This is a genomic window from Nitratireductor sp. OM-1 (genome assembly GCF_003296175.1).
Lineage (GTDB): Bacteria > Pseudomonadota > Alphaproteobacteria > Rhizobiales > Rhizobiaceae > Nitratireductor > Nitratireductor aquimarinus.
Genome location: NZ_CP029209.1, coordinates 229,820 through 287,490 on the forward strand (window position 1 = coordinate 229,820; position 57,671 = coordinate 287,490).

46 protein-coding genes (2 of these 46 running past the window's edge) are annotated in these 57,671 nt (G+C 59.8%); 22 read left to right on the top strand and 24 right to left on the bottom strand.

Annotated elements, in window-relative coordinates; translation table 11 throughout:
• The 4 genes from DEJ54_RS20165 to DEJ54_RS20180 all read right to left on the bottom strand — a co-directional run.
• Positions 1-1,261, bottom strand: the 5' portion of a protein-coding gene (locus DEJ54_RS20165; protein ID WP_113156563.1) for an FMN-binding glutamate synthase family protein. 431 nt of this gene lie to the left of the window's left edge; 1,261 of the gene's 1,692 nt are visible here — the first part of the coding sequence; its start codon is at positions 1,259-1,261; its stop codon lies beyond the left edge, outside the window.
• Positions 1,262-1,457: 196 nt separating this feature from the next.
• The gene (locus tag DEJ54_RS20170) at positions 1,458-2,021 is read right to left on the bottom strand and encodes a PTS sugar transporter subunit IIA (protein WP_162742410.1); all 564 of its coding nucleotides are present in this window, start codon (positions 2,019-2,021) and stop codon (positions 1,458-1,460) included.
• Positions 2,022-2,940: 919 nt separating this feature from the next.
• Positions 2,941-3,090, bottom strand: a complete 150-nt coding sequence (locus DEJ54_RS23775; RefSeq protein ID WP_113156565.1) for a histidine phosphatase family protein — start codon at positions 3,088-3,090, stop codon at positions 2,941-2,943.
• Positions 3,091-3,326: 236 nt separating this feature from the next.
• Positions 3,327-4,580, bottom strand: a complete 1,254-nt coding sequence (locus DEJ54_RS20180; protein ID WP_113156566.1) for a Zn-dependent hydrolase — start codon at positions 4,578-4,580, stop codon at positions 3,327-3,329.
• A 138-nt stretch (positions 4,581-4,718) separates the two neighbouring features.
• Here DEJ54_RS20180 and DEJ54_RS20185 point away from each other — a divergent pair, with 138 nt between their 5' ends.
• The 5 genes from DEJ54_RS20185 to DEJ54_RS20205 all read left to right on the top strand — a co-directional run bounded on the left by DEJ54_RS20185 (position 4,719) and on the right by DEJ54_RS20205 (position 11,148).
• Positions 4,719-6,275, top strand: coding sequence for an ABC transporter substrate-binding protein (locus DEJ54_RS20185; protein WP_113156567.1), 1,557 nt, complete (start codon positions 4,719-4,721; stop codon positions 6,273-6,275).
• Between the two features lie 234 nt (positions 6,276-6,509).
• Entirely contained in the window at positions 6,510-7,454 is a 945-nt protein-coding gene (locus DEJ54_RS20190; RefSeq protein ID WP_113156568.1) for an ABC transporter permease, read from the top strand.
• Positions 7,454-9,391 carry a dipeptide/oligopeptide/nickel ABC transporter permease/ATP-binding protein gene (locus DEJ54_RS20195; RefSeq protein WP_113156569.1) on the top strand — a complete coding sequence of 646 codons (1,938 nt, stop codon included), beginning with the start codon at positions 7,454-7,456 and terminating at the stop codon, positions 9,389-9,391. Before DEJ54_RS20190 ends, DEJ54_RS20195 begins: the two co-directional genes overlap by 1 nt.
• Positions 9,384-10,376, top strand: coding sequence for an ABC transporter ATP-binding protein (locus DEJ54_RS20200; RefSeq protein WP_113156570.1), 993 nt, complete (start codon positions 9,384-9,386; stop codon positions 10,374-10,376). Before DEJ54_RS20195 ends, DEJ54_RS20200 begins: the two co-directional genes overlap by 8 nt.
• The gene (locus DEJ54_RS20205) at positions 10,369-11,148 is read left to right on the top strand and encodes a FadR/GntR family transcriptional regulator (protein ID WP_113156571.1); all 780 of its coding nucleotides are present in this window, start codon (positions 10,369-10,371) and stop codon (positions 11,146-11,148) included. The genes DEJ54_RS20200 and DEJ54_RS20205 overlap by 8 nt, the downstream gene beginning before the upstream one ends.
• A 191-nt stretch (positions 11,149-11,339) precedes the next feature.
• Here DEJ54_RS20205 and DEJ54_RS20210 read toward each other — a convergent pair whose 3' ends face one another.
• Both DEJ54_RS20210 and DEJ54_RS20215 read right to left on the bottom strand, forming a co-directional pair.
• Complete coding sequence (locus tag DEJ54_RS20210) at positions 11,340-12,248, bottom strand: NAD(P)-dependent oxidoreductase (protein WP_113156572.1); 909 nt, start codon at positions 12,246-12,248, stop codon at positions 11,340-11,342.
• A 200-nt stretch (positions 12,249-12,448) separates the two neighbouring features.
• Positions 12,449-14,158 (bottom strand): IlvD/Edd family dehydratase, encoded by a 1,710-nt coding sequence (locus tag DEJ54_RS20215; protein WP_113156573.1) that lies wholly within the window; start codon positions 14,156-14,158, stop codon positions 12,449-12,451.
• A 116-nt stretch (positions 14,159-14,274) separates the two neighbouring features.
• Between DEJ54_RS20215 and DEJ54_RS20220 the strand changes: the two genes are divergently transcribed.
• From DEJ54_RS20220 to DEJ54_RS20275, 12 genes are all read left to right on the top strand, one after another.
• On the top strand, positions 14,275-15,258 hold the full coding sequence (locus DEJ54_RS20220) for a tripartite tricarboxylate transporter substrate binding protein (RefSeq protein ID WP_113156574.1): 984 nt from the start codon (positions 14,275-14,277) through the stop codon (positions 15,256-15,258).
• 73 nt (positions 15,259-15,331) lie between these two features.
• Positions 15,332-15,781, top strand: coding sequence for a tripartite tricarboxylate transporter TctB family protein (locus DEJ54_RS20225; protein WP_113156575.1), 450 nt, complete (start codon positions 15,332-15,334; stop codon positions 15,779-15,781).
• A 12-nt stretch (positions 15,782-15,793) separates the two neighbouring features.
• Positions 15,794-17,320, top strand: coding sequence for a tripartite tricarboxylate transporter permease (locus tag DEJ54_RS20230; protein ID WP_113156576.1), 1,527 nt, complete (start codon positions 15,794-15,796; stop codon positions 17,318-17,320).
• Positions 17,321-17,324: 4 nt separating this feature from the next.
• Complete coding sequence (locus DEJ54_RS20235; RefSeq protein WP_245447846.1) at positions 17,325-18,068, top strand: GntR family transcriptional regulator; 744 nt, start codon at positions 17,325-17,327, stop codon at positions 18,066-18,068.
• 656 nt (positions 18,069-18,724) lie between these two features.
• The gene (locus DEJ54_RS20240) at positions 18,725-20,323 is read left to right on the top strand and encodes an ABC transporter substrate-binding protein (protein WP_113156578.1); all 1,599 of its coding nucleotides are present in this window, start codon (positions 18,725-18,727) and stop codon (positions 20,321-20,323) included.
• Between the two features lie 69 nt (positions 20,324-20,392).
• Entirely contained in the window at positions 20,393-21,370 is a 978-nt protein-coding gene (locus tag DEJ54_RS20245; RefSeq protein ID WP_113156579.1) for an ABC transporter permease, read from the top strand.
• Between the two features lie 41 nt (positions 21,371-21,411).
• Positions 21,412-23,085 carry an ABC transporter permease subunit gene (locus DEJ54_RS20250; RefSeq protein ID WP_245447867.1) on the top strand — a complete coding sequence of 558 codons (1,674 nt, stop codon included), beginning with the start codon at positions 21,412-21,414 and terminating at the stop codon, positions 23,083-23,085.
• Positions 23,082-25,385, top strand: coding sequence for an ABC transporter ATP-binding protein (locus DEJ54_RS20255; RefSeq protein WP_113156581.1), 2,304 nt, complete (start codon positions 23,082-23,084; stop codon positions 25,383-25,385). The genes DEJ54_RS20250 and DEJ54_RS20255 overlap by 4 nt, the downstream gene beginning before the upstream one ends.
• 543 nt (positions 25,386-25,928) lie before the next feature.
• Entirely contained in the window at positions 25,929-30,293 is a 4,365-nt protein-coding gene (locus DEJ54_RS20260) for an autotransporter domain-containing protein (RefSeq protein ID WP_371685990.1), read from the top strand.
• Positions 30,294-30,558: 265 nt separating this feature from the next.
• Positions 30,559-31,077: a molybdopterin-dependent oxidoreductase gene (locus DEJ54_RS20265; protein WP_113156583.1), complete on the top strand. Its 519-nt coding sequence runs from the start codon at positions 30,559-30,561 to the stop codon at positions 31,075-31,077.
• Entirely contained in the window at positions 31,074-32,453 is a 1,380-nt protein-coding gene (locus tag DEJ54_RS20270; protein ID WP_162742412.1) for a sensor histidine kinase KdpD, read from the top strand. The genes DEJ54_RS20265 and DEJ54_RS20270 overlap by 4 nt, the downstream gene beginning before the upstream one ends.
• Positions 32,443-33,120 (top strand): response regulator transcription factor, encoded by a 678-nt coding sequence (locus DEJ54_RS20275; protein WP_113157109.1) that lies wholly within the window; start codon positions 32,443-32,445, stop codon positions 33,118-33,120. The genes DEJ54_RS20270 and DEJ54_RS20275 overlap by 11 nt, the downstream gene beginning before the upstream one ends.
• Positions 33,121-33,195: 75 nt before the next feature.
• Here DEJ54_RS20275 and DEJ54_RS20280 read toward each other — a convergent pair whose 3' ends face one another.
• The 11 genes from DEJ54_RS20280 to DEJ54_RS20330 all read right to left on the bottom strand — a co-directional run bounded on the left by DEJ54_RS20280 (position 33,196) and on the right by DEJ54_RS20330 (position 44,923).
• Positions 33,196-34,875, bottom strand: a complete 1,680-nt coding sequence (locus DEJ54_RS20280) for an alpha/beta-hydrolase family protein (protein ID WP_113157110.1) — start codon at positions 34,873-34,875, stop codon at positions 33,196-33,198.
• Between the two features lie 70 nt (positions 34,876-34,945).
• Positions 34,946-35,890 (bottom strand): transporter, encoded by a 945-nt coding sequence (locus DEJ54_RS20285; RefSeq protein ID WP_113156585.1) that lies wholly within the window; start codon positions 35,888-35,890, stop codon positions 34,946-34,948.
• Between the two features lie 137 nt (positions 35,891-36,027).
• Entirely contained in the window at positions 36,028-37,371 is a 1,344-nt protein-coding gene (locus tag DEJ54_RS20290) for an amidohydrolase family protein (RefSeq protein ID WP_113156586.1), read from the bottom strand.
• A gap of 284 nt (positions 37,372-37,655) precedes the next feature.
• Complete coding sequence (locus tag DEJ54_RS20295; protein WP_113156587.1) at positions 37,656-37,976, bottom strand: 2Fe-2S iron-sulfur cluster-binding protein; 321 nt, start codon at positions 37,974-37,976, stop codon at positions 37,656-37,658.
• A 94-nt stretch (positions 37,977-38,070) separates the two neighbouring features.
• The gene (locus DEJ54_RS20300) at positions 38,071-38,730 is read right to left on the bottom strand and encodes a TetR family transcriptional regulator C-terminal domain-containing protein (protein WP_113156588.1); all 660 of its coding nucleotides are present in this window, start codon (positions 38,728-38,730) and stop codon (positions 38,071-38,073) included.
• A gap of 61 nt (positions 38,731-38,791) precedes the next feature.
• Positions 38,792-39,778 (bottom strand): ABC transporter substrate-binding protein, encoded by a 987-nt coding sequence (locus DEJ54_RS20305; RefSeq protein ID WP_222474321.1) that lies wholly within the window; start codon positions 39,776-39,778, stop codon positions 38,792-38,794.
• A 53-nt stretch (positions 39,779-39,831) separates the two neighbouring features.
• A complete protein-coding gene (locus DEJ54_RS20310; protein WP_113156590.1) occupies positions 39,832-41,214 on the bottom strand; it encodes an FAD-binding oxidoreductase in 1,383 nt (460 codons plus the stop codon).
• Positions 41,211-42,416, bottom strand: coding sequence for an amidohydrolase family protein (locus DEJ54_RS20315; RefSeq protein ID WP_245447848.1), 1,206 nt, complete (start codon positions 42,414-42,416; stop codon positions 41,211-41,213). The genes DEJ54_RS20310 and DEJ54_RS20315 overlap by 4 nt, the downstream gene beginning before the upstream one ends.
• Before the next feature lie 50 nt (positions 42,417-42,466).
• Positions 42,467-43,300 carry an ABC transporter permease gene (locus tag DEJ54_RS20320; protein WP_113156591.1) on the bottom strand — a complete coding sequence of 278 codons (834 nt, stop codon included), beginning with the start codon at positions 43,298-43,300 and terminating at the stop codon, positions 42,467-42,469.
• A gap of 10 nt (positions 43,301-43,310) precedes the next feature.
• Positions 43,311-44,114 carry an ABC transporter ATP-binding protein gene (locus tag DEJ54_RS20325; protein WP_113156592.1) on the bottom strand — a complete coding sequence of 268 codons (804 nt, stop codon included), beginning with the start codon at positions 44,112-44,114 and terminating at the stop codon, positions 43,311-43,313.
• Complete coding sequence (locus DEJ54_RS20330) at positions 44,111-44,923, bottom strand: creatininase family protein (protein ID WP_113156593.1); 813 nt, start codon at positions 44,921-44,923, stop codon at positions 44,111-44,113. The genes DEJ54_RS20325 and DEJ54_RS20330 overlap by 4 nt, the downstream gene beginning before the upstream one ends.
• A gap of 344 nt (positions 44,924-45,267) precedes the next feature.
• Between DEJ54_RS20330 and DEJ54_RS20335 the strand changes: the two genes are divergently transcribed.
• From DEJ54_RS20335 to ltnD, 3 genes are all read left to right on the top strand, one after another.
• Complete coding sequence (locus tag DEJ54_RS20335) at positions 45,268-46,500, top strand: NAD(P)/FAD-dependent oxidoreductase (protein WP_113156594.1); 1,233 nt, start codon at positions 45,268-45,270, stop codon at positions 46,498-46,500.
• 61 nt (positions 46,501-46,561) lie between these two features.
• The gene (gene denD / locus DEJ54_RS20340) at positions 46,562-47,554 is read left to right on the top strand and encodes a D-erythronate dehydrogenase (RefSeq protein WP_113156595.1); all 993 of its coding nucleotides are present in this window, start codon (positions 46,562-46,564) and stop codon (positions 47,552-47,554) included.
• On the top strand, positions 47,551-48,486 hold the full coding sequence (ltnD, locus tag DEJ54_RS20345) for an L-threonate dehydrogenase (protein WP_245447849.1): 936 nt from the start codon (positions 47,551-47,553) through the stop codon (positions 48,484-48,486). The genes denD and ltnD overlap by 4 nt, the downstream gene beginning before the upstream one ends.
• 85 nt (positions 48,487-48,571) lie before the next feature.
• Here the strand turns inward: ltnD and DEJ54_RS20350 are convergent, their stop codons facing one another.
• From DEJ54_RS20350 to DEJ54_RS20360, 3 genes are all read right to left on the bottom strand, one after another.
• Positions 48,572-50,020 (bottom strand): NAD-dependent succinate-semialdehyde dehydrogenase, encoded by a 1,449-nt coding sequence (locus tag DEJ54_RS20350; RefSeq protein WP_113156596.1) that lies wholly within the window; start codon positions 50,018-50,020, stop codon positions 48,572-48,574.
• A 108-nt stretch (positions 50,021-50,128) separates the two neighbouring features.
• Positions 50,129-50,941 carry an alpha/beta fold hydrolase gene (locus DEJ54_RS20355; protein ID WP_113156597.1) on the bottom strand — a complete coding sequence of 271 codons (813 nt, stop codon included), beginning with the start codon at positions 50,939-50,941 and terminating at the stop codon, positions 50,129-50,131.
• The gene (locus DEJ54_RS20360; RefSeq protein WP_113156598.1) at positions 50,913-51,515 is read right to left on the bottom strand and encodes an amino acid synthesis family protein; all 603 of its coding nucleotides are present in this window, start codon (positions 51,513-51,515) and stop codon (positions 50,913-50,915) included. Before DEJ54_RS20360 ends, DEJ54_RS20355 begins: the two co-directional genes overlap by 29 nt.
• 160 nt (positions 51,516-51,675) lie before the next feature.
• On the opposite strand from DEJ54_RS20360, the gene DEJ54_RS20365 reads away from it, so the two are divergent.
• Both DEJ54_RS20365 and DEJ54_RS20370 read left to right on the top strand, forming a co-directional pair.
• Positions 51,676-52,308 (top strand): GntR family transcriptional regulator, encoded by a 633-nt coding sequence (locus tag DEJ54_RS20365; RefSeq protein WP_236042305.1) that lies wholly within the window; start codon positions 51,676-51,678, stop codon positions 52,306-52,308.
• Positions 52,305-52,694, top strand: coding sequence for a carboxymuconolactone decarboxylase family protein (locus DEJ54_RS20370; RefSeq protein WP_113156600.1), 390 nt, complete (start codon positions 52,305-52,307; stop codon positions 52,692-52,694). The genes DEJ54_RS20365 and DEJ54_RS20370 overlap by 4 nt, the downstream gene beginning before the upstream one ends.
• A gap of 93 nt (positions 52,695-52,787) precedes the next feature.
• Here the strand turns inward: DEJ54_RS20370 and DEJ54_RS20375 are convergent, their stop codons facing one another.
• The 4 genes from DEJ54_RS20375 to DEJ54_RS20390 all read right to left on the bottom strand — a co-directional run.
• Positions 52,788-53,768 (bottom strand): TAXI family TRAP transporter solute-binding subunit, encoded by a 981-nt coding sequence (locus DEJ54_RS20375; RefSeq protein ID WP_113156601.1) that lies wholly within the window; start codon positions 53,766-53,768, stop codon positions 52,788-52,790.
• Between the two features lie 17 nt (positions 53,769-53,785).
• A complete protein-coding gene (locus DEJ54_RS20380) occupies positions 53,786-55,696 on the bottom strand; it encodes a TRAP transporter fused permease subunit (RefSeq protein ID WP_113156602.1) in 1,911 nt (636 codons plus the stop codon).
• Complete coding sequence (locus tag DEJ54_RS20385) at positions 55,693-56,409, bottom strand: GntR family transcriptional regulator (RefSeq protein ID WP_162742413.1); 717 nt, start codon at positions 56,407-56,409, stop codon at positions 55,693-55,695. Before DEJ54_RS20385 ends, DEJ54_RS20380 begins: the two co-directional genes overlap by 4 nt.
• A gap of 659 nt (positions 56,410-57,068) precedes the next feature.
• Positions 57,069-57,671, bottom strand: the 3' portion of a protein-coding gene (locus DEJ54_RS20390) for an ABC transporter permease (RefSeq protein ID WP_113156604.1). 183 nt of this gene lie beyond the right edge of the window; 603 of the gene's 786 nt are visible here — the last part of the coding sequence; its start codon lies off the right edge, out of view; it ends in the stop codon at positions 57,069-57,071.

Here is a 57,671-nt window from a genome sequence, read left to right on the forward strand (position 1 = left end):
CAACGGCAAACATGAAGCCGCGGGCGGCGTTGCACCAGTCCGCACCGAGCGCAATGGCGCGGGCAATGTCGAATGCGGAGATGATCTTGCCAGCAGCACCGATCTTGACCTGGTCGCGAATGCCGGCGCCGCGCAGCGTATTGTGCACAAACGTCAAGCCTTCCAGCATCGGCATGCCGACCCGGTTGGCAAATTCTACCGGAGCGGCCCCCGTTCCTCCCTCTGCACCGTCCACAACGATGAAATCGGGAACAATGCCGGTCTTCAGCATTGCCTTGACCATGCTCATGAACTCGCGGCGGTGCCCTATGCAGAGCTTGAAACCAACGGGTTTTCCTCCGGAAAGCTCGCGTAGCTGACCGAGGAACTCCATCAGGCCGGTGGGGGTGGAGAATGTGGAGTGCGCAGGAGGCGACACGCAGTCAATGCCCATGGGAATGCCGCGAGCCTCGGCGATCTCCGGGGAAATCTTCGACGCCGGCAGCATGCCGCCGTGACCGGGCTTGGCGCCCTGGCTTAGCTTGACCTCAACCATCTTGATCTGTGGGTCGGCGGCAAGCTCTGCGAACTTCTCCGGCGAGAAACTGCCATCATCCGAGCGGCATCCAAAATATCCGGATGCAACCTGAAAAACGAGATCGCCTCCACCCTGGCGGTGATAGCGGCTGATGCTGCCTTCGCCGGTGTCGTGGGCAAAGCCGCCTTTTCGTGCGCCTGTGTTTAGCGCGAGGATGGCATTGGCCGACAGCGAACCGAAGCTCATGGCTGAAATATTGTACAGGCTGGAGTTATACGGCTGGCGGCAGGCGGGACCACCGATGCGAACACGGAAGTCGGTATCAGCAATGGTAACGGGGGTGGCCGAGTGCGTCAGCCATGCATAGCCTGAACCATAGACGTTCTCGATCGTACCGAATGGGCGCTTGTCTTCCTCACCTTTGGCCCGCTGGTAGACAAGTGCGCGGGCCTCGCGGCTGAACGGCACCTCTTCATGATCGCTTTCGATGATGTACTGCCGGATTTCCGGCCGGAAGCCTTCAAGCAGGAATCGCAGATGCCCGACCACCGGATAGTTGCGCAGGATGGAATGCCGCCTCTGGCGAACATCATGGACGCCTACCAGAAACAGCGCGGTCGAGATGACGGCGGGCAGCAGAAACCAGGGGGTGTAAAGCACCGTGCCAACCAGTGCAGCCAGGGCTATGAGCCCGCATAAGACAAACACCGTGTAACGTTGGCTTGAGATCAGTTTGTTGAGCATTTCGAACAGGTCCAGGAAGTGCGCAAGGTAACAAGAGCGGGGGACGTGACAGAAGCCGCTGTTTGAGTTTTTCCGTAGCACCAGCTGATAGCACAGGATTGATGGCCTGCGGTGATCATTTGTATGCACTGGTGCATGGTCGAACGGATTGCCGCCGGAAAACCCGGCGGCCCCGGCTGGAGCTTGCCCTGAATTCTTACCGAACGGCGGTGAAGTGTTGTGCGCTGCCAATCAGGCCCAACCCAGCTCTCCCTTCGGAGCGGAAATCGCCCCCTGTGTCACAGAGTTTCTGATCGAAATGAACATCAAGACCGAGCTCGATGAGTATGGCTGCGACCTCGTTCTGCGTTGCGGCCATGCGCAATTGATGCCTGAGCGGGCCTTGCTGCGCCAGTTTGCCGAGCCGCAGCAGGGCTGCGCGCAGCCACTTGATGTCATGTTTGCCACCCATCAGGGCGACGAGTGTGTCGACGGCCATGCCGTCTGGAGCATCAAACTCCACCGGCCTCTCGAGACGCCGCACCACAATCATTGAGGCGTCTTCATCAGTGAGCACCGTATGCGGCAGGGCGACACCGCCGCCCATGGCAGTGGTTCCCAGCCTTTCGCGCGCGTAGAGGGCACTTGCAATATCGAGTTTGCTGGCCTCTGGCAGCAAATCTGCGACCCGGGCGGCGAGAGACCACAAGGCCGCCTTGCGGGTGTTTGATGTTCTATCAGTTGAAAAATCGACAGCGAAGGAAACACGAACGGGTATCATCGCACGCCCTCCTTTCATCCCATTTAGAAGGATTGTGGGTCCGCCTTTGGCAGGACCGGACGGATTGTTCCTGTAGGCAGAGCGCAGACCCACCCTGCCACAGCCGCAGGGCGGGTCTGCGAGCTTCTCTGCGCTGAATGAATGAGCGCGCCTACTTGCGTTTTGCGGGCATCAGCTGATCGGCCACTGGATCGGGCTGGTTGAGGTTGCTCTTCTTCTTGCCCTTTGGCTGCTTCCGCTTTTGGTCGCCTTTTCTCTTGGCCATGTCTCTTCTCCATAATTCTGAACCTTAGTCTTTGCAGAACATCTCCCTGGCGCCGTTAGGCCAGCGCCAGGGTCACGATCCGATTTGGATGCGCACACGTTCGATTGGAGATGAGATTGATAACGCCATGGCGTTTTGGCTCCTGCGAAACCATTGTGAATTCTGGACAGTCCTGACTGTCAGACCAAAGAGGCGGCTGCGACCAACAGGCCGCAGGCTGTCATCACCCGCCAGCCCTCAGACCGTGCACTTTGCTGCCAGGCCGGATTTGCCCGCAGCCGCGAAGGCGCGCCTTGTAATCGGCAAACGGAACGCCGCCGGAGAGGGTATTTACCAGGGTTGAGCACCAAGGGCACCGGACCGCAGCGCGGGGCAGACTGGCAGTACAGCCATGGCATAGGGACAGCGTGGAACGGATGGACATGTCGAACTCCAGATACACAGTCAAAACTGCGCAAAAGAACAGGCGATCTCTCTTTCAAGAAAACGACCCGGAGCCGAACTAATAAGGTTACATCACTTATATAGATCCGCCCCGGGCGATGACATGCATCATCCGGCAACCGCGACGGAATATAAGGAATGACTTTTTATCCATGCCTTCTACATAGTTGAAATAAAAACAAAAACAACTCTCGGCGCGCCGCTGTGCCCTTACGCCGCATGGTGTCGAAACCGGCCCTCCATTCCGAGCAACTTGGCGGGTTCAAAGGCCCACTTCAGATTGGATGTGATCGAACTATCAACATGCCCTCGCAGCCTGCGACTGGCGTTCCACTGGGTTTCCCCGTGCCGGACGAACATTAGCTTTTTTAGGGCAGACGTTCCCGTTCGAGTGAGAAAATATCCGTCGGAGTTCCGGGCGGAGAACAGTAGACTGGGCTGCCGGGAGAAAATCTGGGGACCCGTTAGCCGCCAATCGCAAGTCACTGCGCCTCCCGGTCACCATTTTGCCTCCGGCAACCGGGCTGGTATCTGCAAACTCTATCGCGATTGTGCGGGGCATTCTTTGATGCGGTGAATGCCTGGAATACGTGCCGCTATTTTGCGGCGACGGAGCCGCTGAGCCTGATGAGCGCTGACAGCATCAGCTGTGTGCCTTTTTCTATGGCTTCCCAGTCGGTCCACTCCTCCGGCGCATGGCTGACGCCATTGTGGCTCGGTACGAAGATGAGGCCGGAGGGGCACAGGGTCTGCATCGTCTGGGCGTCGTGGCCGGCGCCGGATGGCATGGTGAGGGCTTTCAGCCCGAGCTGGCCCGCTTCATTGTTCAAAAGTGAGACGAGTGCGCCGTCGAGACGGACCGGTTCCATCCGGCTCTGCTCCTCGATGGAAAAACTGAGGCCGTTTACCTGCGCTGCATCGCGCACGGTCTGTTCCATGGCCTCGGCGAGAGCCGCCATCGTGCCGGGATCGGTGTCACGGATGTTGATGATGAAATCGGCGCAGCCCGGCACGGTGTGAATGAAATTGGGCTGAAGCGCCACCTTGCCGATGGTGATGCGGCTGCGCTCTCCGCCGTGTTCGGCAATCACGCCACGCACCGCCTGGCCGACCGCCGAGAGACCGGCGAAGGCGTCGGCGCGGAGCGCCATCGGCGTGGTGCCTGAATGGTTGGCGCGGCCGACCAGCGACACGGCGAGATTGATGACGCCGGCGACACTGTCGGCGATCCCGACGGGGATGCCAGCCTGTTCCAGTACCGGACCCTGTTCGATGTGAAGTTCGAGGAAGGCTTTGACGTCGCGGGGCGGGCGGGCGGCGTCGAGCGCCTCACGGATGTTCAGGCCCTGATCGCCCATTGCGTCGGCAAGTCGGATACCGTCGGCGTCGCGGGCTTCATCCAGCCATTTACCGGTCACCAGGCCGGCAATGGTCTGCGAGCCCAGCATGCCGCCGAACCGTCCTTCCTCCTCGGCGGTGGCGACCACTTCTATGGCGGTCGTCGGCGTGAAGCCGGCGTCCTTCATGGCGCGCACGCATTCGAGCGCCACACAGACGCCGAGCGCTCCGTCGAAGGCGCCGCCCTCGGGCACGGTGTCGAGATGCGAACCGGCCATGATGCATGGACCGTCCGCCGGGCCGTATCTTCCGAACAGGTTGGCGACCGGGTCGCGATGCACGGTCAGCCCATCAGCGCGCATCTGTTCCAGAAACCAGTTTCGCACGGCCATGTCCGCGTCGCTGTAGCCGACGCGGTTGAAGCCGCCGGTCTGCGGATTGCGACCGAAGGTGTTGACCCCGTCGAGCAGGGCGCGCAGGCGCTGTGAATTTATGACGGGTGTGTTGGCCATGAGACGTGCCTGTTTTTCAAACGTTTATTCGGCGTCGATGAGCCCGGAGAAATGACGCACCGTCTATTTATTATAATAAATGCTTGCCAATGGATAGATTGTTAGGATTAATTATGGGCAACAGAGGGAGGAACCTCCATGAGGAAACTGATTGCAGCCGCCATGACTGCCGGTACGATGTTCTTCGCGTCGCCGGTTTTTGCGCAGACCCCGCCCAACGTTCTGGTTGTGGGGCAGATCGCGGAGCCGAAGTCGCTTGATCCCCATGCGGTGACAGCCGTGAACGATTTCCGCATCCTGATGAACGTCTATGACGGCCTGACCCGTTACAAGGACGGCACGCTGGAGCCGGAACCGGCGCTGGCGGAGAGCTGGGAGATTTCCGATGACGGGATCACCTACACCTTCAAGCTGCGCGAAGGGGTGACGTTTCATGACGGCACGCCGCTTAACGCGGAAGCGGTGAAGTTCAACTTCGACCGCATGCTGAACGAAGATCACCCCTATCACGACACGGGACCGTTCCCGCTCGCCTTCTATTTCTCGTCTGTGGACGCGGTGAAGGCGGTGGACGACCTGACTGTCGAGTTCACGCTGAAAGAGCCTTTCGCGCCCTTCCTGTCGAACCTGTCCTATCCGACAGGCCTGATCGTTTCGCCCGAGGCGGTGAAGGAACACGGCAAGGACTACGGCCGCAACCCGGTCGGAACCGGGGCCTTCAGGTTCGAGGAATGGCAGGCCAATTCCCGCGTCGTCATTACACGCAACGAAGACTATTGGGATGGCGCGCCGCCGCTCGAGGCCGTGATCTACCGTCCGATTACCGACACCAACACCCGCATTGCCGAAATGCTCTCCGGTGGTCTGGACGTGATGGTGGAGGTGCCGCCGGACAGCCTGCAGCAGTTCCGCGATGACGCGAATTTCAGCGTTTACGAGCAGGCGGGCCCGCATGTCTGGTTCCTCATCCTCAACATGAAGGAGGGGCCGTTCACCGAAAAGGCGGTGCGTCAGGCTGCCAATTACGCCATCAACAAGAAGGCGCTGGTCGAGAACATCCTGCAGGGCACGGCAGACGTGGCCGCGGGCCCGACGCCGCCGGCCTTCGCATGGGCCTACAATGAAGAGCTGCAGCCCTATCCCTATGATCCGGACAAGGCCCGACAGCTTCTGGAAGAGGCCGGTTATGGTGGTGAGGAACTGACCTTCTACGTCACCGAGGGCGGCTCGGGCATGCTCGACCCCATCGCCATGGGCACGGCCATTCAGGCCGATCTGCAGGCCGTGGGCATGAAGGTCAACATCGAGACCTATGAGTGGAACACGTTCCTTGGAAAGGTGAATCCGGGCCTCGAAGGCAAGGCGGACATGGCCGAAATGGCATGGATGACCAACTCGCCGGACACGCTGCCCTTCCTGGCGCTGCGCTCGGAAGCCTGGCCCGAAAAGGGCGGGTTCAACTCCGGCTACTACGCCAATGAGAAGGTGGATGAACTGCTGAACAAGGCCCGCACCTCAACCGATCAGGACGAACGCGCTGCGCTCTACAAGGAGATGCAGGAGATCGTTCAGGACGACGCACCGTGGGTCTTCGTCGCCAACTGGAAGCAGAATGCGATGACCGGCGCGAATGTCGAGAACTTCAAGCTCCAGCCGTCCTTCTTCCTCATGCTGCAGGACGTGGCCAAGCCCTAGGGGTGTGGACGTGGTTCCCGCCCTCGTCCTTCGCCTTTCGACAAGCTCAAGAGGCTCAGGATGAGGGTGGGGCGACGGCGCACATGCAAGATGTTCAAACGACGCACTGCGCATCCACAGCCCTCATCCCGAGCCTCTTGAGCTTGTCGAAAGGCGAAGGGCGAGGGTGGCATGCAGGGCACCGGACCAAAGGCGAACCGCGCCCATAACCGAATCTGAAACGAGGCCCCAGCCATGGCAGCCTACATAGCCAAGCGCCTCCTTGCCGCCATCCCTGTCCTGTTCGGACTTTCGATCATCGTCTTCCTGATCATGGCGATGATCCCCGGCGACCCGGCAACGGCCATTCTCGGTTCCTATGCGACGCCGGAGAACGTGGCCAGGATCAATGCCGATCTCGGCCTCGACAAGCCACTGCCCCAGCAATATCTGATCTGGCTCGGGAACCTTCTTCAGGGCGATCTCGGACGCTCCTATGCGCTCAACCGACCGGTGCTGGACGAGGTGCTTGAGCGTTTCTCGGCCACGCTGATCCTGGCCGGCACGGCGCTGGTGCTGTGCTCGATCCTTGGGCTTCTGGCGGGCGTCGTCTCGGCCGTGCGCCAGTATGGCCTGGCAGACAAGGTGATCACCGTTCTGGTGCTGATCGGCATTTCGATACCGTCCTTCTGGCTCGGCCTGCTTCTCATCCTGGCGTTCGCCGTCAAGATCCGGCTGTTCCCCGCCAGTGGCATGTACGCCATTTATGGTGGCGGCGATCTGCCGGACCTGCTTCACCACCTGTTTTTGCCGGCGCTGACGCTGGCGGTCGTCGCCACCGGCGTTATCGCCCGGCTGACCCGCACGGCCATGCTTGAAGTGCTGCGGCAGGACTACATTCGCACCGCGCGCGCCAAGGGGCTGAGCGAAAGGCGCGTGATTTACCGTCACGCCTTCAAGGCCGCACTTGTCAGCGTCATTCCGGTGATCGGCATTCAGGCCGGGTTCGTGCTCGGCGGTGCGGTCTATATCGAAACCGTGTTCCAGTGGCCGGGCATCGGTTCGATGCTGGTTAACGCCATTTCCACCCGCGATCTGCTTCTGGTGCAGGGCGGTGTTCTGGTGGTGGCCGCCGCCTATGTTCTCTTCAATCTGGCCGCCGATGTGGTGCAGACGCTTCTTGATCCGAGGTTGCGCTGATGAGTGAAGCCGTTTCCACCGCAGCGAAGGGAAGGGCGCGCGGGGCAGGCCGCCCCGGTCCGATCCGTCTGCTTCTCAACAACACGCTTGCGGCTTCCGGGCTGGTGCTGCTGGTGTTGATCATCGCGGCCGCGCTTCTGGCGCCGCTCCTGCCGCTGCCCGACCCTGACGCGACAGCGCCTGCCGACAGGCTGTTGCGCCCGCTCACAGAAGGGCACCTGCTTGGCACGGATGCGCTCGGGCGCGATATCCTCTCGCGGCTTGTCTGGGGCACGCGCGTCAGCCTTGCCGTGGGCATCTCGGCCACGCTGATCGCCGCCTTCTTCGGTTCGCTCATCGGGCTTGTTGCAGGCTATGCGGGCGGGCGCGTGGACGCCTTCCTGATGCGCGGCATCGACATGGTGATGGCGTTTCCTTACATTCTGCTGGCACTCGCCATCGTGGCAGCGCTCGGGCCGGGTCTGCTCAATGCGCTCTACGCCATCGCTGTGGTGAACATCCCTTTCTTCGCGCGCAACATTCGCGGCATCACCATCGGCCTGTCGCGGCGCGAATTCGTCGATGCAGCGCGTCTTTCGGGCAAGTCGAATGCGGGCATTCTGTTTGGCGAGATCCTGCCCAACGTGCTGCCGGTGATCATCATCACCATGTCGACCACCATTGGCTGGATGATCCTCGAAACGGCCGGCCTGTCCTTCCTCGGGCTCGGCGCGCAGCCGCCGCAGGCCGATCTCGGCTCAATGCTGGGCGAGGGCCGCAAGATCCTCTTCACCGCGCCGCATGTGTCGATCATTCCCGGCCTGATGATTTTTGCGCTGGTCATGAGCATCAATCTGCTGGGCGATGGCGTGCGTGACGTGCTCGACCCGCGGCTGAAATCGGGTGCGCTCACGCGGCCCGTGGCCCGCACAGCCGTTGAGCGCCGTACGGTGCCCGAAACCCGGACCCATGGCGACAGCGTTTTGGAAGTGGCGGATCTGAACACGGAGTTTCACATCGGCGGCGACGTCTATCGCGCGGTGGGCGGCATCGATCTGCACCTGAAGCAGGGCGAATGCCTTGGCATTGTCGGTGAATCCGGTTCGGGCAAATCGGTGACGGCCATGTCGCTCATGGGGCTGGTGCCGACACCGCCCGGCCGCATCACGGGCGGGGCCGCCTGGCTCGACGGTGAAGATCTTTTCGCCGTCAGCGATGAGCGCATCCGCGCGTTGCGCGGCGCGGATGTCTCCCATGTGTTTCAGGACCCGCTGTCCACCCTGCACCCGCTGTTCACCATTGGTGACCAGCTTACGGAGGCGATCATGGCGCACCGGCCGATCCGGCGGTCGGAGGCGGATGCGCGCGCCGAGGAGCTGCTGCGTCTGGTGCGCATCACCAATCCGGCGGAGCGACTGAAGGTCTATCCGCATGAGCTTTCCGGCGGCATGCGGCAGCGCGTCTGCATTGCCATGGCGCTCGCCAATGACGCCAAGATCATCATCGCCGACGAGCCGACAACGGCGCTGGACGTGACCGTGCAGGCGCAGATCCTCTCGCTGATGGACACGCTGAGGCGGGAAAGCAATGCGGCGATCCTGTTCATCACCCATGATTTCGGGGTCGTGTCGGCCGTCTGCGACCGGGTTGCCGTCATGTATGCGGGACGCATCGTCGAAACGGGCACGACGGAAGAGGTGCTCAATGCGCCGGCGCATCCCTACACCCGCAAGCTGATCGACTGCGTGCCGGTTCTGGGCGAGCCCGGCCGGAGGCTCGACGCGATCGAGGGGCGCCCGCCGGTGGTCAACGATCTGCCGCCGGGCTGTGCCTTCGCAGCACGCTGCCCCCGGGTGAAGCCCGATTGCCGCAGGGGGCACATCGCACTTTCCAGCCTTGGCGATACGCAGGCCGTGCGCTGCCTCTACCCACTGACCGGGGAGACCGCCGATGACTGACACGCCCCTTCTGGAAATCGACACTGCGGAGCGGGTCTTTGGCGGTGGCCGCACATTGTTCGGAAAATCCCTGCCGGCGGTGCATGCGGTGCAGGGCATATCGTTCGATGTGCGCAGGGGCGAGACGCTCGGCATTGTCGGGGAATCTGGCTGCGGCAAGTCCACACTCGCGCGTCTGATCGTCGGTCTCGATACGCCCACCAGCGGTGCGATCACCTTCGACGGGATGGATCTGGTTGCCGAAGCCAGACGCGATCCGCAGAAGCTTGCGCAGCGCGTGCAGTATGTCTTTCAGGATCCCGTCGCATCGCTCAATCCGCGCAAGACGATCCGCACCATTCTGGAAGCGCCGCTCAAACACCTGCTCGGACTGGACCGCGGGGCGCGCGAAAAGCGCCTGCGCGAGCTGATGGAGGCGGTCAATCTCGCGCCGGAGTTTCTGGAGCGCTATCCGCACGAGTTTTCAGGCGGGCAGGCACAGCGTATCGGCATCGCCCGTGCGCTGGCCGCCGACCCCGAACTGATCGTCCTTGATGAGCCGGTTTCCGCGCTTGACGTCTCGGTGCAGGCGCAGGTTCTGAACATCCTCGACGACCTCAAGAAGACGTTCGGCCTCACCTATGTCTTCATCAGTCACGATCTTTCGGTGATCGAAAGCGTCAGTGACCGGGTGGCGGTGCTCTATTTCGGCCGGCTTGCCGAACTGGGCGCGTCAGAGCGCATCTTTTCGGCACCACGGCATCCCTATACGCATCTTCTGTTGAAATCGGCACCGGTTCCGGGAAAGCGGTCGCTCATCCCGGAAGATGCGAATACAGAATTGCCGGATCCGTATGATCCACCGCAGGGCTGTGCGTTCTTTGCCCGTTGCCCGCGCGGAACCGACCGATGCAAATCGGAGCAACCACCACTCGAGGCCGCGCCCGGTCATCCGGGGCACATGGCGGCGTGCCATCACCCCGTCAAAGAGAATGAGGATGCCTGACCGCAGCAGTCCGCCACCGGCTCCAGAGGCGTCGCAGCTTTCAACGGTGCTCAAACGCCGCAAGCGACCGGACATCATCGCCGACCGCATACGCGAGATGATCGTCACGCACGGGCTCCGACCCGGCGACCGCATCCCGCATGAATGGCTGTTGCCGGAAACGCAGGAAGCGTCACGCGGGACACTGCGCGAAGCCCAGAAGATACTTGAGTTTCAGGGGCTCGTTGTCAGCAAGACTGGACCGGGCGGCGGCGTGTTTGTCTCCACTGTCGGCGCCGATCAGGCAATCCGGCTGCTCGACAATCTCTTCCTGTTCAAGCCACCGTCCATCGCGGAGATCTATGCGATCCGCAAGGTTCTTGAACCGCAGCTTGCAGCGAGTGTCGCCGGGCGTCTTTCGCCCGAGGCGTTCACCGCGCTGCAGGCCAAGATCCGACTCTATGAGGCGGAACCGGAGACGGCGGAAGAGGAATACCGGCAGCGTCTCGCCGAACTCGACTTTCACGTCGAGCTGGCGCGCCACGCAGAAAACGCGCTGCTCGGCTTCAATTGCATTTTCCTTGTCAGCCTTCTGCGCGACATGACCGTATGCCGGGCGATCTACAAGGAGCCGAACCCGGCGCTGCGCGAGGCGGGCCTGCATTATCAGATCAGCCTGATGCGGGCGATCAAGGCCGGCGACGGCGAGCGGGCCGCGCAGATCATGCGCGACCACATGGAAGCAGCGGAGTGCTACATGCTGGAACGGGCCGAAATTCGCCGGAAGGGATAGCAGGTCCACCCCCGTCTCAGTCCTACCCGGACGAACTCCTCCTTCGTTCTGGCTGCTGAGCGCCGCGAGCAGCACAACGCTCAGCAAGCCAGATCAAGGTATCGCACAGGCCGGTCCGAAGGCAGAGACGATCTTGGGGCGTGTGGTCCGGCGAGCAAGGACAGCGCCATCTCGTCACCTGCCGTTAGCTCTCAGCTTTTCGTGGTGTATTTCACATTGAGTAGATCTTCGACTGGCAGGATCATTGCACCTTTGTCCTTGTCGCCATGTCCCTGCCGCAGGGCGTTCTGATAGATGGCCGTAGCGGCAGCGGTCAGCGGCAGCGGATACGCTCCCTCCGCTCCGACTGCCGCGACGCTGACGAGATCCTTGTATGCCTTGCCCAGCGGGTAGCCTTCATCAAACAGGCGTTTGAGGATACGCGGCACGAAATACTCGGAGGCGTAACTGCGGCTCGTTCCGGTTGTCACGACTTCCGCAAACTTGTCTGGATCCAGCTCCATTGAGATTGCGATAGGCAAGATCTCTGCCAGGGCGGCAATGTTGATGTCATAAATGACGTTATTGAACGTTTTGGTTAGCTGGCCCGAACCTGCAGGCCCCATGTGCAGAACCGTCTTTCCCATTCGGTCGAGATAGCTTTGTGCAGCCTCAAACGTGGTCACATCACCACCGCACATGATGGTAAGGGTGCCGGCGGCAGCGCCTGCAGGGGCGCCGGATACCGGGGCGTCGAGGAACTTGATGCCCTGATCCGCCAGTCGATGGCCGATCTCCAGCGATTTTCCGTGCGCGGTGGTGCTGAGATCAACGACGGTTGCATCTGAAGCGAGGTAACTGGCTACACCGTCCTCACCAAACAGAACGTCTTCGACAACATCACCGTCTGGCAAACACAGAAAAAGGAACTGGACGTCCTGAAAATCCGAATTGATGGTTGTAGCGCGCACGTGCGGATCACCATCGAATTCGGAAAAGCGGGAGGCGTCGATATCGAGAACGACCAGCTGCTGCTCCTCCGAAGACCTCTTGCAAGCAAGATGCTTTGCCATCGACAGGCCCATTGCGCCAAGTCCGATGAAACCCAGTTTCTGTGTCATACTTACACTCCATTATATGACGATACGGGCGAGCCGATCTGTTCACCTGGCTGTTTACAGTTGGCTGGCTGCAGATACGGTGAGAGACTGAAGCTTTCAGATTCGTCGCGGATGAAACCCGCGACGCCTCGGCGCATGGCGGCTCGCCAGCAGAAAATCTCAGCGATGTCTGCTTGCCGAGCTGCGCTTTTGCCCTTTCCTTACGACTTGCCGTCCGCTCGCAGGAAGTCGAAATCGCAACCCTCTTCTGCCTGAAGAACGGTGTTGAGATAAAGGTTCATATAGCCTCGCTTGGCCCCTTCATGCACCGGTGCGGTGAAGGATTTTCGGCGCTCGGCGAGTGTGGCCTCGTCCACCAGAAGTTCGATCCGGCGCTCACTGACGTTCAGCTCGATCATGTCACCGTCACGCACCAGCCCGAGCGGGCCGCCAATGGCGGCTTCAGGAGAGATATGCAGGACGATCGTGCCGCTGGCAGTGCCGCTCATGCGTGCGTCGGAGATGCGAACCATGTCCTTGACCCCTCGCTCGGCAAGCTTGCGGGGGATCGGGATATAGCCTGCTTCGGGCATTCCCGGCGCACCCTTCGGGCCGGCGTTCTGCAGGACGATGACGTCATTGGCCTCGACATCCAGATCGGGATCATCAAGCCGTGTCGCCATGTCTTCGAGCGACGAGAAGACGACTGCCCGACCGCGATGGTTGAGAAGATCGGGGCTTGCCGCAGACTGTTTGATGATGGCGCCGCCAGGAGCAAGGTTGCCGCGCAGTACAGCCATGCCACCCTGAGGGTAAAGCGGTGCCTTGGCCGAGGCGACGATATCCTGCTTCCACGCGGGCCGGGCGGCCTCAAGCTCCTCGCCCAGGGTCCGTCCCGTCACGGTGAGGCAGTCTAGGTTGAGATGCGGGCGCAGTTCACGAAGGATTGTTGTAAGGCCGCCGGCATCGTGCAGATCCTCCATATAATTCTGACCAGAAGGCTTTAGATCGACCAGGACTGACACCTGCCTGCTGAGATTATCGAATTCAGTTAGGTCAATCGGGATGCCGAGACGACCGGCGACTGCGGTCAGGTGAATGATCGCATTCGTCGAACCGCCAATGGCCAGCAGCACGATGAGCGCGTTGCGGAATGCTTCCGGCGTCATGATCTTCTCAGGGGTGCGGCGGGTCGCAGCGAGCTCAACGGCGCACTGCCCCGTCGACTCTGCGATACGCCGACGGTCTGCAGAAACTGCTGGCGGCGTTGCGCCACCGGGAAGCATCATGCCCAGCGCTTCAGTTACCAGGGCCATTGTGCTGGCGGTGCCCATCACGCCACAGGTTCCGCCGCCCGGCACCAGCTGGTTGTTCACCTCAGCGATTTCAGTGTCATCGATCTCGGCTGCCCGGTAGCGTCCCCAGAAGCGGCGACAATCGGTGCAGGCGCCGACCCGCTCACCACGATGGCTGCCAGTCAGCATCGGACCGGTAACAAGCTGAACCGCCGGCACGCCGGCGCTTGCGGCCCCCATCAGCTGTGCAGGTACAGTTTTGTCGCAACCGCCGATCAGCACCACCGCATCCATCGGCTGAGCTCGAATGAGCTCCTCGGTGTCGATGGACATGAGGTTGCGGAGATACATGCTGGTTGGATGAGAAAACGCCTCATGAATCGAGATCGTGGGAAAGGGGATGGGCAATCCGCCCGATAGCATGACACCGCGTTTGACTGCCTCGATCAGGTCCGGGACGTTCGCGTGGCAGGCGTTGTAGCCGCTTGAGGTGTTGACGATGCCGATAATGGGGCGGTCGAGCGCATCGTCGCTATACCCCATGCCCTTGATGAACGCCTTGCGCAGGAACAGCGAGAACCCGGAATCGCCATAGTTCGTAAGCCCTTTACGCATACCTTTTTGAGCAGATGTCATGATACTCCCTTAGCGGCAACAGGATTGTTAACAATATATTTGACAACATCGTCACTGCTTGTCTACCCTAATTTTCAGCGCCGGGGAGAGGCGTTGGTCCAAAGGGAGACATTTCGATGAATCGACAATTTCGAATTCGCACGATGGTTTGTGCTGCGGCGTTGCTGGCAGCTGGGGCTGCCGCAGCTGAGGAGCCGTTCTACAGCCCGGGCGACCGTGTGACGGTACTAATGGGGTTTTCGCCGGGGGGTGGATCCGACGTTCTTGCGCAGTTGGTACAGCCCTATCTGGCCGAAGCTCTTGGTGGAGCGCATTTCGTGAACCAGTATCAGCCGGGCGCCACCGGGGCCATCGCCTGGACGCAGCTGGCTCATCAGGTGAAACCTGACGGCGCGACGATCGCGATCGTGAATACGCCGATGCTGACGACGAACTACATCATGAACGACGCGATCAGCTACTCCATCGCTGATCTCGAGTTCATTGCCAATGTCGTCACCGATCCGGGACTGGCGGTAGTGGCTGCTGACAGCCCGTACCAGACGTTCGAAGACCTGATTGCGGCTGCGCGCGCCAATCCATCGACCATCACGGTGGCCAATTCCGGGCTTGGGGGCGATGACTTTTTCACGTCTATCGCAATCGAGAACAGCGCTGATGTAAAGTTCCAGAAAGTCCCCTTCAAAGGTGACGGTCCTTCGTGGACGGCCGCTATGGGCGGGAAAGTCGACGTTAGCTTCAACAATCTCGGCATTACCTACCCGCAGATCGTCGAGGGCAACCTTCGCCCCCTCGTCGTCTTCACTGAAGAGCGTCTGCCCCAGCTGCCTGACGTGCCGACGGCGAAGGAGTTGGGCTACGATGTCAGTGGCGGCTCTTCCCGCGGCTACGGCATTCCCAAAGGGTTCCCGAAAGAGGCGCGCGAGCAGCTGATCGAAGCGTTCCGGACCATCATGCAGGATCCGGAGTTTCTTGCCGCTGCTGAAAAGCAGGCAATGACGCTCGACCCCATGTTTGGCGATGACTTCACGGCATTCCTTCAGGCGCAGGAGGCCGAGTACGCCGAAATCTGGGCATCCGTGCAGGAGCAGAGACAGTAGGCAGGCCCTGCTCGCTTTCACGGGGCTCCTGGCCCCGTGAAAGCTCCAATCAAAACGGTTCAAGGGAATTGCCATGGCGCGCGCGCTGGTTGTTTTCGCGATTATCGGCATCGCGACCTACATGCTGATTGCTGCAGAGAGTTATCCTCCTGAAGCACGCTACCTTCCTCAGCTGCTCGCCTCTGTCACGATCATTTTCGGGGTGCTGGGCCTGGCGCAGTCTGTGCCTGCAATCTGGCGTGAAAGGGGTGGTTCAGCACAACCGCAGCAGCGGGCGGGGCCGCGCTGGCGAGCGGTCGGGGTTGGCGTGGCCTTCGTGCTGCTCATCGCAGCCTATATCAGCTCGATCAGGTGGCTGGGCTATCTCGTGGCGACACCTTTGATGCTGTTCTTACCGCTGGCAATACTCCGGCCCGTTGGCCCGGTCGGTATCGCTGCAACCGTTCTCTCTGTGACCGGGATGATCTGGGTTCTGTTTATCTGGTTCCTGGAACTGCCAGTTCCGCTCTTCCCAAGCGTCTGAGGAGAAAGAAAGATGACAGATACAGCCGTTCTGACCGGGCTCCTCAATGTTCTGGAACCAGTCAACCTGCTTGCCATTACCGTTGGTGTGATGATTGGCCTGACAGTTGGGTCGATGCCCGGTCTCTCGGCCACGATGGCCATTGCGCTGCTGTTGCCGATGACATTTTCGATGGATGTGAGTACCGGCATTTCCATGCTGGCCTCACTTTACCTCGCTGCGATGTATGGCGGATCAATCGCCGCGATCCTGTTGCGCACGCCGGGAACACCTTCCGCCGCCGCGACGGTGGTCGATGGTTATCCAATGGCGCAGCGTGGACAGGCAGGCAAGGCTCTCGGCCTGTCCCTGACGGCATCGCTGATTGGTGGCGTCATGTCATCCGTCGCACTGCTTACGATCGCGCCACTGCTGGGCAAGGTCGTTTTGAATTTCGGCCCGGTGGAGATCTTTGCCGTCTCGGTCCTGGGCATTACGATGATCGGGTCGCTGTCACAGGGCTCAACCACGCTCGGATTGCTCGCCGGAGCCATGGGGCTCCTGCTCGGTACTGTCGGTATGGACCCGACGACTGGCACGGCGCGTTTCACGTTCAACCAGCTGAACCTTTTTGGCGGTATCCCCTTTACCGTTGCTTTGATAGGCCTGTTCTCCGTTCCACAAGCCATCCAGTTGATCACCAAGCCCGGCAATGACGGGTCCGAGCGCGTTTCCAAGATCACTGATCGGATGCTGCCGTCTCTACGCGAGCTCTTCGCGCTGCTGCCGAACAGCCTGCGCTCTGGAGCAATCGGTATCGTCACCGGCCTGATTCCGGGCACTGGCGGCGATACCGCGTCATGGTTCGCCTATAACGAGGCTAAACGCTTTTCTCCAGACAAAGAGAATTTCGGCAAAGGCGAACCAGCTGGTGTCGTCGCCCCCGAGGCCGCCAACAACGCAGTTGTCGGTGGCGCATTGGTGCCAACCATCGCCCTTGGCATTCCAGGCTCTTCAGCCACGGCAGTTCTGATGGGTGGCCTGATGGTGCATGGCATTCTGCCCGGACCGAACCTCCTCAGTGAGCATGGAGAGGTGACTTATACGCTTCTCTGGGCGGTGCTGATGGCAAATGTCGCGCTGTTCGTGGTCGGCATCCTGTTCACACGCATCTGTGTCACCGTCACGCGGATCCCCGACCGTGTTCTTGCTCCGGTCATCATCGTCATGTCCGTAATCGGTGCTTTCGCCATCAACAATTCTTTCTTCGATGTCTGGCTGATGCTCGGCTTTGGCCTGCTCGGATGGATCTTCAACGAGGTTGGCATCCCGACCCCGCCGCTGGTGATCGGTCTCATTCTCGGTCCGGTCATGGACAACAGTCTGCAGCAGAGCCTGCTGATCGGGCAGGGTGAATGGACCGTCTTCCTCAGGAGCCCGATTGCTGCGATACTGCTGGTTATCGCGATGCTCTCGATCTTGCAGTCGACTCCCGTTCTGGGTCGCACACTCGCACGGCTCAAGACGCTTGCGGGCGGCAAGCCAGCGTCGACCGAATAGCTGGATGAAAGGAATTTTCTGGTTGGAAGCAGGAACAACGATGCAAGGATTGGCTAGCGACTTCTCCCGTGACGTGGACCTGTCCGCGTCGCCGAACGTCTCAAACGCCTCGTTGATAGAGGCTGTTACTGCGCAGCTTGAGGAAGACATTGTCTTCGGGGTGCTGCAGCCTAGAGAGCGTATCGTTGAGGAAGATCAAAGTGAGCGGCTTGGCGTCAAGCGTCACATCGTCCGCAGCGCGCTGATGGAGCTCGAGCGGCTGGAACTGGTGGAGCGCGTGCGCAACCGCGGCACCATGGTCAAAATGTTCGCGGCACGCGAGGTGGAGGAACTGCATCTCACCCGCGAGCTGCTGGAGTGTCACGCCGCATCCCTGATCCCATTGCCACTTCCAGAGGAAGCGCTCGACAATCTCTCGGCGCTGCAAGAACAGCACGCGGCTGCGGTTCGTGATGGCGACCTGCGCGGGGCCTTCCGCAGCAATCTGGTTTTTCATGAAGCGCTGTTTTCTCTATGCAGCAACAAGGTGCTTTTCCAGACCATTCGGGGATTGGCTCAGAAGTCTCACGGTTACCGTTCTGTTCTGATCAAGGATAAAGAGAATCTCAACTGGGCCGCGCAGGCTCACTTTGAGATGGTCGAGGCTCTCCGGGCGCAGGATCGCGAAACGCTGATCCGTCTTTGCCGCGAGCACCTTGAGCCTTGCAAAAAACACTACATAAGAATGTGGAATATGCGGTTCGGATAAGATCAGGGCGGATTTTTCAGCTCTGTCACGAAATGTGACGGTGCTGGTTTTGAAAGGTTCCGCCTGATGTTTGGGGGATTGATCGGATGCGGCGTCTGGTGCGCCGATTGTCCTGAGAGAACGTGGGTTGGCAGCATCCGCTGGGGCGGACCGGTTCTGCAAGCTGTTTTCCTCAATCACAGGCGATGATTGCCGCTCGGCTGCTTAAACTGCCATCAATGACAACATATTCCGGTCGGCAATGACGCTTCGGCCTCTTGCGGATGAACTGCCCGGAAGCGAGTCGAAGTGTAAAGAATTGTATTATAGTAATGGTGTTTTCACGCCATTGTGCAATTTTATTTTTTTCATTCAATTGTTTTTTCTATTGGAGGGTTTGGTTTTGAAAATGAAATTAATAAATAATCATAATTCAATTGTGTTTTTACAAAGCATAGATTCATAGATAAATATCCAATTAATAATTCAGCTTTGAATGCCGAAAACGGCGGACCTTTCCAAGTTTGATTGGTGCGCGCCTACTCGTCTGAACGATCTCTATCACACACTCCAGATACGAACTGATCCGCCGAGCAACGTTTCTCCGGCGGGTTGATCTCTAACAACCAAAAAACACACCGCATCGTGTGTGTATAAGAAACACCAAGGGGAACAAGATGTTGGATATCGCAACTGCCGGCCGATTGGCGCTTTGCCTTACGCTCGGATCTCCGGTTATCGCCCATGCTCAGCAGGCGGTGCCTCCAATCGAAATTCTGACGACCACGGAAGCCTATGATCCGATCCGCTATGAGGGCGCCTACATCATTGCCGATGCCTGGCGGGAGTTGGGGCTGGACGTCACGGTTTCTCCGACAGAGTTCTCAACCCTGCTGAACAAGTTTTACGATCAGCAGGATTTCTCCGTGGTTATCGCCGGCTGGTCTGGTCGAGTGGCTCGCCTGGATCCGCAGTTCTTTCTCGGCACTCTTTACAGCGAGAACGCGGTAATGGGCGCCAACAACCCCGGTGGTTATGAGAACGCAGAGTACGACCGGCTGTTTGAGCAGCAATCCAGGGAGTTTGATCAGGCAAAACGGCAGGAGATTGTCCACCGCTTGCAAGAAATCGCCGCGCCTGACGCCCCGTTGGTGGTCCTCTTTCAACGCGATGAAGTCGTCGCGTATAACAATAAAACCTTTGAGAACATGAATGCCATGCCCGGCGAAGCCCTCTATTCCGAGTGGGTCCCGATGCAGGCAAAGCCACTTACCGAGCGAAAGACCCTGCGCTACGGCGGGCCACAGTCGCCTGATAACATCAATCCCATGCTCGCCAACACGGTATGGGCCTGGAAATGGATGCGGCTGTACTATGACCGTCTTGTTCGCCTGACGCCTGAAGTTGAGGCGCAGAACTGGATGGCTGAATCCATTACCAGCGTTGACGAGACGACAATTGAGGTCAAGCTGCGTGAAGGGCTTACCTTCCACGACGGTGAGCCTGTCACTGCCGAAGACGTGAAATTCTCATTCGACTATCTGGTCGGTTCGGACTACGGCTATTTCAACAGCTATCTGACCGCGCTGGATACTGTGGAGGTCATTGATCCGCTGACAGTTCGTTTCAATCTGAGCGAGCCTTCCGCGCCTTTCACGTCGATTACGCTTAGCCAGATTTCGATCCTGCCCAAGCACATCTGGGAAAAGATCGAAAACCCGATGGAGTTGGCCCCGGCCGACATCCCCACTGTTGGCTCGGGGCCGTTCAAATTCAACCAGTATTCGCCGGGTGAGTTCATGAAGCTCGACAAGAACCCGGATCACTTCCATGCGGATGAAATCGCGGTCGATGCGATCGAATTTCAGATTTTTGCCGACAGCGAAGGCGTCTTCACGGCCATTCAGACCGGCCAGATTGACGTAACCGCCTGGCGCATGGAGGCGGGGCAGATCCCCTTGGCCGAGGAGAACACGGACCTGAATGTCGTGTCGGTGCCGGACTTTGGCTATTATCACCTGACCTACAATCTGAGAGAGCCACATTTCGATGATGTTGAGTTCAGGCGTGCACTAACCCAGGCGGTCGATCGCGAACGCATCGTCAACGTGCTTTTGGATGGGCGAGGCGAGGTTGGATCCGGCGTGATCGCTCCGGTGAACAGCTTCTGGCACAACCCGTTCACGGAACGGTTCGAACATGATCCAGAGGCGGCTCGGGCCGCACTGGAAGCTGCTGGCTACACGTGGTCTGACGACGGAAAACTCCAGAAGTAAGCGCAATCACTCCATTGTTCCGCCATGGCGTTCCGGCCATGGCGGTCTCTCACGCTTGCAGGATTTCCCATGCACAGCCGCGGCTATCTTTTACGTCGCTTTCTACAGGCGCTTCTGGCCCTGTTCATTATCGCGACTCTCTTGTTCTTTCTGTTTCGTGTGGGGTTACCTGACCCGACAACGGCTCTGGTATCCGAGGGGCTAAACCCCGAGCAGCGTGCGCAGGTTCGCCAACAATTCGGCTTGGATAAGCCCTTGTGGCAGCAATATATGATCTTCCTGCAGAATGCCGCTACCGGCGACTTCGGAATGTCATTCCACTACCGCGCGCCGGTTGCGGAGATCATCTGGGAGCGGCTGGGCAACACGCTGGTTCTGATGCTGGCGGCGATCTTTCTTGCCTATGGAGTGGGCGTGCCGTTGGGCGCCTGGCTGTCCTGGCGACGCGGGACCAGCGCGGATTCTCTCGGTATTTTCCTGGGGCTGATGTTCCGCTCAGCCCCGATGTTCTGGACGGGCATGATCGCGATCCTCGTGTTCGGCGTCTGGCTTGAATGGTTGCCGACATCGGGGATGCGCACGCTTCCATATGAAGCGACGGGCTTTTGGGACAAAATCCTGACTCTGGATTTCCTGCACCACCTCATACTGCCGGCGATGATCGTGGCGCTCTTCTATCTGGGCTCCCCTCTGCTGATCATGCGCAACACCATGCTTGAGGTCTATGGAGAAGACTTCATCGAGATGGCGCGCGCAAAGGGACTGCGGGAACGTACGGTGCTGTATCGCCACGCGGCCCGCAATGCGCTCCTCCCGGTGGTGACACAGCTTGCAGTCACCATCGGACTTGCCGCCGGCGGGCAGGTCGTTGTGGAGGTGGTCTTCTCGTGGCCTGGCCTGGGGCGCGAAATACTCAACGCCGTGCGCACGTCTGATTTTCCGCTGGCGCAGGCCTGCTTCCTCATCATGGCGGCTTTCGTGGTGTTTCTGAATCTGTTGGTCGACATCCTCTATTCGACCCTTGATCCGAGGGTGCGACTGGCATGATGTCCCCGGCTCTGAGAGAGACTTTCGCTCCATTGCGGCTGATGATGCAGGACAGGCTGGCCGTTGTCGGTCTGTGCGTGCTCGGGCTGATCTTCGCCATGGCCGTATTCGCCCCGCTGATCGCACCGCAAGATCCTTTCGCCATCAACGAGGACGAGGATGGCTCCGTCCTGATGAAAAGCGATGAGGGCTGGGTGCTCCAGCCTTCCCTTGGTCATGTCGCATTAAACGATACGGCATCGCGTCCCGGTGAAGACCTGATTGTGGGGCGCGAGGGTAGCCTCTGGACTCGAAAAAACGGCGGTTGGTCGCGGACGGTTCTTCCGACCGAAGTCGATCTGTTCGGCGTCGATGTGACAGCATCCGGCGTCGCGCTGATTGTGGGTGAGCAGGGAACATTGCTGCTGCGCGAGGGGGAGAAATGGCAGTCTTTGCAGTCCCCCGCTCCAGTTACATTGCGCTCCGTCTCCTGGTTGGCCGATGATACGGCTTTGATTGTTGGTGACGAAGAGACGTTGTGGCTCTTTGCGCTTGCTGATCGAAGCCTGACCGCTGTTACCAGCCCGATCAACCGCGGGATGTCTCTGCGTGGGGTCGAGCGCGATGTCGATGGAACGGCATTGGTGGTGGGTGAGCGTGGGCTGGCTTTGCAATATGATCCGGTCAGCCAACAGGCAAAAATGCTGCGTCTTGGTACCAGCCGCGACCTCAACGATGTTCATGTTTCGCCGGCCGGGATAGCCCTGGCCATAGGTGAGCGCGGAACCCTGCTGCGTCGGGACGGTCCCAACGCTGATTGGGTCAGTGATCGCACGCCGGACAGGCGCGCGCTGATGTCAGGCTGGATCGGCGACGATGGCACTGGATATGCCGTGGGTCGCAATGGCATCGTGATGGAGCTTGTGCGCGGCGGGGAGTGGACGTTGGCAAACACCGAGTCCGAGCGGCATTTGCGGGCAATTCTTGTCACTGACGCTGATGCGCTGGCGCTGGGCTCCGACAGGTTTGTCATTCGCTTCTCGCCACCGTCACCACAGCACTGGTTCGGCACAGACCATCTGGGCCGTGACCTGTTCAGCCGCAATATCCATGGGGCAAGAATTGCGCTTTTGGTCGGCTTTCTTGGTGCTTTTCTGGTCATGCTGATTGGCACCAATGTCGGGCTTGTCGCAGGCTATTACGGGGGGCGTACGGACTCGATTCTGATGCGAACCGTGGACGTTATGTATGGCATTCCCTTCGAGCCCTTCGCCCTGATCCTGGTGCTATTGTTCAAGCCCAGTCTGCTGATCGTCATTCTCGCTGTTTCACTGCTTACATGGCGGACGACCGCACGATTGATCAGGGCTCAGGTGCTGAGTCTGCGCGAAAGGCCATTCGTGAAGGCGGCGCGTGTCGCGGGTGCGTCGGATCTGCGCATAATGTATTTGCACATCCTGCCAAATGTGATGCCGCTGGTGTTTCTGGAGCTTGCCATCACAGTCGGCGTGTCGATCATCGCCGAAGCCACGCTCTCGTTTCTCGGACTTGGACCGCCACAGTCGGTTTCATGGGGCGGTATTTTGCATGATGCACGGCTCTCTGGCGCCTGGCGAACCGCCTGGTGGTGGAACCTGCCGCCGGGACTGTTCATCATGTCAACGGTGCTGTCGGTCTTCTTCATCTCACGATCACTGGAAGTCGTCGCGAACCCGCGGCTGAGGGCACGAACATGAAGAATGACGACAAGCCGCTGTTGAATGTGCGCGATCTGGCGATCCAGTACGGCACGGGGAAAGGGCCGATCAAAGCCGTCGACGGCATCGATTTCACCATCCGGCCGGGTGAAGCCCTGGGGCTCGTTGGTGAATCCGGTTGCGGTAAGACGACTGCCGCCAAGGCGATACTGAAGCTGCTGCCGCCTAATGGAGAGATTGCTCGAGGACGCATAGATCTGGATGGTCGCGATCTCGCTCCTTTGCGCGGGGAGGCAATGCGCGCCGTGCGATGGAAGGAGATCGCCTGGATATCGCAGGCCGCAATGAATGCGCTGGATCCGGTTTACCGGGTCGGTGACCAGATCGTTGAGGCCATGCAAACGCATATCGCGATCAGTCGGGATGATGCTCTGAATCAGGCAGCTGAACTGTTTCGAGCCGTGGGCATAGACCCCTCGCGGTTGCGTGCCTATCCACATGAGATGTCGGGCGGCATGAAACAGCGGGCGGTCATCGCCATGGCAATGGCGCTTGGACCCAAACTGGTGATCGCGGATGAGCCCACCACCGCCTTGGATGTGGTGACGCAGGCTCAGATCCTTGCCCGGCTGGCGAAACTGCGCCGTGAGCGCGGGATGAGCCTGCTGTTCATTACTCATGACATTTCTGTCGTGGTGCAGACATGTGATCGGGTAGCGGTGATGTACGGGGGCAAGATCATGGAGATCGGCCCGGTGCGTGAAGTGTTCGGCGCGCCTTTCCATCCCTATACGATGGGCCTCACCAACGCATTTCCGACATTGGACGGCGCACAGAAAGAGCTGATCTCCATACCCGGCAATCCCCCGGATCTGTTGAGCCCGCCTGCCGGGTGCCGGTTCTCTGAGCGATGTCCTTTTGCCACCGAATTATGTCGCAACGAGATGCCGCCTCTTCATAAGATCGACGAGAGCCGTTCGGCCGCGTGTCATTATGTCGACCGGGTCCATGAATTTCGTGAGACTGCAGCGAACAATGAAACCTGGGAGGACGTGAGCCGTCGCTTTTGCGCTGAAGTAGAGAGGAAACCGTCTTCCGCGCGCGAAACCGTGAAAGGCGAGGTGCTGCGGGTCGAGAACCTTTCGCGCCATTTTGATGCGCCGTCAGGCTTCCTGGGCCCGGAACGCAAGGTTCATGCAGTCGATGGCATCAGTCTGAGTGTTCAGGCAGGCGAAATTCTGGGGCTCGCCGGGGAGTCAGGATCGGGCAAGACCACCACGGGAGAGGTTCTGGTCAAGTTGCAGGAACCGACCGCCGGTGTCATTGCGTCAGAGGGGGAGGATATTTCTGGTCTCAGTGGCGCAGCTCTCAAGGCATTCCGCCGCCGCGCGCAGATGGTGTTCCAGGATCCCTATCAAACGCTGAATCCCCGCTTCACTATCGCACAAATCGTGAGTGAACCACTGATCGTCCACAAACTTGCGAGAAAGGCCTCCGAGCGAAAGGCGCATGTCACAAATGCGCTGGAGCGCGCTGGCCTCAAACCAGCGGAGCTTTACCTGGAGCGCTTTCCGCATGAACTGTCCGGAGGGCAGCGGCAACGTGTGGCGATTGCGCGTGCAATCGTGCTGGAGCCCCGGATTATTGTCGCAGATGAACCAGTATCGATGCTGGATGTTTCTATCAGAGCCGGGGTTCTGAACCTGATGCGGCGGTTCCGCGACGAGATGGGTATCAGCTTTATTTATGTAAGCCACGACCTTCCAACAATTCGCTACGTTGCCGACCGTACCGCCATTATGTACCTGGGCCAGATCGTTGAGATTGGGCCGACCGAAAAGGTCATCCGTGAGCGCCGCCACCCCTACACACAATTGCTGATCGAGGCGTCGCCGGAACCCGATCCAGAGGTGACAAAGCCACCGTTGGAGGTCGCGGGTGAAATCCCGTCTGCGATCGATGTGCCTAATGGTTGTCGCTTCCACACCCGCTGTCCGCTGGCGACCGCAAGCTGCGGCTGGGAGGGGCGCGATGTGCTTTCAGCGCTTTCTGAGGAAGCGGTGCGCGATGGTGCAGCAAAGGAACGGCAGACGGCTGCTCTGGGAAAGATCACCCGAGAAGGGTTGGATCTTGTGGTCAGGGCACCGCAGGGTCTGGCCTCTGCACGTACTGCATTGTTGGCAGCGATGGAGGCGAAGCACGCATCGCTGGTAGAAGCGGCGCAGATTGTCGAAACTGGATCGGATCTGCGTGTCACCTTCGCTTCGCAGCCCCCTCCGGGACTTCGCGACCTTGGTGGCGGGCACGCGGCGGCGTGCGTCCTTCTTGACGAGGTTTAGAAGAGTGGGACTGCGCGGGGGTAAACCTTGCCCGGTGGTTCAGGTGGCTCTGGTGCAAATTTTTGGCTGCCGGCAGGAGGGCAGGGGAAGGTGTTGCCCTCGAGCACAGGACCGTTCAACGCTGAGGACCACTCCCGCCAGGTGGCTTCAACCAGCTTGAGCGCAGAGTGTTCCAGATATGGTCACTTGGTTGGCGGCGCTGGGTGGTGTTGGAATGTCTGGACGGGCCTGTTCGGCTATCATTTCTCCAGATATCCGACGCTCACATCATAGCCAGGCGGGACAGTTCGCGCGGCTGGATCACTGATTGGCGGAAATGGCGGCCATTGAACATGAATGAGCCCTCCGGAAATTGGGGGCATTCATGCTGGTGATAGCTCGAGAATAATGTGACAGAGCCACCCGACCCAATGGGTTGGGATGCTCCAACTGCGGTCCCCCCCCCCTATATACGGGAATTGAAGCCGACCTTCTTTCTGCGGCAGTAACGCTGACGGTGCTGATTGGAAGCACCAGGCATTGATGCGGAAGATCATGCCGTGCATGGCATTGAGGGAAGGAAATCCGGTGTACGAGGGACAGGCGCGGAAGGAATTCGGTAGCAGAGTCTTGCGGGGACTGCGCCCTTCTCTTTATCTGTCGACAGCGCTGTGCAGCATTCTTGCCGTGCTGAGCGCAACCGGGGCCGCTCAGGCTCAGTTCGTCTCAACCACCGGCAGCGTTAATCCCTCTATCCCAGTACCTGTCGGCTCCTGGGGAATCGCCGGCGACATCCATGTCGGATGGACTGCTACTGGTTCGCTGAATATTCTGAATGGTGGCTCGGTCATAAACGACGGCGGCTTTATCGGTTTCGGGACGGCCGCAACTGGAAGCAGTGTTCGTGTATCGGGAGAAAGCCCTATCACAGGCAGCCGATCCAAATGGAAGAACAATGACGACCTCTATGTTGGTTTCAACAGTAGGGGAATGCTGACGGTTGAGGACGGTGGTACGGTTTCAAGTGAACGCGGCGTGATCGGTTTCGCTTCTGGCGTGTCGGGTAGCGCTGAAGTGTCCGGAAAGAGTTCCCGCGGCCCGGCATCGACCTGGACAATGACAGACAGGCTTTTTGTCGGCGAAGCGGGCACCGGGACGCTGACCATTGAGGACGGTGGGATCGTCAAGAACACATTCGGTGAAATCGGTAAAAGCACCGGCTCCGAGGGAACCGCTACCGTGTCCGGTGATGGCTCCATCTGGAAGAACAGCGACGAACTCTATGTCGGTTTCGATGGCAATGGAACGCTGGACATAGATCTCGGCGGTGCCGTTGAAAACACAAACGGCTACATCGGAACCAGCTTCGGCTCTGAGAGCATTGTCACCGTGTCTGGGGCGGGCTCCCGGTGGGTGAACGACGGCAGCCTCGATATCGGTCTGCGCGGCAAGGGCACGCTGACCGTTAAGGACGGCGGGACGGTTTCGACCAACACTGGATCAGGTGGAAGTGGACCAGGTGTGGTTTACCTGGGTTCTGATCTGTCAGCTGACGGTGTCATCAATGTCGGCGCGGCTTTGGGCAGTCAGGCGGAGGCCGCCGGCACTCTGCAGACGGATGACATCATTTTCGGAGATGGCAGCGGGACGCTCAATTTCAAGCATACCGGTGCAACCACCTTCTCTGCCGCACTGGAAAGCTCTGGTGCGGGCACGCACACCGTGAACCATGCTGCCGGCACGACCATTCTGACTGGCGACAGCTCTGCCTTCACGGGCACAACGACAGTCTCCGGCGGCACGCTGCTGATCGGTGACGCCGCCGGCAATGGCACGCTCGGCGGTGTCGTCAATGTCGGGATGAACGGGACGCTGGGCGGCTCGGGCACGTTGAACGGAGCCGTCACCATTGACGGTACGCTGGCAGCCGGTAACAGCCCCGGCACCCTGACCTTCAACAACGATCTCACCCTCAATGCAGGCTCGACTTCGGTGTTCGAGCTCAACAACCCGGGCGTTGCCGGCGGTGCAGGCAATGACCTGGTCAGGGTAAATGGCGCTCTTGCGCTTGACGGAACTCTGGATGCCCGCGTGGCTGCGGCAGGCTATTATCGCCTGTTCGAATATGTCGGCCCGCAATCGGGCGCATTCGTCGACGGAACGGTGACGGGTACGGGCGGGTTTGCCGCGGCAGACCCTAACAATCCCGACATCCGCTATGACATTCCCGGTCAGGTCAACCTGTCGGTTCTCGGCACAGGCCAGACCATGCAGTTCTGGAATGGCGGCAGCGGCGCCTGGCAATCCTTCGCGACCAACTGGACCGATGCCACGGGCAGCGCCAATGCCGGCTGGGGCGGTTCAGTCGGCGTTTTTGCCGGCTCAGCCGGGACGGTCACCGTTCAGGGCGCGCAGGTATTCGATACGTTGCAGTTCTCCACGGATGACTACCGCATCCAGGGCGATGCGCTCTCCATCGGCGCTGCCGGTGGCGGCACATTCAACATCGATGGTGGTGTGACGACGACGGTTGCTTCGATCATTGAGGACGGAGCGGGCAAGGTTGTTCGCAAGGCCGGGGGCGGCACGCTGGTTCTGAGTGGCGCCAACACCCATTCGGGTGGCGTCGATCTTCTGGGCGGTGTCCTTTCGGTGGCGTCCGACCAGAACCTTGGCGCTGCCCCGGGCGGGCTGAGGTTTGACGGCGGCGTGCTGAAAGTGACGGGAACGGGCTACACCGGCACCGCGCGCGACATCCTGATTGGCGGTGATGGCGGCGGTTTCGACATCGCGGATGCAGACAACACGTTCAGCCTGTCCCAGGACATCACCGGTACAGGCGACCTTCTCAAAAAGGGCGACGGCACTCTGGTTTTGGGTGGAACCAATGGCTACCGCGACACGCTGGTCGAGGCCGGAACGCTGGCCGGAAACGCGGGCTCGATCTCCGGCGATATCGGCAACGGCGCGACCGTGGTGTTCGACCAGGCGGGCGATGCAAGCTTTTCGGGGAACATCGGCAGCCTGAACGGCACAGAGGGCGCGATGATCAAGCGTGGCGCGGGTGTTCTGACGCTTTCTGGCGCTTCCACGCTCGACTGGTCTGTCGAGACTGGCGGGCTGGTGACGGATGCCAGCCGCTTTGCAGGAGACGTCGATATTGCGAGCGGCGCATCGCTGGCTTTTGCGCAGAGCGAGTCGGCTGGCTATGCCGGCGCTCTGTCAGGCACGGGCAGTTTCAGCATCAGCGGGTCCGGCACAGTGACGCTGACCGGCGACAGCTCGGGCTTCACCGGATCGACGTCGTTCTCCAACGGAACGCTGATCGTCGGCACCGCTGCAGGCGGTGCGCTCGGCGGCTCGATCATGCTTGGTCCGGACAGCCAGCTCGGTGGAACGGGCACCGTTGGTTCGGCTGGATCGACGGTGGCGATCAACTCTGGCGGAACGCATGCGCCCGGCAACTCCATCGGTGTGCAAACCGTCGCCGGCGACTACGTTAATCACGGGACGCTGGCCATCGAAGTGACACCGGAAGCCGCGGACAAGGTGATCGTGCAGGGCGCGGTGGACATTTCCGGCGCGATGCTTGCGTTGACAGGAACGCCGCTCACCGCGGCGGACTGGCCAATCCTCAACGGCGCCTACGTCATTCTCGACAATCAGGGCGCAGGCGCGGTGAACGGCACGTTCGCCAGCGTCACCAACAATCTTCTGTTTCTTGACGAAACGGTCGATTACGCCGGCGGAGATGGCAATGACATCTCGCTGGAACTCACACGCAATGACACGTCATTTGCCGATGTCGCCCAGACACGGAACCAGCGCGCGACGGCTGCAGCCGCAGACACGCTGCCCACGAGCAACGCCATCTGGCAGGCCCTCATCGGCATGACCGACGAGGACACGGTGCGTGCAAGCTTCGACGCTCTGTCAGGCGAGATCCACGCTTCGGCAAAGTCCGCTCTGATCGAAGACAGCCGCTTTGTTCGCAATGCCATAAACGACCGCATCCGCGCGGCCTTTGGCGATGTGGGCGCATCAGTGACGCCGGTTCTGGTCTATGGTTCGGGTGGCCCGGCGACGCTGGTTGCCGCCGATCATGCCGGCCCTGCGCTCTGGAGCCAGGGGTTCGGTTCGTGGGGATCGACCGACAGCGATGGGAACGCTGCATCGCTTCACCGCAAGAGCGGTGGCCTGCTGATTGGCACGGATGGCCGTCTCGGTGACTGGCGGGTCGGCCTTCTTGCTGGTTACAGCCATTCCTCGTTCGATGTCGCAGACCGTGCCTCGTCTGGCTCGAGCGAGAATTATCATCTCGGCCTTTATGGCGGTACGCAATGGGGAGACTTCGCCTTCCGTACCGGCGCAGCCTATAGCTGGCACGAGATCGACACCCAACGCTCGGTTGCCATTCCGGGACTTCGCGAAAGCCTGAGTGCAGGCTATTCGGCCGGAACCGTTCAGGCGTTCGGTGAACTCGGCTACGGTTTCGACATGGGCAATGGCGCGCGCTATGAGCCCTTTGCAAATCTCGCTCATGTCAGCCTGCGCACCAACGGTTTTTCCGAAACGGGCGGTAATGCTGCGCCCACCGGCCAGGATGGCAGCAGCGATGTGACCTTTACGACGCTTGGCCTTCGCGGCGAATATGCGGTGACGCTTGGCGCGATGGATGCCACGTTCAATGGCATGCTCGGCTGGCGCCATGCCTTTGGAGACACGACACCGACTAGTGTCCATGCCTTTTCGGAGAGCGATGCCTTCTCCATTGCCGGCGCACCAATTGCCCGCAACAGCGCTGTCATCGAGGCCGGGCTTGATCTCGATCTGACATCCGACGCCACACTGGGGCTGTCCTACACGGGCCAGATCGCGGCCGGCGCTCAGGATCACGGGTTCAAGGCGAATCTGAATGTTCGGTTCTGACGAGGAGACGCTCTTATGGATCGATGGAGAGCCAGTAAGCGCAGACCCGTCAGGTGTAAACGCAATCACTTCGCGGGCTAAAACCCTCCGGCGATAGCAGTTTTTAGCCGACGATCTAGCGATGAATGGTCGCGCATGGGCGGTAATGCCCATAAGTGTAGTGCTGCCTGGGGGCGCGCGGAATACTGGCTCTTTATTTTGGCTCGAAAACAATCGGGACCTTGGCTATTGGGTATATCAGTTCTGATTGTGACGAGTGAAATGCATGCATACGGGTTCACGGTGGCTGTTTTGGGGTTTCGGGATTTTCTTCGTCATTGTTCAGGCCTTGTCCGAACCTGTGGTTCAGCCTTCGCATGCCGGGGGTATTGGCAGCCTTTCGGTCGTTTCCCCAGATGGTCAGGAAACGATCTTTTCGGAAAGTGAATTCCTCGCCCTGCCGAAAAGCCGAACCATCACCAGAACGGCCTGGACCGAAGATCTTCACGTGTTTGAAGGGGTGGCACTTGGAAAGGTACTCGAAACAGCTGGCATCGATCCGCAGGACCATCAAAATGCGACGGTCAGGGCGTTTGCGCTCAATGATTACGTTGTCGAGTTTCCGCTGGCCGACGCCACGCGTTATGGTGTGCTGATTGCTGCGTTCATGGATGGCAGACGGCTAAGCGTGAGTGACAAGGGGCCTTATTGGATCGTCTATCCGCGTGACGATTTTCGCGAACTTCGCGATTCCCGCTTCGATCACCGATGGGCGTGGCAACTCCGGGAACTGCAAATCAGATGAAGGTAAAGCGCGGCTATGTTGCGGTGGGGCTGGTCATACTCGGCTTTGCGCTTACGCTGTCCTATGCCTTCTTCAAGCTGATGAGCATCCAGCGTGATCTTGCGGACTATACCGGCGAGAGCATGCTCTGGAGCGTGATGCAGGCTGAGCGCGAAGCGCGAAAATTGGCCAGCCATATGTTATTGCCGCAAGATGAGCGCGACGAGGATGCGGTGCTGCTGCAGCTGGATATTCTCAACAGCCGGCTCAGTCTTTTGAAGGACAATCCCCAACATGATTATCTTGTCGCTCTAGAGGGGGCTGAACAGACCTTTAGCCGCCTGATTGAAAATCTCTCAGGGCTTGAGCGGTCGCGTGTTGCCGATCCGACTGTGGGCCCGGAAAACCACGCCGATATCCTGACATCGCTCAATGATTTTGTGCGTCTCAGCAACACGGTGCTGCTGGCCCAGCGCGAACAGGATGGCGCGCGGCGCGACCGCCAGCTGGAGACGATTTATCTCACTATGAGCCTCGTCATCGGCATTCTGCTGGTAGGCGGCTACATGGCGTGGCAGCTACTTTCCAATTTACGCGCCCTCGACCGCGCAAACCTGGCTCTGGCCGAACATTCGCAGCGGCTGGAAGAGACGGTGGACAAGCGCACCGCCGCGTTGCGGACCGCGCTGGAAAACGAGCAGCACACCAACGCTATCTACAAGAACTTCCTCACCACCATCTCCCACCAGTTCCGCACGCCGATCACCATTATCGACATGATTGCCCAGCGCTTCATCCGCCGCGCGCAACATATCGATCCGGCGGTTCTGGTGGAGCGTTCGCAGAGAATTCGTCACGCGGCGCAGCGCCTGACGATGATGATTTCAAGCACGATCACCAACGATATGCTCAATGAGCAGGGAGCTCCCCTGAAGAAAGAGAATTTTGATCTGCGCGGGTTGGTCGAAAATGTCTGTGCCGATCATCGGGAGCTCTTTCCTGCGCGTGCTCTTGAGGTGACGCTACCAGACGGGGCGCTGCACTTCGAGGGCGATGAGGTGCTGATCGAGCAGATTTTGTCCAACTTCCTCGCCAATGCGGAGAAATACTCACCTTCCTCTCAGCCGATCAAGGTGAGGCTGGAGCGGCAGGAAGATGAGCTCGTCTGTGCGGTCAGTGATCATGGCATCGGCATTCCGGCGGCAGAGCGGGGCCGAATTTTTGACCGCTTCTTCCGCGCGAGCAATGTTGCCCATCTTGAAGGAACCGGGCTCGGACTGAGCCTGTCGCGGACGCTTGCCCGGCTGCATGGCGGCGACATTGAGTTCGAGCAGGTTGAGCCGGCGGGGACGATTTTTTCCCTGAAACTTCCATGGAGTGCCCGGCGTGACGCCTGAGAATGCCCGAACGGAGAAGATACTTTGCATCGAGGACGAACAAGACATTCGCATCGAGATTGGGGAGGAGCTTTCGCATTCGGGCTTTGATGTGCTTCTGGCAGCCGACGCCGATGAAGCGCTGGATATTCTCAAGGCTGAAACGCCGGCTCTCATCATCTGCGACGTTCTGATGCCGGGGCAGAATGGGCTTGACCTCTTCCGCACGATCCGTGCCCGTTTCAGGCATCTGGACGGAACACCGTTTCTGTTTCTGAGCGCCCTGGCTGATCGGTCCCACGTTCTGGACGGGTTGCGGCTTGGGGCAGATGACTATCTGACCAAGCCGGTCGATTTTGAACTGTTGCAGATGAGGGTGCGCTCGAAGCTCAGTCTTGTCAGCCGCGTCCGGTTACGAGAAGACATTCTTGAATACGGTGGGAGCGAAGGCGTGGAGGCGCGCGCCAATATGAGCAGCAGCATTCATTTCAGTCCCCGCGAAAGACAGGTTCTGGCGGAACTGGTCAATGGTCACACCAATATGCGTATCGCCGAGATCGTCGGTCTGTCGGAGCATACGGTCGGCGATTACGTCAAAAGCATCTACAAAAAGCTGCAGGTGACGTCACGCGCCCAGGCAACGCGCATCGCGTTGGAGACAGGTCTGGTGCGTTCGGGCTCTCGCTGAGCATTTCTCTTCCGCCGGTGCGCGCTTAATCTTGGGCCACCCTGCAAGGGGGGCATTCAGCCGCCATATTCACGATCATCCGCCGCGATACTCGTAGCCGTCCGCATTTGAGGCTTTCGAATGCAGATGCATTTTAAGCGCATCTATCTCTTCAGAACTCCAGTTTTCCACTCCTGTCACCTCAAGCCAGGCATCCAGATAATGATCCGGCGCATAGACATGGCCATACCCCATCGGCACACCATCGGATAACGGCATGTCGACCAGCAATTGAAGCATGCTGACAATCGGATACCAACTCAGCAAAGGAGAAACATCTGGACCTCTTGGAGCCTTCATCCAGTCGGCTTCTCTGTAGAGCAGGTGTTTGTCGAAGAACGTGATCGCATCACTGGCATACTGCAAATAGACAATGCGAACATTGCCCCAGGGTGCAGTGTTGCCCTCGGGGACCCCATTCTGGTTCATGAAGCGGACAAAGCGTCCACCCTGATAAACCGGTAGCCACTGTGTGGAACCTGCATCGCGGTCTGCGGTGATTGTCTGCCATTTCTCGCTTGGAAAAGGCGTTCCGCTCCAGACAGCACCGTCGATCGGGTCTCCGAGGAGGTCAAGGAACGTTATGGAACGCTGGGAATTGAACGCACCGAGGCTGAGCCCGTGCAGGAAAAGCTTGGGCCTCTGACCGGCAGGGAGTTTTTGCCAGTATCTATAGATGGTTCGAAAAAGGCTTTGCGACGATTCAAGGCCGTTTTCAGACTGGAACACCAATGAGAGCGGGCTGTTCAGATAGGAGTACTGCAGAGCGACACTGGCAGTGTCGCCATCATACAGATACTCCAGACCATCGATGGCAGACGGATCAACCCAACCTGTGCCAGTCGGCGTAACGACAACCAGGGCGGCCCGATCAAAGGCATTCAGCTCAATGAGCTCATCAAGCAGGAGCTGTGAGCGCTCATCGGGCGTCTCTGCGACTTGCAAACCGGCATACAGACGGATGGGCTCAACTGCGGCTCTTTGGGTAACCTGGCTGATATCTGCCGCCGTCGGGCCCGATGCGACAAACTCTCTTCCAGCCCGACCCAGTTTTGGCCATTCCAGCCGCGAAGACGGATTGCCTGCGCGCTCGACGACTGAAGGCTGCGGGCGTTCAGGTTCGTGTAGTGCGTCGAGTTCCGCAAATGACTTGTCCAGAAGACGAAATGTGTACTCGATCAAAAGGCCGTTCGCGAGTGTGGCAACGACGATGAGCGTCACTGCTGCACCAGCGATGATTGAAACCCGTCGCGGGAGAAATTTATCAAGCCTGTTTGCTACGGCGCGACCCAGCGCAATGATTCCGCGCGCCAAGAGAAACAGGAAAGCGAAGGTGAGAATGGCGATGATGATGACGCTTGCAGGATAGGCGCTATCCACCGGTTCCATGTTCAGAACACCGCGAACCGAATTTTGCCAAGCGGCAGAATTATACAAGCCGACGACTATGACGATCAATGAAATCAGGGAAAGAACTAATCTTGTGAGCCTCAGAAGCCCTTTATCAACCGACGGCAACTGCAGATAGCGCCACGTGGCGACAAGAAGAACACCGATGCCATAGCCTGCACTGAATGCCACGCCGCCAAGGACACCCTGTATCTCGAAGCTGCGCGGGATGAGGCTGGGGGTCAGTGAAGCAAAGAAGAACAAAACTCCAAGAACCATTCCGGCACCACTAAAATGGCGCTGAAATGCAGAATACAGCCTACCCATCAAAAACCCCAAAACTTAGATCCGAGCCGAAGCCAATGATTTTCACATTTCAAGTGAATTGAAATGTTCTCTACCGATTAACCGCCAGCGGGAAGCTCAGAGAGAGGAAGACTGAATCACCCTCAAGGTGATTTTTTGCGCTGAACTGATGGTAATATCTCAGGCGGGTCGAGACGGGTGCTTCGCCAATCTGGAAGTTATAACCAACCTGGACACCCACACCTGCTATCTCGCCCTTGAAATCGCCAAGAACCGCGGCGATTGGCGGGGGCGCCTTATCGGCGGTGAGCTGCTTGTAGTAATACCCGACGAGCCCTGCCGAGAAACGCTCGGTCAGCTGCTTGGTAATCGCGCCTTCCCAGTGGAATTCAATTCCGGTCTTGTAATTGGTCGCCTGGTTTTTCGCATTGAAGGTGATCCCGATCGTGTTCGAGATATCAATGCCCCATTCGGGATCGAGCCAGGTGATGGCCGTATAGACGTCTGCCGCCAGCCTGTGGCGAGCAACATTCGCCAGTGCAGCTTCCCTGTAGTCACCAATCGGGAAATACCCGGTGACGCCAGACTGTATGTGGAAGTTGCCAACGTTCCAGCCAAGGAAGGTGGTCAGGGCAGGGTCTCCGAACGTCAACACACTGTCGCTCGTCCTCCCAAACGGGTTCACGAACCCGCTGACACTGGTGCGGCCAAACGGCGTTGTTACCGAGAAGCCAAGCCGCCCTCCGAATATCTCGGCCTCGGTCACCCAAAGCGCCGTTGGAATGTTAATGATGAGGTCAGCGTCGACGCCACCGGCGAGCACGCCGCCGGCCAGCTCAACACGCCCTTCAAGCGACCCGTTATACATGAAGAGCTGATCCGAAAAGAAAAGCCCCGGAGGCGGAGTGAAACCAGCGCCGCTGCTGCGCAACCCCAACAGATAAACACCAGCGCCGCCTTCAGCGGCATGGAGGTCACCCACCGGATAGAGACAGCCAAGAGCAAGGGAAATCGCACAACCGAAACGGAACTTCATATTATCAGCCTAAACTCCCAGCGCATCTGCCTTGACCATTGCGGCTCGATGGCTGATCCAACGATCAAAAAAACGGCCCTGAACACCGGCCTGAAGAGAATCCCGCGAGCGACACCAGGGCTGCCCGACCGGCTTTGTCAGTTCTCCGCGACGATGTTCTTTTCGATACGACCGTCCTTCATGATGACCAGCAGATTCTTGGCGGGATCTGCAAACAGGTCGATCTGAGTGATTGGATCACCATCGACCAGAAGCAGGTCGGCAAGCGCCCCGACTTCAACGACGCCCAGCTTTCCCGGATAGGGATTACGCCTGTCAGACAGGGCCAACAGCTCGGCATTGTCTGCCGTCGCCATCTTCAGCACCTCTGCCGGAGTGTACCACCGCGTCATTGTCTCAAGCTGCGCGCCCTGTCTTGCGGCGCGTGCGGCATCAAACAGGATATCCGTGCCGAAGGCGACCTTAACGCCATATTTGCGCGCCAGCTCATATGCCCTGTCGGTGCCGGCGTGAATCTCGGCTGAGGCGGCCTGACGTTCGGCATCCGCATGCTGGTTTGCATTCTCATCGCCAACGAAGGGTTGAAGGCTCCACCACGTACCGTTTTCAGCCATCATCTTGACGGTGGCCTCATCAGCCAGCTGGCCGTGGTCGATGACTTTTGCGCCAGCCTCGATGGCGTTGCGTATGGCTTCTGGCGTGTAGGCGTGCACTGTTACATAAGTGCCCCAGTTTGCAGCGGCTTCGACCGCTGTCCGGATTTCGTCAACACTCAACTGGATTGTGTCGATTGGCCCATAGGGGGACGAGACCCCACCGCTAACGGTTAATTTGAGCTGGCTGGCGCCCTGCAGCAATTGCTCCCGACTGCGCTTGCGAACCTCATCCGGCGAGTCGACGATGGCGGACATGCCCATACGTTCAGGATAGCTCAAGGTGTCCGGTGTGGCCGGAATTTCGGAAAGCATCCGGAAATCACCATGCCCGCCAGTCTGCGAGATCATGGCCCCGGACGGCCAGATCCGCGGCCCGCGGGTCACGCCTCTGTCAATAGCCATCTTCAGGCCGAATGCGGGCCCACCCAAATCACGAACACTTGTGAAGCCGCGCATGAGCGTTGCCTCAGCCTCAGCGCCCGCCAGCAGGGTGATAAAGGGAAATGGTGCAGTGGACGCAACCATCATCGAGGGGCGGACCATGAACGTATGCCAGTGGGCGTCTATCAGCCCTGGCATCAGCGTCCGACCATCGCCCGCGATCCGTGTGGTGGCCGCGTCCGTACTGATCGGGTCAGCTGATATCTCTGCGATCTGATTTCCTTCGACCAGCACGTTCATTGGCTCGGTCAAGGCAGCCCCGTCGAAAATGCGAACATTTTCAAAAACGACTGCGTTCGAAGAGATATTTTGTGCCTGAAGGGGGCTGGCTACAAACAGCGCCAACATGGCGCTCGCGAATAAATTGCCAAGTTTGCCGATCATTTTTCTTTCGCCCGCCCATTCTATGCAGCCAATTTCAACACAATTTCCAGACACTTAAATGATCGGGATAAGCGCAGCAATACAATGAATATGCAAATATTCAAAAGGAGAAAAATCAGAATCTCTTAGAGAATGGGGATTTCTGGGCAGGTTTTATCTAATTTATTCTTGATGGTGGTTATCATAATAAATGGCGGCGATTTGCATAGCTTGTCTGCGCGGCGTCAGCCTGCGCGCTGGAACGCAGCCGCAGGCATTTCCGCAAAGCTGCCTCGTGGCCCGCTCTAGCCCTGACGTGCGGGAACGCGCACCACCAGGCCATCAAGCGCGTCGGTTACCGTCAACTGGCAGGAGAGGCGCGAGTTGGCCGATGGCTCCCAGGCAAAATCGAGCATATCGGTTTCCATGCCGTCAGCTTCGCCAACCGTGTTCATGAATTCCGGCTCTACGTAGACGTGGCAGGTTGCGCAGGCGCAGGCCCCGCCGCATTCAGCCTCGATGCCGGGAACGCCGGCACGCACGGCGGCTTCCATGACTGAGGACCCGTTTTCAGCATCATGCTCGAAACGCTGGTTGTCGTGGGTCACATAGATGATGCGTGCCATGGGAGTGATCTTTCGGGTCTTGTGTGATTAAGGGCGCGGCCGTTTTGACTGCTGCGGCCCGGTTTGTTTTGTCTGCAGGGTGGGAAGGGGAAGGCTATTCGATGCCCAGCGCGCGCAGGAAAAGGGAGGTGACCTCTTTTTCGATCTGCCCGTAGTCCGGCTCCTCGCCCTCATCCAGATTCATCATGTTGCGGACCTGAACATCAAAATCCGCATAATGCTGGGTAACCGCCCAGATATGCATCTGGAACAGCAGAGGGTCGACCGCTCTGACCAGCCCCTGATCGACCCAGGACTGGATCAGCCCGACCGCTTCGCGGGTTGAGGCCTGATAGGGGGCCCAGTGACGGCCCAGCACGGGCGCGCCATTGGCTATCTCGGTGGTGAAGAGACGCGACGCGTTGGGGTTCCTGCGTCCATATTCGAGCTTCTTGTGCACATAGGCGCGGATCACGTCTGCAGGCGTGTCACCGGTGGAGGCGCTGAGAAACAGCTCCTGCCATTCGTCGAGGATATAGACCAGTATGTCCTCATACAGCTCTTCCTTGCTGGAGATGTAGTAATGCAGTTGGGGTTTCGTCAGCCCGGCACGCTGGGCAATGGCCTGCGTGGAGGCGCCGATGAGACCCTTGCTGGCAAACTCATCGATTGCTGCATCGCGAATGGTTGCAAGGATCATGCGCCGCCGCTCGAGAACCTTGTCCCTGGCGCGCGACGTCTGAGTTTCCTGATTTTCAGCGTTTTGCTGCGTCATTGCCTTTGCACAAAGGTGATGGGCAGAACGGCTGCCCATCACTCCACTTTCCGTTTTGCGTTTATGGGTTGAGCTGCTTCTTCACATCGAGCCCGACGCCCTTGTTGACGAATGCGTCGGTTGCAACTTCCGAAATGTCGATCTTGCCATCCTCGACGATACCCGATTTGACTGCAAGTTCGTAGAACTGCTTCACACGGTCAAGCGACATCGCGCCGATGCCCTTTTCCAGCGTATCGCCACTGTCGATCATCTCCAGCTTTTTGAGCATCTCGATCTCGCCATCCAGCGTCTCGGCGCTCATGTCGGGATTGTCCTGCATGATCAGCTCATAGGCCTTGCTGCGATCACCATAGAGGAAGTTGTTCCAGCCGATGATGCTCGCATCCACGAAGCGCTGAACAAGATCAGGATTGTTCTCGACCAGATCCGTACGGGTTTCGATCGTGTTGGCGTAAGTGCTGTAACCATAGTCGGCCAGCAGATAGGTGGCGACGTCAGCCCCTTCCTTCTTGGCATAAAGCGGTTCGGCGGTAGCATAGGCCTGCTGAACCATTTTTGGGTCGCTCAGGAACTGGGCGAGGCTGTAGCCATAGGGGCGGATCTGTTCGTCCTTGAAGCCGAAATCGCTGACCAGCCAGCGCCACAGACCATACTGAGTGTCCTTGGCGATCAGCACGGAAGGCGCATTGGTGAGGTCTTCAAAGTCCTTGTAAGCGCCTTCATGCGCCATCAGCGCCTGCGGATCCTTCTGATAGAAGGAAGCGATGACGGTGGTGGGAATGTCATTGGCGTTGTTGTGGAAGGACAAAAGAAGGTTGCCGGTGAGCAGGAAGTCCAGCCGGCCGGCAGCGAGCATCGGCCGGTTGTTGACCTGCGGGCCACCCATCTCGATGGTGACGTCGAGACCGTATTTCTCGTAAGTGCCGTCGGCCACGGCCTGATAGAAACCGCCATGGCCGGCCTGAGCCAGCCAGTTGGTGCCGAACGTAACCTTGTCCAGCGCCATGGCGAATTGCGTGGAGACCACAAGAGCTGCTGCGGTCATTGCGACTTTGTGCATGCTTTTCATAAGAACTTCACTCCCATTCGTTCTTCGGTTCAGTCTTTGGCGGCCATGTCGGCCGTCCAGCCACGGGTCTTGCCAGGGTTGAGCAGGCCAAAGGGATCGGCCAGTTTCTTGAATTCGATCTGCATGGTGTCGATCTGCTTCATTCCACCATCCTCAATGGTGAAAGCGTGCGGATCGTAGATGTCGCAACCGTCCAGCTCTTCGAGTTCGCGGATAACCTGGTAGGTGTCATCGCGGTCCTTGTAGCGGACCAGCGGCAGGCCGAAGATCTGCACTTCGCCTTCCAGCCGCGCCATTTCATGATGCATGTACTGGTCGTCGCCATAGCGCTCCATCTGGCGCATGACGGTCTCGGGATCGAAGGGGCGCGGGTAGGCGACCTGCAGGTAGGTCCAGCCTTCCTCGGCTTTCAGCGCCTGCAGGGTGGTGTGGTTCCAGCCGCATTCATATGCAGGTTGCAGCCCGTTCGCGTGAAGCTCGTCCTGCGTCATGCTGAAGGAAACGCGCCCGCCGAACGATGCCGCCAGTTCGGCAAAGCGCTCCTGCTCTTCGGGCGCGATCATCGCGAACACCGCGTCGCGGTCTGCCGGGAACAGGTCTCCGAACTTGGTGTAGAAGCGCGAGAAGCGGCGATCCACGGTGGTCAGCAGATAGCAGTCGAGTTTCTCTTCCAGCGCCTTGAGGCAGAAGCGAAGCGTTGCATCATAGCTGTCGAAGAGGGCTGCGGTGTGAACCCAGTCCGTCTTCTCGGTCAGGCCGATCTCCAATTCCATGACAATGCCGTTGGTGCCATAGGCATGCTGCACCTTCTGGATGTCGTGGCCGTGCAGCTCGATGATTTTCGGTTCTGGCTCCAGCGTCATGACCTTCACCGAATAGATGTTGCCATCGTCGCGCAGCATGCCGTGACGCAGCGAACCGATGCCGCCCGAGCCGCCGGTGAAGAAGCCGCCAATGGTGGCGATGCGCCGTGTCGACGGGTACATCAGAAGTTCCTGGCCGGTTTCGCGCACCGCGTCGTCCAGCCGGGCGATGCGCGCACCAGCCTGAACCCGCACACGGCCCGGCTCTATCGACAGCACCCTGTCGATTTTGGTCATGTCGAGAATGATGCCGCCTTCCAGCGGAACGCACTGGCCGTAATTGCCGGTTCCGCCGCCACGGATGGTGATCGGGATGCGCAGCCGGGCCGCCGCTGCCGCCACGCGGCGCACCTGTTCCTCATCGGCGGGGATGACGACGAGATCGCCGACGAAATGGCCGATATCCTCGCTGAGGATGGGGCTGTACCAGAAGTAATCGCGGGAGCGCAGCTCGACCTGTTTCGGATCGTCATAGACGCGAATGCCATCGATCTCGCTGCGGAAAGCGGCCCAGTCATAGGCGCGCGCGGGCTTGGTCGCGAGGTTCATGTGTTTCTCCAGTCGTTGGTTGCCGTCGGCAGCGGCGTACCGCTCCGATAGACAATGCGTTCGCTGCGGGGCCGGCTGATGAGGTCGCCCATGTCTGTTGCGGCATGCCAGATGAAGTCGGCCGGCATGCCCTTTTCGATGAGCCCTGAAATGCTGCTTCCGCATTTGCGGGAGGGCAGTGAGGTAATGCTGTCCAGCCAGGCGTCCGGTTCCAGATGCGCGGCCGGCACCGCCAGCCGCAGAACGGACAGCGGGTCGTAATCGCCGTAGGGGTAGAAGGCGTCGCCGACATTGTCGGAAGCGATCATCACTTCCATGCCCGCCGCGCGTGCTTCCTTCAGCGGCGCGAGGCCGCGAAGATTTGGCGTGCGGCCGTTTCCGCGATCCTGCAGGTAGAGGTTCGTTGAGGGCAGGGTAACGAGCGCCACGCCTGCGCGCGCGCCAGCCGCCAAAATCCGCTCCAGTTCGTCTGCCGGTCGCAGCGACAGGGAACAGGCATGGCCGCACAGAACGCGACCGGCCATGCCGAAACGCGCTGTGGCGTCGATCACGAGCGACAGCCCGTCGGCTTCCGGCTCCAGCCCTTCATCGATGTGGAAATCGAGGTCGAGGTCATGGCGCGCGGCAAGGCTGAACATGGTTTCAACCTTCGCCGCCAGATCTGCGTTGCGGTAGAAGAATGCGCCGAACACGCCACCGTCATCCGCGACGCGGGCGGCAATGGCGCTTCCGGCCTCCGGTACGATATCTCCCAGAACGAGGGCTGCCGGTTGCAGGTCGATCCGGCCTTTCCACTCTTCGCGCAATTCGCAAATGATGGGCCATGCATCCGGCACTTCCGGCGTTACCCAGTCCACATGGCTGCGCAGGGTGCCAACCCCGTGGGCGAAGGCCGCTTCGAGCGCGCGCACGGCCCGTGCGCGGATATCGCCAGCCGTCCAGTTCGGCCTGTCTTCTTCCATCAGCGCGATGGCGTCGAACAGGGACTGGATCGGGGCCGGATTGCCGGCCCTGATCCTTGCGATGGTGTGGGTCTTGTCGAGGTGAACATGCACATCGGCCAGAAGCGGCGTGATGAAGCCGCCGTGTGCTTTTTCGGCCTCGCCGGGGGGCACCGTAACGATATCGGCGATAACCCCATCCTTCACCACGACATCGTGGCGTCCGGGAAGTCCGGCCACGCCCACGCCTGACAGGCGCAATGTCCCATCCGGCGCAGAAACGTGTGGAATGTCGTGGCCTTTGTACACGCTCAGGTCTCCCGGCGGATTTCGCTTTCATGCCACCGACCAAGCACGAGGCGCGACAGCCAGCTCGTTGCAAGGAAGATGACAATGCCGAGAACCGAGACGAGGAACAGCGCGGCAAACATGCGCGGTATCTCGTTGCGGAAGCTGGATTCCAGAATGCGCGAGGCGAGACCCGTGTTCTGACCGGCGGTGCCCGCGACGAACTCCGCCACCACGGCCCCGATCAGAGCCAGACCGCCGGCGATCTTCAGCGCCGCCATGAAATAGGGCAGGGCGCTGGGCGCGAGCAGGAAGCGCAGGCGCTGCAGGGGCGTGGCGCGATAGAGCTTGAACAGGTCGCGCAGGTTGTGATCGGCGCTGCGCAGGCCGATCACGGTGTTCGACAGGATCGGGAAGAAGGCCACGATCCAGGCGCAGATGAGCAGCGCTGTGAAGGTGTCATGCACATAGATGAGGATCAGCGGCGCAATCGCCACGACCGGCGTGACCTGAAGGATCACCGCAAAGGGAAAGAAGCTCATTTCCACGGTGCGCGATAGAGCGAAGATCATGCCCATCAGAACGCCGCCCGCAATGGCGCAGAGCAGTGAAAGCATGGTCAGCTTCACCGTGAACATCATCGAGCTCATCAGCGAAGACCAGTCCTTCACCAGCGTTTGCGCGATCAGCGACGGTGCGGGGATGATGTAGTGAGGGACCTCATGGTAGCGCACCAGCCCTTCCCACACGAGAAGCGCGATGATGATGGCCATTGTCGGCATGATGACCGCCTTGCGGCGCTCGATGCGGGCGCGGCGGTTCTGTTCTGAATTGAGTACTGGCGTCTCGGTTGTCATGGCGCGGCCCTCAATGGTTGATGTCGTCATTGCCGAGCGTCTGGTTGAGCGCGTCGGAGACGATTTCACAGCTTTCGGTGTATTCGCGGGTGGCGCGGAAATTGTCCGCACGGGGGTAGCTTCCCGGAATGGCGATATCGTCGACCACGCGCCCGGGCCTTGCGGCCATCACCACGACGCGGTTGGACAGATAGACCGACTCATAAACGCTGTGGGTCACGAAGATGACCGTCAGCCCGTGCTCCTGCCACAGACGCAGAACGTCGTTGTTCAGCTTGAAGCGGGTCATTTCATCGAGCGCGGCGAACGGCTCGTCCATCAGCAGAAGGCGGGGCTTGGTCACGATTGCGCGCGCAATCGAGACACGCATCTTCATGCCGCCCGAAAGTTCGCGCGGATAGGCTTTCGCAAACTTGCTCAGCCCCACCTGCGCCAGCACCTCCTCGACGCGCGGCGCTGCCTGCGCACGCGACATGCCGCCAAGACGCAGCGGCAGGTACACATTGTCGAACACCGATGCCCAGGGCATGAGCGTCGGCTCCTGAAACACGAATGCGACGTCCTGCGGGCCGGAACTGCTTCCCGGCGCATGGCCGTTCACCGTGATCGACCCGGCGGACACTTCGGACAGGCCGGCGATCATGCGCAGTGCAGTGCTCTTGCCGCAGCCGGAGGGGCCAAGGAAGCTGACGAACTGACCGTCCTCAATGGAGAGTGACATGTCGCTGACAGCCACAATGCCCGTTCCATACTGCTTGTAGACGTTCTTGATTTCGATCAGTGGCTGCGAGCCGGTCGTAGCTGCTGCTCTCATTGTGCTTCCTCACCCCAGGCAGGATTGTTGTCGAGCCAGGTCAAAGGCGCGCGCTCCACCTCGGCGAGCACTTCGACGAGACGGTCGGCTGCATAATCGATTGTCTGGTGACCTTTCTCTGCGGTCGCCGCCGTGGCGTTGCCGGCAGCTCCGAAGGGATTGATGTCATGCATCTGCCAGCCGGGCTTCGCGCCCGCCAGCGAGATGTGGCGATATTCGCTGGCGAAGGTTTCGGTAAGGGCGGCGAAGTTCTGCGCCTTGCTCATCACCACCAGATCGGGATGCATGGCGAGCATCACCGATGTCTCCATGTCGCCGGCGTGAATGCCGTGCAGCGTTTCATGCGCGTCATAAAGGCCGTCCGGCAGGCCATGTCCGAACCAGTTGACGGAAAACACCATCATGCCGTGGCGCTGGCGCAGTTCGCGCGCAACAATGTCCATGATGCTGATCTGTCCGCCATGGCTGTTGAGCAGAACCATCTTGCGCACACCGCTGGCGGCGACGCAGGCTCCAATCTCGCACCACATTGAAATGAGTGTCTGTGCCGAATAGGTCAGCGTGCCGGGATAACGCGCATGCTCATTGCTTTTGCCGATCGGCTGGGTTGGCAGAAACAGGGTCCGGCTTGTTTCCGGCAGTCGCTCAATGATGGCCGAAACCATTCCGCTGACGATCGCGGCATCCACCGACAGGGGCAGATGGGGTCCATGCTGCTCTGTCGCGCCGACAGGCAGAACCGCCACCATGTTGCCTCGATCAAGCCGGGAAAACTCTTCGCTCGTATAGTCCGACCAATATCTCTTCAAAATCAGTATTCCTCCCTCATGTTCCGTGCAGTCTCGCCACAGCAAGACACCAAGCCGCCCCACATGGCGGTGTGCCTCCACACACCGCCGAAGCGACTTCCCCATCTCTGAAACTGAAGGCTTCCTCCCTGCGTCCCATGGGGGTTGGAACGATGTTCTGAGCAATATTACTAACTGATCTGACCGATCGGTCAAACTAATTGTTTAAATGACGTTGGAAATATGCAACGAAATGTCCTGCGGCCCCTCGAGGGAGAGCGAAACGTGCAAATAGCGCGGTAAGCGGGCCGCTTGAGATTGCTCTGGCGCAGGTCTTTGTGCCGGGGCTTTCAGCGGAGGTGTTTATGGTTGAGAGATGCATCATCGTGGGCGGCGGGCACGGTGGCTCGCAGGCTGCTGTCAGTCTGCGCCAGGAGGGATATTCCGGCGAGATCGTGCTGGTCAGCGATGAAAAGGATCTGCCTTACCACCGTCCGCCGCTGTCGAAATCCTACCTGAAAACGCCCGATGGAGAAGGGTTGGTGCTGCGCACCGAAGCCGTCTATCGCGACAATGCCGTCGAACTGGAGCTCGGCGTGCATGCCGAGCGGATCGACGTGGATGGCAAGCGCCTGATCGTTGCAGATGGACGAGAGCTCGGGTTTACCGATCTCGTTCTGGCGACGGGCGCACGCGCTCGCATGCCACAGCTTCCCGGAATGGAATTTGACGGCATCGTCACTCTGCGCACCATGGAAGACGCCCGCCGCATCCGCGCGGCAATGCCGATGGTTGAAAATGTCGTGATCGTCGGTGGCGGCTTCATCGGCATGGAAATGGCGCATAGCTGCATCGGCCTTGGCAAGTCGGTCACCCTCATCGAGGCTGCACCGCGCGTGCTTGCCCGCTCTGTCGCGCCGGTCGTTTCCGCTCACGTGGAAGAGCGCAGCCGCTCCGCCGGTATCGATCTGATCACCTCCGCGCAGCTTGCCGCTATCCATGGCGAGGGTGGAAAGGTCGTTGCGGTTTCCACCGCAGATGGCCGCCGCTTCGACGCTGATATGGTCGTGATGGGCATCGGGGCCGTGCCCAATGTGGAACTTGCCGCCGAGGCGGGGCTTGAGGTTGCGAATGGCGTCGTTGTCGATCCAAACCTGCGCAGTTCAGCACCGCACATCTACGCCATTGGCGATTGCGTGAGTTTTGATCACCATCAGCTTGGTGAGCGGGTGCGGCTGGAATCGGTGCAGAACGCCACCGACCATGCGCGGCACATCGCTCGGGTTCTCACCGGCGGTGGCAGGCCCTATGCCGAGGTTGCCTGGTTCTGGTCCGATCAGGGCGACATGAAGATCCAGACTGCCGGATTGGCGGCAGGCGCAGACAGTCTCATCGTTTCCGGCGCTTCCGAAGACAATGCCTTCTCCGTCTATCATTTCAGGGGTGAGAAACTGGTCGCCGTCGATTCCATCAACAGGCCAGCCGACCACATGATCGCGCGCCGACTTCTTGGAGCCGGCATCAACCCGTCGGCTGCGGATATCGCGGAGGGCGCCCAGCGCCTCAAGCAACTGATCAGCGCCTTCAAGGCGAACTAAGCCCTTCACACATTGCGCGGCTGAGGCGACAGTCGCACAAAATCATCCGGAGTTCTGTGAAATGCTTCACTGCCTTATCATCGGCGCGGCCGGCATGCTCGGCGACGGGCTGGCAAAGCGCCTCGTAAAGGATGGCGAAATCGGAGGCCGCAAAATCGGACGGCTGACGCTGTTCGATATCGTTCCAGCCCAAGCGCCTCACGTGGAAGAGATAAGTGTCACGGTTGAGGCGGGCGATATCTCGGCCGTGGAAACGGCGGAGCAAATCGTTGCTTCCCGTCCCGACGTGATCTTCCATCTGGCGGCCATTGTATCGGGCGAGGCGGAGCGGGATTTCGAAAAGGGCTACCGCATCAATCTGGATGGCACCCGCAATCTGTTCGAGGCGATACGCAAGGCCAATGAGGCAGACGGATACTGCCCGCGCGTGGTCTTCACCTCGTCGCTGGCGGTTTTCGGATCGCCACTGCCCGATGTGATTGGCGATGACCACATCATCACGCCGCACTCCAGCTATGGCACCCAGAAGGCCATCGGCGAACTTCTCCTTGCAGACTACAGCCGGCGCGGCTTCTTCGACGGCATCGGCATCCGCCTGCCGACCATCTGCATTCGACCGGGAAAGCCGAATGCTGCAGCTTCCAGCTTCTATTCCGGCATTCTGCGTGAACCGCTGGCCGGACTACCGGCCATCCTTCCGGTCGATACATCCATGCGGCACTGGTTCGCCAGCCCCCGCGCGGCAATCGGCTTCATGACCCATGCGGCAGCAGTCAGCGGTGAGTTGCTCGCCGGGCGGCGCAACATGACCATGCCCGGCGTTTCGGCAACCGTGGCCGATGAGATCGAGGCGCTGCGCGCCATAGCCGGCGATACCGCCGTTGCCCTCATCCGTCACGAAAAAGACCCGGCCATTGAGGCGATCCTCTCCACATGGCCCCAGGCGTTTGAAGCCGACCGGGCGCTCAAACTCGGTTTTGAGGCCGACGAGTCGTTTGAAGCGATCGTGCGCGCCTATCTCGAAGATTACGCAACAGATGCGGAGCAGGCATGATGAACACAGCAGTGCAGGACAACGCTGTCGGGAATTTTCTTCTGATCGGTCTCGGCGCGATGGGCTATGGCATGGGCAGTTCGCTGCTGCGCGCCGGTCTGGGCGTGGATGGTTTCGATTTGAATGGTGAGACGCAGGCGCGCTTCCGGGCTGAGGCCGGGCGAGACCGCCCGCTGGCGGTGGCTGCCGGCGAAGCCGATGGCGCCATTCTCGTCGTGGTCAACGCCGCACAGACGCGTGAGGCCCTGTTCGGCGCGAACGGTCTTGCCGCAATGCTGAAGCCAGGTGCGGTGGTGATCAGTTGCGCCACCATCGATCCGCAGCAGGCCATTGCTTTCGAGCAGGAGCTTGCGGAAAAGGGCATTCTTTATCTCGACGCCCCGATCTCGGGCGGCTCCGCGCGCGCGGCGCAGGGCAAGCTTGCGGTCATGGCCTCAGGCTCGACGGAAGCCTTTGAGAAAGCACAACCAGCGCTGGACGCCATGGCTGAAACAGTCTTCCGGCTGGGCGACCGGGCCGGGCCGGGGTCGGCGATGAAAAGCGTCAACCAGCTTCTGGCCGGCATTCATATCGCTGCCGCAGCGGAAGCATTCTCCTTCGGCATCGCGCAGGGGCTGGATGCGGATCAGATCATGCAGGTCATTCCCGCCTGCGCCGGTTCGTCGTGGATGTTCGAGAACCGGGGGCCGTACATCACAGATGGCGATTACCGACCGCATTCGGCGATCGACATTTTCGTCAAGGATCTGGGCATTGTCACCGATGCGGCATCCGGCGCGAAACTCGACCTGCCGGTTTCGCAGGCTGCACTCGAACGCTACCGCGCGGCTTCTGCCGAAGGCATGGGGCGCGAGGGGGATATCGCGCTCATGAAGCTCTATGCTGCCCAAAGCGGCATCGACCTGCCGCCGAAGCGCTACGAGGACAAATAGAGTTGTTGCCCGGCTACAGGTTCAGCTGATCAAAGCGGTTTCGCCGCAGGGGAGCCTGCGGCGAAACTGTCTTGGAGCGACACGCTCACAGCGCCAGGCAGCAATATTTCATTTCCAGATAGTCCTCGATCCCGTGGCGGGAGCCTTCCCGGCCGAGACCCGATTGCTTGATGCCCCCGAACGGCGCGACTTCTGTTGAAATCAGGCCGGTGTTCACGCCGACCATGCCGTATTCGAGTTCCTCCATCATTCTCCAGACGCGGCTGAGGTCGCGGCTGTAGACATAGGATGCGAGACCGAATTCCGTATCATTGGCAGCCTCCACCACCTCTTCCAGAGTGGAGAAGCGGAAGACCGGCGCCAGAGGCCCAAACGTCTCCTCGTTTGCAACGGCCATCTGAGGTGTGGCGTCCCGCAGGACTGTCGGCTGGAAGAACGTGCCGCCGAGGTCATGCGGCGCGCCGCCCAGAACCACCGTGCCCCCTTTTTCCAGCGCGTCGTCGATATGGGCGCGAACCTTGTCCATCGCAGAATGGCTCACCAGCGGGCCGACCGCGCAGCCTTCAAGAAAACCATCGCCAACCTGCAGGCTGGATACGGCTTTGCTCAATCTCTCGACAAACGCGTCATAGACGGCATCCTGAACATAGATGCGGTTTGTGCAAACGCAGGTCTGTCCTGCATTGCGGAATTTCGAGGTGACGCAGCCTTCCACGGCGGCGTCGAGGTCGGCATCGTCAAACACGATGAATGGCGCATTGCCGCCGAGCTCAAGAGACAGCTTCTTTATCTGGTCTGCCCCGTTGCGCATAAGAATTCGCCCCACATTGGTCGAGCCGGTGAAGCTGATCTTGCGAATGGTCGGGTTTTCCGTGAACTCCAGTCCCACGCCGACACTGTCTGTCGACGGGAGAACGGAAAGAAGTCCCCGAGGCAGGCCTGCTTGTTCGGCCAGCTTTGCGAGCGCGAGGGCGGAAAGCGGTGTTTCGGTTGCTGGTTTGACCAGAATGGCGCAGCCGGCGGCAAGCGCTGGCGCGACTTTGCGCGTGATCATCGCATTGGGAAAATTCCAGGGGGTGATTGCGCCAACCACGCCAACAGGCTGCCTGATCACCATCAGCCTCTTGTCTTCATGATGCCCCGGTATGGTTTCCCCGTAGATGCGTTTGGCTTCTTCTGAGAACCACTCGACAAAGCTTGCGCCATAGAGAATTTCGCCGCGCGCTTCAGCCAGCGGCTTTCCCATTTCAGCCGTCAGGATGGCCGCCAGGTCGTCGGCATGATCGACGATCAGGTCAAACCAGCGGCGCAGGATGCCGGCGCGCTCTTTTGCGGTGCAACGCGCCCAGACTTTCTGCGCTGGCGCGGCCGCCGATATGGCGCGGCGAACATCGTCGCGTGTGCAATCCGCGACATCGGACAGCTTTGCTCCCGTGGAAGGGTTCGTCACCGGAAAAGCCCGGTCGGTGCGGCGCCAGTCTCCGGCGATGAACGCATCCGAAATGAGAAGGTCGGGTCGATCAAGGGGGATCATCGTTTCTCTCGCAATCTGGGGAAAGGGACGTTGCGGCCGTGCTCTGTTTCGAAGAACACGGCCTTTCTCTTGTCCGCCTTGATCAACGCTTGGCGGTGAGTGTGCGGATCAGGCTGTGCGGCTCAATGCGCAAGGGATGCTGAGCCAGGTTTCCAGCTCGTGGTTCACGGTATCCACCGCTGTCAGGTTCACCATGTGGCGATGCCCGGCAACGATAACCGCGTGACCGTTTTGTGCTGCCTGCGCCATGGCGCGCGACATCGCCGGTGTGGAGTTTGGATCACCTTCACCGGTGAGCGCCAGCAACGGACATTCAATGCCTGAGACGTGATCGGCATAGTATGTATCGCCACGGGAGAAGGCCGTGTAGGCCGTTGCATAGCCCGCATGATCCACACTGCCGAGCCACTCGGCCACCTGATCGCGCGCGTCCTGCTCGGCAGGGCTGTCACCGAACCAGCGGCCCAGTGGGGTGGCGACATCAAATGCGCCAGCCCGGATTTGCGCGGCACGGTCTTCGACGGCGGCACGCGCGTCAGGATCCCGGCGGAACACGCCGTTCAACAGTGCAACGCGCTCAACCAATTCGGGATAGGTGACCGTGAAGCCAACAGCGATCAGGGCGCCCATGGAGTGACCCGCCAGACTGATCTTCTGCAGGTTGAGTGCCTGCAGCGCCGTTTGCAGCCAACGCACATAGTCGCACACCTGCGCGCCTTCGGGCAGGTGGCTGGTGAGGCCGTGCCCGGGCATGTCCAGAGCAAAGACATGATGCGTCTTTGAAAGTGCATCGATCTGCGGCCCCCAGGCCGCAGACTGCATGCCGACGCCATGGATGAGGACGACAATGTCGCCCTCTCCAGCCTCGCGATACCCCAGTTGGCCGTAACCCTCAGACAGCTGCAGGGTTTTCAACGTCATGCCCGAGCTCCTTGAGGTCCTGATACCGGTCGCCGATGCGGTGGTGCGGCCGTCCGCCAATCGAAGCGCCAAGCGCGATCACGATTTCATCCGCTGCCGGTGCGTCTGCTATTGAAAGCTGGATGGTGAGATAATGACTGCGCTTTCCGCCGTCATTCTTGTCCATGAGCGGGATCATGAGCGGAGCGTTCGCCGGACCGCGCGTGTTGCAGAAAGCCAGGTATGACTTGGCGCCCACCGCCTCACGGTAATGGTTGCCGAAACGGAGCGTGTGGATCAGAGCCGAAGCGTGTTCGACTTCGCCGGACAGGCCGACGATTGCCGATTTTCCGTAACCCTCGACCTTGTCGCCGCCGCCTGCTGCTTCCAGAATCATTTCGGTGAGGAGTTCGCCCAGTCCGGGGGCGCAATCCATGATCTCGGGCCTCAGATCCTCGACAAAACCCCGTCCTGCCCATGGGTTCCGGATGACGGCCACTGCCGCGATCATTTTCAGGGGCGTTGGTGCAGCTTTCCCGCCTTCGATGAGCGTTTCCTCGACGTGTAGTAGTGTTTTGCGGATCTCAGCAGGCATTCGCAGCTCCCGGTTGATTCGAACGGTTAGTGTTGATTATGGTATACCGTAATACAATAATTCAAACAACCTTGCTTGCGGGAATCGACGCTGCTATCTCGTCGGCATGACAAATCTTGGCCTGAATAAAATTGAGCAGCAGCCCACCACCCTGCGAGACATGGTTCTTGAACGCCTGCGCGATGCGATAATCGACGGCGTGTTCAAGCCGGGCGACCGACTGGTTGAGCGCGTGCTCTGCGAGCAACTGGGCGTCAGCCGTACGGTGGTTCGAGAAACGCTGCGCTATCTCGATGCGGAAGGTCTGGTGGAGCATCTGCCCAATCGCGGGCCGATCGTCGCCAGGATGGACTGGGACGATGCACGGCAGATCTACGATATCAGGCTGAAGCTTGAAACGGCGGCTGCCGAGGCCTGCGCAAGGAACATGACACCGGATCTTGAGCGGCGTCTGCGCGAAGCGCTTGTCGATCTGGAAGCCGCTGCTGCAAAGGAAACACCCGGTGCGCTCTTCAAGGCCACGACGCGGTTTTATGCTCTCATCTTCGAGGGGGCAGGGCACAACATCGCCTGGGAAGTCGTGCAGCGCCTGAACGGCCGTATTTCCCGCCTGCGCGTGATGACGCTGACCAGCGAAAACAGAAAAGTGTCTGGCCCGACCCATATGCGCAACATCTGCGAAGCGATTGCTGCGCGCGACCCGGACGCGGCCCTGGCTGCCGTTGAAGCCCACCTGACGGACGCCACGTCCATCGCACAGAAACTCCTGGCCGGAGACAAGGAAAAATCATGAGCGCATTCGACGAAGACCTCTTCCTCAAGGGGCTGGAGAAACGAAAGTCCACGCTTGGGGCCGAGTATGTCGAAAGCAATCTGGCAAAGGCTGATGAATTCACACGCCCTTTTCAGGAAGCGATGACGGCCTGGTGCTGGGGCTTCGGCTGGGGCGATGAGGTCATCGACGCGAAAACGCGGTCGATGATGAACCTCTCGATGATTGGCGCGCTCGGCAAGATGCACGAGTGGGAATTGCACTGTCGTGGGGCCATTCGCAATGGCGTGACCCAGGACGAACTGCGCGCCATCATTCATGTGATCGGCATCTATTGCGGCGTGCCGCAGGCGCTGGAGTGCTTTCGCGCCGCGCGCAAGGTTCTGGAAGAGGTGGACGCGGAGTAGCAGGCCGATCACCGGCGGCGACTGCTCTGCCTTTTTAAGTGTGCTTTCACGGCTGGAAAGAAAACGGGCCGGTCTTGGACCGGCCCGGAAGCATCAATTGGCAATCGCGCCGATTTCCTTGAAGTAACGCTCCGCGCCGGGGTGCATCGGAACGGTCCGCTTCTGCGCTCCAAGCTCGACGGTCAGTCCCTTGAAGCTCGTGTTGCTCTCGCCGAGCGCCTGCAGGTTTTCCCAGAACGCCTTCGTGAATTCGTAGATCATGTCCTCGTCTGCTTCCGCGTCGGTGTAAATCACCTGCGCCAGACCGAAGGTGGACACAGGCTCATCCTGCCCGCGATAGGTGCCTGCGGGCACTTCGAACGGTACGAGGAGGTCGTAGTAGACTTCGTTGAGGCGTTCGATCACCTCGGGGTCGAGGTTCAGATAGCGCATCGGCACGGTGGACGAGAGCTGCTGTGCGTTTGCCAGCCCCACCTGGAAGACATGCATGCCGCCGTCGAAGACGCCATTGCGGATTTCATCGAAAACCTGCCCGGTGGAAACCGTTCCTGCCTTGATGTCGTCCGTGGAAAGGCCGGCTGCCTTGAGCAGCTCCAGATTCAGCCCGTAGGTGAAGCTCGACGGCGTGTTGAGGTTGATCGCATGTCCCTTGATGTCCTCAAGCGATGTGATCCCTGAATCTTCGCGCACAAAGACATTTTCCGGCACGACGCTGAAGATGAACAGCTGACGCAGGTTCTTGAACTCGTCCGCGATGGGGATGTTGGCGAAGTCATTGCGCTTGTTGTAGGCGAATTCCAGATCGATCAGCGTGTTGAGAGCGATGTCGAGTTCGCTGTTCAGCACCAGACCGAGATTGTCGCGGTAGCCGCCGGTGGTCTGGACGGACAGTTTGTACTTGTCCTGCGCGTTGTTGAACACTTCCGAGATGGTTGCGCCGTTGATGTAGGGGCCGGAGCCGGAGCTGCTGGTTCCGATGGAAAGTTGCTCCTGAGCCGAGGCGGCGGACGAAACCATGATCGAGGCGGCGGCAAAGAGTGCTGCATGCCGGATTTTGGACGGTATCTTGAACATTTACTTCTCCCTTTTGATTACGTGTTCTGGTGTTTTGCGCCGGTTGCCGGGGCGCTCTGGATTCCATCGAGCCTGGCGCGGCGCAGATAGATCAGGGCGACGACGGCGACGCCTGCGATGTCGGTGAGGTAGCCGGGGTTGATGAGCGAGATGGCCGCTGCCGCAAGCAATGCGCGTTCGATCCAGTTGATCCGTCCGGCGCACCAGCCCTGCACCGCGGCTGCCATGGCAAAGACGCCGATCGCAGCCGAGCAGGCCGAAAGCGCGACCGTCATGGCATCACCCTGAAGCAGCAGGGCCGGTGAGAACAGGAACATGAACGCGACAATGAAGCCCGGCAGCGAGTGAACGAATGCGGTGACTGCCGTGCTCCACCAGTTCGCGCGTGCAATGCCGGCAGCCACCACGGCCACGAGGGCCACCGGAGGTGTGGAGCCGGATTTGATCGCGAAGTAGAAGAGGAACAGATGCGCGCCGAGCAGCGGTGCGCCGGCGGCGGTCAGAGCCGGAGCCGTGAACATCGCCAGAAGCAGGTAGGCGATGGGCGTGGGCATTCCCATGCCGAGCAGCGTTGCCGCAACCACAGCGAGGATGGCGGTCATCAGCAGCGAGCCGTCGCTGACCGAGAGGATGATGTCGGCAATGCGCGGTCCAAGGCCCGTTGTCACGATTGCCGCCTGAAGAAGGCCGATTGAGACGATCAGGGCCGTGATCGCGGCCGCCTGGCGCGCGCCACTGTCGAACTGGTCGAGAATGGCCTGGAAAGGCATGCGCGAAACGCTTCGGGCGAGACCGCACACCATTGCGATGCCGATGGCGATGAGGCTGGCGTAAGACGGTGTGTAGGACTCGACGATCAGCAGATAGAAGAGCACGGCGGGCGCGACCAGAAGATGCCAGCCATCGGCAAAGCTCTGTCGCAGGCTGGGGATCTCGTCTTCCGGAATGCCTGCAAGGCCGGCCTTGCGCGCCTCGAAATGCACCACGCAGTAGAGCGAGAGATAGTAGAGAACGGCGGGCAGAATGGCGGCAACTGCAATCGTTGCGTAGGGGATGCCGGTGAGCTGCGCCATGATGAAAGCGGCCGCGCCCAGAATTGGCGGAACGAGCTGTGCGCCTTCCGAGGTGTTGGTTTCCACGGCGGCTGCCACATGCGGCCGGAAGCCGGTGCGGATCATCAGCGGGATCGTGAACGTTCCCGTGGTGACGACGTTGCCGACAGAGCTTCCCACCATGGTGCCGAGACCGGCGCTGGCGACCATCGCGCTCTTGGCCGCGCCGCCGACCTGCCGGCCGGTGGTGGCGTTTGCGACCTTCATGATGAAGTCGCCCGTGCGCGTTGCCTGCAGGGCCGAACCCAGCATCATGAACATGAACAGATAGGATGCCGCGACGCTCAGGCCGGTGCCGAAAAAGCCTTCGGTGGTATAGGCGGTCAGGTAGATGATCCGCTTGAGGTCCATGCCCGCATGCTGCATGACGCCGGGAAAGTAGGACCCGTAGAGCATGTAGACGACACCGAACACGCCAAGTGCGAACAGTATGGTGGAGTGCCGGCGCGCGGCCTCCAGCGAAATGACGATGATCGCGACGCCGATGGCGACATCCGTGCCTGTGAGGTAGCTGGAGCCCCAGAGATTGATCAGGCGTTCGAAATTGACGATCACATAGCCCATGGTCACGATGGTGGCCGCGGCAAATGTGGCGTCCAGGCCCCATTGAACGCTTCGCATGACCTGCTGATCGGACCGCGTCCGGTCAAGGAAGGCGATGCAGAGCATGGCGCAGGCAAACAGCGCGAGGTGAACGATGGTTGTCTTGTACGGTCCGAAAAGCGTCGCGTATGCCATATATGCGAATATGAGCATCCCGACCGCTGTCAGCACCCAGTCGACGCCGGAGCGACGCTCTCGCGTGGGTTCTGTCATTTCAACTGATCTCCTTGTGGGGTGGAGCCCTGTGGCGCCTTTTTCAGGTGGCGCAGGGCCGCGTCACACGCTGCAGCGACGTGGACGAAACTTGCTTTTTCGGCGGCGGCGGTGTCGCGGGCAATCAGGGCAGAAGCGATTGCCTGCATCTCCGAATGGCTTGCGTCATGACGTTCCGGGTCGGACATGGACTGCGTCCGCAGAAAGTAGACGCGTTCGATGATCGCGTTCAGGGAACGCTGGATTTCCCCGTTTCCGGACCCTTCGATCATGATGTCATAGAATGTCGTGGTCGCTTCCCTGATCGCTGCGAGTTCGCCGGCTCTGAAGGCATTCTTCAGCCTCTCGGCGGCCCCGGCGATGTCGTTGATCGTGTCACTGGAGGCGCGCTGGGTGAAAAGCCGCGCCGCCAGAGCTTCCAGGCTGGCGCGTACTTCGTAGATGTCCCGGATCTCGCGTGCGCTCATCAGAACGACAATTAGATTGTTGTTGGCGTCGCGACCGACCAGCCCTTTCTCTTCAAGCCGGGCGAGGGCCTCGCGAACAATGGTCCGGCTCACGCCGGTTGCTTCGCAGAGTTCGCGTTCGACGATCTTCTGGCCGGGAGCGAGCTTCCCATCAAGGATTGCACCCTGAATGGTGTCCTGAACCCGCGACCGCAATGTCGGCGTGGTCCGGTCGATGCGCAGCATCTCCATAGTGTGAACGCTCATCAGCCACCTCCCATGCCTGAGACCCGTCGTCTGTTCCTGCCCAAAGCGGGCGGGCCAGCGAATGCCTCGCCGCCTGAACATCGGTATACAATAATACCGTATTACAGAATACTCAACCCGTTTTCTGTTTCGGGGCGGAATCCGGGCGCAGGAGTGGCTAAAGCGGCTCGCCGATGGCCCGAATGTCGTCCGCATCGTTGAAGCAATGCGAGGTTTGCTGCTCGTTAAGGGAGAAAATCAGTCGTTTGTCCGCTCAACCGAGCTGATCGAACGCAAGGCCGCATCAAAGGAGCAGGCCGAAATCTGGTCTAGGGTGATCCAAAGACGGGGCGCTCAGGCGTGGCGGAGAAGAGCTCCGAGTGTCGCTGGCTTTGAACCTTGATGGTCAAAAGCGTTTGACGCCGGTCGATGGAGGCAGTTGCCGACATAGCCCACGGCGCGGTTTCGCGCGGGATCCCGGAAGAACGGGGGTGGAGAGCTGAGTGGCGCTCGCAATAGCCTCTGCGCTGCCCGATTTTCCAATCGAGGGGAGCCGCAAGGCGTACCATGATCTGAATATAGGAAGATGGTCGGGCGGCCTGTCAGCCGCATAAGTTTGCAGGCCCGCAATCGTGACGGTTTCAAGCAGTCACGATTGCGGGCTTTTGCAAGGTTGGTTGCTAGGATTCCTGCGCCTTCCTGGCGACAGAGGCGTGCCAGGGGGTCAGCCAGCCGCGCAGTTGAGCGATCAGCGTGTAGAGCGTCAGTCCAATCAGCGTCAGAAGCACGATCACGGCGAAAAGGCCCGGGACCTGCAACTCCTGCAACATGGCGACGGCGAGATAGCCGAGGCCTTCATTGCCACCGATGAACTCGCCGACGATGGCGCCGATCATCGACATCACCACGGCCACTTCCATGCCGGCCAGAACCACGGGCAACGCGGTGGGCAGGTCGAGCATTGTGAAGCGCTGTAGCGGGTTTGCCTGCAGCATGACGAACACGTCGCGGTCGCCCGGCTCAACGGAACGGAACGCGATCAGCGAGTTCGAGAAGACCGGGAAGAATGACAAAGCTGCGGCAATGACGATCTTCGATTCCAGCCCAAAGCCAAACCACAGGATGAAGAGCGGTGCGAGCGCGATTTTTGGAATGAGCTGCAGGCACACAATGAAGGGCTTGAACGCCCATTCAAGCATCTGCACCCGAGCCATTGCCATGCCAAGCGTGATGCCGAGAAGGACGGCGATCAGAAAGCCGGAGACAGCCTCGATCACGGTGAC

Excerpts from the sequence above, each read along its gene's own strand:
- DEJ54_RS20220 (WP_113156574.1), top strand. The coding sequence starts at position 14,275 with ATGAATCGACAATTTCGAATTCGCACGATGGTTTGTGCTGCGGCGTTG.
- DEJ54_RS20310 (WP_113156590.1), bottom strand. The coding sequence starts at position 41,214 with ATGAACCTCGCGACCAAGCCCGCGCGCGCCTATGACTGGGCCGCTTTC.
- ltnD (WP_245447849.1), top strand. The coding sequence starts at position 47,551 with ATGATGAACACAGCAGTGCAGGACAACGCTGTCGGGAATTTTCTTCTG.
- DEJ54_RS20365 (WP_236042305.1), top strand. The coding sequence starts at position 51,676 with ATGGTTCTTGAACGCCTGCGCGATGCGATAATCGACGGCGTGTTCAAG.
- DEJ54_RS20225 (WP_113156575.1), top strand. The coding sequence starts at position 15,332 with ATGGCGCGCGCGCTGGTTGTTTTCGCGATTATCGGCATCGCGACCTAC.
- denD (WP_113156595.1), top strand. The coding sequence starts at position 46,562 with ATGCTTCACTGCCTTATCATCGGCGCGGCCGGCATGCTCGGCGACGGG.
- DEJ54_RS20170 (WP_162742410.1), bottom strand. The coding sequence starts at position 2,021 with ATGATACCCGTTCGTGTTTCCTTCGCTGTCGATTTTTCAACTGATAGA.
- DEJ54_RS20180 (WP_113156566.1), bottom strand. The coding sequence starts at position 4,580 with ATGGCCAACACACCCGTCATAAATTCACAGCGCCTGCGCGCCCTGCTC.
- DEJ54_RS20260 (WP_371685990.1), top strand. The coding sequence starts at position 25,929 with ATGGCATTGAGGGAAGGAAATCCGGTGTACGAGGGACAGGCGCGGAAG.
- DEJ54_RS20355 (WP_113156597.1), bottom strand. The coding sequence starts at position 50,941 with ATGACGTTGAAAACCCTGCAGCTGTCTGAGGGTTACGGCCAACTGGGG.
- DEJ54_RS20245 (WP_113156579.1), top strand. The coding sequence starts at position 20,393 with ATGCACAGCCGCGGCTATCTTTTACGTCGCTTTCTACAGGCGCTTCTG.
- DEJ54_RS20265 (WP_113156583.1), top strand. The coding sequence starts at position 30,559 with ATGCATACGGGTTCACGGTGGCTGTTTTGGGGTTTCGGGATTTTCTTC.
- DEJ54_RS20325 (WP_113156592.1), bottom strand. The coding sequence starts at position 44,114 with ATGAGAGCAGCAGCTACGACCGGCTCGCAGCCACTGATCGAAATCAAG.
- DEJ54_RS20385 (WP_162742413.1), bottom strand. The coding sequence starts at position 56,409 with ATGAGCGTTCACACTATGGAGATGCTGCGCATCGACCGGACCACGCCG.
- DEJ54_RS20380 (WP_113156602.1), bottom strand. The coding sequence starts at position 55,696 with ATGACAGAACCCACGCGAGAGCGTCGCTCCGGCGTCGACTGGGTGCTG.
- DEJ54_RS20295 (WP_113156587.1), bottom strand. The coding sequence starts at position 37,976 with ATGGCACGCATCATCTATGTGACCCACGACAACCAGCGTTTCGAGCAT.
- DEJ54_RS20370 (WP_113156600.1), top strand. The coding sequence starts at position 52,305 with ATGAGCGCATTCGACGAAGACCTCTTCCTCAAGGGGCTGGAGAAACGA.
- DEJ54_RS20215 (WP_113156573.1), bottom strand. The coding sequence starts at position 14,158 with ATGACATCTGCTCAAAAAGGTATGCGTAAAGGGCTTACGAACTATGGC.
- DEJ54_RS20350 (WP_113156596.1), bottom strand. The coding sequence starts at position 50,020 with ATGATCCCCCTTGATCGACCCGACCTTCTCATTTCGGATGCGTTCATC.
- DEJ54_RS20280 (WP_113157110.1), bottom strand. The coding sequence starts at position 34,875 with ATGGGTAGGCTGTATTCTGCATTTCAGCGCCATTTTAGTGGTGCCGGA.
- DEJ54_RS20195 (WP_113156569.1), top strand. The coding sequence starts at position 7,454 with ATGAGTGAAGCCGTTTCCACCGCAGCGAAGGGAAGGGCGCGCGGGGCA.
- DEJ54_RS20255 (WP_113156581.1), top strand. The coding sequence starts at position 23,082 with ATGAAGAATGACGACAAGCCGCTGTTGAATGTGCGCGATCTGGCGATC.
- DEJ54_RS23775 (WP_113156565.1), bottom strand. The coding sequence starts at position 3,090 with ATGTTCGTCCGGCACGGGGAAACCCAGTGGAACGCCAGTCGCAGGCTG.
- DEJ54_RS20375 (WP_113156601.1), bottom strand. The coding sequence starts at position 53,768 with ATGTTCAAGATACCGTCCAAAATCCGGCATGCAGCACTCTTTGCCGCC.
- DEJ54_RS20305 (WP_222474321.1), bottom strand. The coding sequence starts at position 39,778 with ATGACCGCAGCAGCTCTTGTGGTCTCCACGCAATTCGCCATGGCGCTG.
- DEJ54_RS20230 (WP_113156576.1), top strand. The coding sequence starts at position 15,794 with ATGACAGATACAGCCGTTCTGACCGGGCTCCTCAATGTTCTGGAACCA.
- DEJ54_RS20235 (WP_245447846.1), top strand. The coding sequence starts at position 17,325 with ATGAAAGGAATTTTCTGGTTGGAAGCAGGAACAACGATGCAAGGATTG.
- DEJ54_RS20250 (WP_245447867.1), top strand. The coding sequence starts at position 21,412 with ATGATGCAGGACAGGCTGGCCGTTGTCGGTCTGTGCGTGCTCGGGCTG.
- DEJ54_RS20210 (WP_113156572.1), bottom strand. The coding sequence starts at position 12,248 with ATGACACAGAAACTGGGTTTCATCGGACTTGGCGCAATGGGCCTGTCG.
- DEJ54_RS20240 (WP_113156578.1), top strand. The coding sequence starts at position 18,725 with ATGTTGGATATCGCAACTGCCGGCCGATTGGCGCTTTGCCTTACGCTC.
- DEJ54_RS20185 (WP_113156567.1), top strand. The coding sequence starts at position 4,719 with ATGAGGAAACTGATTGCAGCCGCCATGACTGCCGGTACGATGTTCTTC.
- DEJ54_RS20200 (WP_113156570.1), top strand. The coding sequence starts at position 9,384 with ATGACTGACACGCCCCTTCTGGAAATCGACACTGCGGAGCGGGTCTTT.
- DEJ54_RS20285 (WP_113156585.1), bottom strand. The coding sequence starts at position 35,890 with ATGAAGTTCCGTTTCGGTTGTGCGATTTCCCTTGCTCTTGGCTGTCTC.
- DEJ54_RS20270 (WP_162742412.1), top strand. The coding sequence starts at position 31,074 with ATGAAGGTAAAGCGCGGCTATGTTGCGGTGGGGCTGGTCATACTCGGC.
- DEJ54_RS20335 (WP_113156594.1), top strand. The coding sequence starts at position 45,268 with ATGGTTGAGAGATGCATCATCGTGGGCGGCGGGCACGGTGGCTCGCAG.
- DEJ54_RS20205 (WP_113156571.1), top strand. The coding sequence starts at position 10,369 with ATGCCTGACCGCAGCAGTCCGCCACCGGCTCCAGAGGCGTCGCAGCTT.
- DEJ54_RS20300 (WP_113156588.1), bottom strand. The coding sequence starts at position 38,730 with ATGACGCAGCAAAACGCTGAAAATCAGGAAACTCAGACGTCGCGCGCC.
- DEJ54_RS20320 (WP_113156591.1), bottom strand. The coding sequence starts at position 43,300 with ATGACAACCGAGACGCCAGTACTCAATTCAGAACAGAACCGCCGCGCC.
- DEJ54_RS20360 (WP_113156598.1), bottom strand. The coding sequence starts at position 51,515 with ATGCCTGCTGAGATCCGCAAAACACTACTACACGTCGAGGAAACGCTC.
- DEJ54_RS20190 (WP_113156568.1), top strand. The coding sequence starts at position 6,510 with ATGGCAGCCTACATAGCCAAGCGCCTCCTTGCCGCCATCCCTGTCCTG.
- DEJ54_RS20290 (WP_113156586.1), bottom strand. The coding sequence starts at position 37,371 with ATGATCGGCAAACTTGGCAATTTATTCGCGAGCGCCATGTTGGCGCTG.